The sequence below is a fragment of the Mesorhizobium sp. M0514 genome, from assembly GCF_040321145.1.
GTDB lineage: Bacteria > Pseudomonadota > Alphaproteobacteria > Rhizobiales > Rhizobiaceae > Mesorhizobium.
In genome coordinates, this window is sequence record NZ_JAMYQZ010000048.1 from 1 (window position 1) to 47,621 (window position 47,621).

Below are 47,621 nucleotides of genomic sequence, written 5' to 3' on the forward strand. Positions count from 1 at the left end.
GTGGCAAGAATGAGACTCTTAAAGGCAAAAAGATGGCTAAAGGATTAGCTTTCGTGCAGCATAGGTAAAACTTTATAAATGCCCGGATATGTCCGCGTGAGCAAAGCCGGAGAAAGTCTTAACAACAGCCTCCGCAGCCGATTTCCCTTCATAATCAATTAACTGGTTGGAGCCGGCTCAGAACGGCAATTTCATTCCGGGCGGGATCGGCAAGCCTGCCGTCAGCGCCTTGGTCTTCTCCTGCATAATCTGCTCGACCTTATTTTTGGCGTCATTGTGAGCGGCCAGCAGCAGGTCTTCGAGAATCTCGACCTCGTCCTCCTTGAACAGCGACGGATCGATCTTCAGCGACTTCATTTCGAACTTGCCGGTCAGCGTGACATTGACCAGCCCGCCGCCCGCCTGCCCGCTTGCTTCAATCGTCGCGATCTCGTCCTGCATGGCCTGGAACTTGGCCTGCATTTCCTTCGCCTTGCCCATCAGGCTGAGAAGATCTTTCATGGTCGGGTCCTTTGCGGATTCGTGGCTATGGTCAGGTTTCGTCGTCGTCGGACGGCGGCTCGACCGGCGCTTCGGCCTTGTCGGTGTCGACTTCCGGCGCGTCGGGAATGCGCACGTCGATGATCTTGGCGCCGGGAAAGCGCGCGAGGATGGCGGCCACCGCCGGATCGCTTTTCGCGTCGGAGAAAGCGGTCTCGCGCCTGGTCGATTCCATCTCGGCTAACGTCTGGCCGCCCTCTTCCTTCGACAATGACACCAGCCAGTTGCGGCCGGTCCAGGCCCGCAGCTTCGTCGTCAAGTCGTTGAGCAGCATCTTGGGCGCATCGGCGGTCAGGCCGACGTCGATACGGCCGGGCTCGATGCGCACCAGGCGAATACAGCTCTTGACCAGCACCTTGAAGGCGATGTCACGCTGCGCGTCGGCAAGAGCGACAATATCGGCCAGCGATTTCAGCGGCGGCGATTGCGGCTCGACGACCGGCTGCGGAGGCGCGACAAAGGCGACCGGGGGCGCGTCGACCAATCGCATGGTTTGCGCACCGGCTGGCCCGGACGGCATCCGGGTCTGCGCTACCGCGCTGGCGCCGCCGCCATTGCCGGCATTTACCGGCGCACCATTCGGGCGTGAAACACCACCGGACGCCGGAGCGCCGCTCTCTAGAGATTTCAGCGCCTCGTCCAGCGTCGGCAGGTCGGCGGCATGCGCCAGCCGGATCAGCACCATCTCGCCGGCGCTGACCGGTCGGTTGGATGACTGCACCTCGGGAATGCCTTTCAAGAGCATCTGCCAGGTTCGCGACAGAACCTTGACCGACAGCGTGCTGGCGAAGTCGGCGCCGCGGCGGCGCTCATCCTCGGACAGGGAAGCGTCGTCGGCAGCCGTCGGCACGAAGCGCAGCCGGGTGACGAGGTGGTTGAATTCGGCCAGATCGGTCAGCACGGCAGTCGGATCGGCGCCGGTGTCGTACTGGTTGCGGAATTCGGCAAGGGCGGCCGCCACATCGCCCTTCATGACATGTTCGAACAGGTCGACGATGCGGGCGCGGTCGGCGAGACCCAGCATGGCGCGCACCGCTTCGGCGCTGACGGCGCCGCCGCCATGGGCGATCGCCTGGTCGAGGATGGAGAGCGAATCGCGGGCCGAGCCTTCGGCGGCGCGCGCGATCATCGCCAGCGCGTCGTCGTCGACCGATATGCCTTCCTTGCCGGCAATCGAGGAGAGGTGCGCGACCAGTGCGCCGGCATCGATGCGTCTCAGGTCGAAACGCTGGCAGCGCGACAGCACGGTGATCGGCACTTTGCGGATTTCGGTGGTGGCAAAGATGAATTTGACGTGCGGCGGCGGTTCTTCCAGCGTCTTCAACAGGCCGTTGAAGGCCTGGGTGGAGAGCATGTGCACTTCGTCGATGATGTAGACTTTGTAGCGCGCCGACACCGGGGCATAGCGCACGCGCTCGATAATGTCCCTGATGTCGTCGATGCCGGTATGCGACGCGGCGTCCATCTCGATGACGTCGACATGGCGGCCTTCCATGATCGCCTGGCAGTGCTCGCCCAGGAAGGCGAGGTCGACCGAGGGATGGTCGACCGTCGGCGTCTTGTAGTTGAGCGCCCGTGCCAGGATGCGCGCCGTCGTGGTCTTACCGACGCCGCGCACGCCGGTCAGCATCCAGGCCTGGGCGATGCGGCCTGTGGAGAAAGCGTTGGTCAAAGTGCGGACCATCGGCTCCTGGCCGATCAGTTCGGAGAAATTCGACGGACGATATTTGCGCGCCAGCACGCGATAGGCGACGGCCTTTTGCTTCTCCAGGTTTTTGGGGTCCGAATTTCCGGCTTCGCTCATTCGCCCGTAAAGCTCCAAAAGGCCGCGTCTCAGCGTAGCCGATTCCTGCTAGATCGTTTCACCGTTTTCTGAAACGGCAAACCGCTCTACCCTTTGCTTTAACGCAATTCCGGACGGGAAACCGCTCACACTTTCCCTGGAATTGCTCCAATAGTCTCGCCCGCGCTGCAATGCGTCGTCAATGTCGCGAGAGGGGCCGATGAGGTGGGAGGCTGGAACAATGACCCGTTCCGGGCTCGTTAGGGCTGCTTCCTTCCGGACCTGACCCGGTTGGCGAGTGGATCGTCCACCACCAACCTCCCGCGTTCCATATCGGCAATTCAGCGATCAAATGCAAGGGTGCATTGAGAATCGGATGCCCGTGAACTCCGCCGCTCAATGAATCGCTTGCAGCCCCCGTGCAGCCGCTCTAGCGTCATGAGTTTGGGAATAATGCGAGAAGCGCAAGGGAAACGCCAATGCTACCGGGCCTCAAGGCCGGATTCACGCTCGACTCCAGGCTGGAGGCGGATAGCGAGCAGCTGATGTGGCTCGGCCTGTGCGAGCTCAGGGTGATGAACGATAGCCGCTGGCCATGGCTGGTCCTGGTGCCGCAGCGGCCGGGGGCCGAAGAAATCCACGACATGACGCCGCTCGACCAGGCGATGTTGACCTTCGAAACCAACATGGTGGCGCAGGCGCTGAAAAGAACCACGGGCTGCACCAAGATCAACACCGGCGCGCTCGGCAACATCGTTCGGCAATTGCATGTCCACGTCATCGCCCGCTCGGAAGGCGATCCGGGCTGGCCGGGGCCGGTGTGGGGGCACGGCATGCGCGAGCCCTATGAGCGTTCAGGCATCCGCCAATTTGCGCAACAGATCAAGGCGGCGCTATAAGCCGCCTGTGTCCATCCCTAGACGTTCGAGCTTCCATGACCTTTCGCCTTTTTGACGCGCCCTTGCGCGAACCGAGCCAGTTCGTCGGCTTCGCCGGAAACACGATTGATCGGCAATCCGAGAACCGCGCCGACGATTCCGTCGAAAGGGCGTTGGCCGATCCCTCGGCACGTCTTCTGCCGATGCATGGCGGACGGCTGTATCTGAAATTGCACGATGGCAGCTTCGACCCTTGGTTCGATCTGGCTGAGAGCCAGAAGCTGCAGCCATCACTCGCACAAGGCGTGCTGCTTGGCTTTGCCGAGAGCGGCCCGGTCCTTGCCGTGCCGGTCGGCCTCGATCCCGAACAGCTGCCGGAGACCATGAAGGCGATCGATTATCGCTCGGTCTATATGCAGGGGCTGATCGACGAGGCGGCAGCGGGCGCGCTGGCGCAAGGCGCCGCCCTGCTTGCCTGGCATGCCACCCATCGCTTCTGCAGCAAATGCGGCCATGAATCGCAAATGCGGGCCGGCGGCTACAAGCGCCATTGCCCAAATTGCGGCACCGAGCACTTTCCACGCACCGATCCGGTGGCGATTATGCTGACGGCGACGCGGGAAAAATGCCTGCTCGGCCGCGGCCGGCATTTCGGGCCCGGCATGTACTCGGCGCTTGCCGGTTTCATCGAGCCGGGCGAGACGATCGAGGCGGCGGTGCGCCGCGAAACGCTGGAGGAAGCCGGCATCCGGCTCGGCCGCGTCGTCTACCATGCCAGCCAACCCTGGCCGTTCCCCTATTCGCTGATGATCGGCTGTTTCGGCGAACCGCTCAATGACGACATCCAGGCCGATCTCAACGAGTTGGAAGATTGCCGCTGGTTTTTTCGCGACGAGGTGCGTTCCATGCTGGAGAGGACGCACAAGGACAATCTGGTCACGCCGCCGAAAGGCGCGATCGCGCATCATCTGATCCGCGCCTGGGTCGACAGCGAATAAGACTTGTTATTTTACGCAATTCCGGACGGAAAACCGCTTCACACTTTTCCTGGAATTGCTTAACGGGAGCAAAAAATGATCCGTCACACCGTGGTTTTCACCCTGAAGCACCCGCAGTACTCGCTGGAGGAAAAGCGGTTCCTCTCCGATGCCAAGCGCATTCTCAGCGCAATCAAGGGCGTCACCCATTTCGAGCCGCTGCGGCAAGTCAGCCCGAAGAACGACTATCACTTCGGCTTCTCGATGGAGTTCGTCGATCAGGCCGCCTACACCAGATATAACGAGCATCCCGACCACGTTGCCTTCGTGCGCGACCGCTGGATCCCGGAAGTCGAAACCTTCATGGAAATCGACTATGTGCCGCTGACCCTGCTGGTTTAGGGGAACCTTAGTCCGCGACCTTCCACTGCTCGCGCGACTCGCTGGCGGGATAGACACCCAGAATGCGCACTTCGCGCGAGAAGAAGCGCAGTTCGTCCAGCGCCAGCTTGACCAGTGGATCGTCGGGATGGCCCTCGATATCGGCGTAGAACAGCGTCGCGGTGAAGGCGCCCAGTTGATAGCTCTCCAGCTTCGTCATGTTGACGCCGTTGGTGGCGAAACCGCCCATTGCCTTGTAGAGAGCAGCCGGCACGTTGCGGACACGGAACATGAAGGTCGTCATCATCTTGGTGTCGGCCGAGGGCCGTTCGGCCAACCGCTTGTCCTTGGTCAGGACGACGAAGCGGGTGACATTCGAGTCCGTGTCCTCGACATTCTTCTCGATGATGTCGAGGCCATAGAGTTCTGCGGCGAGCGCAGGCGCCAGCGAGGCCATGCTGCGGTCCTTGAGCTCGGAGACCAGCTTCGCCGAACCCGCCGTGTCGCCGGCAATCACCGGCTTCCAACCATTCTTGCGGATGTATTTGCGGCACTGTCCCAGCGCATGGATATGGCTGTGCACGGTCTTGATCTCTTCGCGTTTAACGCCGGGCAGCACCATCAGCTGGAAATGGATCGGCAGGAAATATTCGCCGACGATGTGGAGTTTCGATTCCGGCAACAGATGATGGATGTCGGCGACGCGGCCGGCGATGGTGTTTTCGATCGGGATCATGGCGAGGTCGGCCTTGTTGGTCTCGACCGCGTTGAAGGCGTCCTCGAAGGTCGGGCACGGCAACGGCTCCATCGAGGGGAACATGTTGCGGCTGGCGGTGTCGGAATTGGCGCCCGGTTCGCCCTGGAAGGCTATTCTGTCGGTCTTGTCAGGCATGCCGATATCTCAGGTTTGAAAGGATCTGCGGTGTCAGGAAAGAATTTATCTTCTCAGCAAAGAATTTGTCTGGCGCGTTCGAGGTCTTCCGGCGTGTCGACGCCGAGCGGCAGCGATTGCACGATCTCGGCATCGATGCGCATACCGGCCTCCAGCGCCCGCAACTGCTCCAGCCGCTCGCGCCGCTCCAGCCGCGACGGCTTCAAAGCGACGAAGCGTTCGAGGGCTGAGCGCCGATAGGCGTAGAGGCCGACATGGTGATAGAGCGGCCCCTCGCCCCAGGGCGCGGTGGCGCGGGTGAAATAGAGCGCCTTCAGCCGCGTCGCCGACAACGGCGAACCGACGATCTTGACGACGTTGGGGTTGGCCTTTTCCTCGTCGCGGACGATCTCGACGCCGAGCGTGGCGATGTCGACCGCAGCGTCCTCGAACGGTTTCAGCGCCGCACCGATGATCTTGGGATCGATGGTCGGCAGGTCGCCCTGCACATTGACGATGGTTTCGACCTTGCGATCGGGGTCGAGCGCGGTCAGCGCCTCGAAGATACGGTCGGAGCCGGATTCGTGGTCGGTGCGCGTCATCACCGCCTCGAAACCGTGCGCGCGCACCGCTTCGGCCACGTTGCGCGTGTCGGTTGCCACCACCACCCGGCCAAGCCCAGCCTCAGCGGCACGGCGGGCGACATGGACGATCATCGGCGCGCCGGCTATGTCGGCCAGCGGCTTGCCCGGCAGGCGCGTCGAGGCCATGCGGGCCGGGATCAGGATGAGCGTGGACATCGAGGTTGCAAGGCGTTCGAAAGAGGATGGGGAAAGTGGCAAAAGGTCTCACTGGAAGCGCCCTTATAGGTGTTGCAACGCCCAAGCAAAAGACCTAGTTTCCGCCCGATTTGACCGGCTCGACGGGGTGGGTCACGATACCGACGGACGGAGTGGACGGAGAGGTCCGCCGGAAAAGGGAGCCCTGGGGCGTATGGATTCCAACGAAGTCAACAAACTGCTCGCCGGGTTGCTTGGAACCTGTTTCGTCGTCTTCTCGGTCGGTTTGGTGTCCGACGCCCTGTTTGCCTCGCCGGCGCCGGAAAAACCCGGCTTTGCCATCGAGGCGACGGAGCCTGCCGAAGGCGGCGCCGCCGGACCCGCGGCAGAGGCCAAGCCGATCGCCGACCTTTTAGCCACCGCCAATGTCGAGCAAGGTGCGGCCGTCTTCAAGAAATGCCAGGCCTGCCATTCCGGCGAAAAAGGCGGCCCCAACAAGGTCGGCCCGGATCTCTGGGACATCGTCGACCGCCCCGTCGCCGAGCATGAGGGCTTTGCCTATTCGGCCGGCATGAAGGAGTTTTCCAAGGGCGGCGCCGAGAAGTGGACCTATGACAACCTCAACCACTTCATCACCTCGCCGAAGAAATTCGTGAAGGGCACGGCGATGGGCTTTGCCGGCCTGCCAAAGGACGAGGACCGCGCCAACGTCATCGCCTATCTGCGAACGCTGTCGGACAGCCCAAAGCCGCTGCCGACGCCAGGTGCCGCCGCTGATGCAACCGCGCCGGGCAAGCCGGCCGAGGGTGCTGCTCCGGCCAAGCCGGCTGAAGGTGCAGCTCCAGCCCCTGCGACGCCGGCACCGGCGCCCGCCAAATAACCGAATTGTCATCTCCATGATCTCAAAAAAGCCGGGTTCAGCCCGGCTTTTTGTTAGGAAAATCGCATATGCGGCGACAAAGCCGCCGCGTGGCGGTTTTCACCGGCGTCAAATCATTTAGGATTGCCGGGCATCGCGAAGAGGAGAACGCATGACGGTTGGCCGAACGCTTCTGAGGTCCTTTCTGGTTGTGGGCGCCCTCGCAGGCGGCCTGCAGGCAGCCTTCCCCCAGGAATGGCACACCACCTCTTCGCTGATCGGCCCCTCCAAGTATGGCGAGAATTTCCAGCGCTACGATTATGTGAATCCGGATGCACCGAAGGGCGGTACCTACAATTCGGTCGTTTCCGGCACGTTCGACAGCTTCAATCCCTATATCGTTCAGGGATCGCCGGCGGCCGGCCTGCAGCCATTTGGCGGCGGCCTGCTCTACGACACGCTGATGGATCAGGCGACTGACGAAGGCAGCGTCAGCCACCCGCTCATCGCCGATGCCTACAAGTACCCGACCGACTATTCCTCGGCCACCTACCGGCTCGACCCACGGGCGAAATGGCATGACGGACAGCCGATCACCACTGACGACGTGATCTGGTCGTTCCAGGTGCTGAAGGCCAACAGCCCGATGTACAGCCGCTATTTCGAAAACGTCGCCGACGCAGTCGCTGTCTCGGACCGTGAGGTCGAGTTCCACTTCGACCAGAAGGGCAATCGCGAACTGCCCAAGATCCTCGGCGACCTTGTCGTGCTGCCCAAGCATTGGTGGGAAGGCACCGACGCCAATGGCAAGAAACGCGACATCACCAAGGGGACGCTGGAGCCGCCGCTGGGCTCGGCTGCCTACAAGATCGCCAGCTTCAAGGCGGGGTCGGAAATCGTCTGGCAGCGCGTCCCCGACTATTGGGGCGCCAAGCTGGCTGTGAAAATCGGTCGGGAGAATTTCGACACGCAGCACTTTACCTACATTCTTGACGACAACGCCTCCTGGGAGGCGTTCAAGAAAGGTGGCCTCGACGATATCAAGCCGGAAAACAGCTCGAAGCGCTGGGCGACATTTTATGATTTCGCGGCGATCAAGGCCGGCGATGTGATCAAGCAGGAGTTCAAGACCACCTCGCCCGAGCCGATGCAGGCTTTCATGCTCAACCAGAGACATAGGTTGTTTGCCGATCGTCTGGTCAGGGCCGCGCTCACCTACCCGTTCGATTTCGAATCGATGAACCGCACGCTGTTCTTCGGTTTCAACACTCGCACCCACAGCTATTTCCAGGGCACGGACCTAGCCTCCAGCGGCTTGCCGCAAGGCAAGGAATTGGAGATCCTGGAGAAGTACCGCGACAAGCTGCCGCCGGAAGTATTCACCCAGGAATTCAAGTTGCCGGTCTACGATTCGCCGCAGGCGGAGCGCAAATATCTGAAGCAGGCGGTCGACCTGTTCGCCCAGGCCGGCTGGGTGATCAAGGGCGGCAAGATGGTCAACGCCAAGACCGGCGAGCCATTCAAGTTTGAAATCCTAGGCTCGAATGAAACCGACCAGGTCATTTCCAGCCCTTGGATCGCCAATCTGCGCAAGATCGGCGTCGATGCGACACTGCGCATCGTCGACCCGAGCCAGTACACCAACCGCGTCAGAAATTTCGATTACGACGTCATCACAGGACAGCTCCAACAGTCGGAATCGCCCGGCAACGAGCAGCGCGATTTCTGGAGCTCCAAGGCCGCCGACACACCGGCATCGCGCAATTATTCCGGCATCAAGAACCCGGTCGTTGACGTCCTTGTCGACCGCATCATTTTTGCCACGGATCGCGATGACCTCGTCGCCACCACCCATGCGCTCGACCGCGTGCTGCTGTGGAATTACTATGTGGTGCCGCAATACTATCGCGCCGTTGTGTGGCTGGCTTACTGGAACAAGTTCGGCATCCCGGAAAAGCAGCCCGGCTACCGTGGCGCCGATATCGATTCCTGGTGGATCGATGCGGACAAGGAAAAGGTCCTGGCCGCCAAGTACAAGGGCAGCAATTGATGGCGGGGCTCCCTCGCCGCGATTTCCTGGCCCTCAGTGGCGCCGCGGCCGTTGCTGCGCTGCTGCCGGGCAAGGCTTTCGCCGCCAGCCCAACCGGCGTGAAACTGCATGGACTGTCGGCTTTCGGCGACCTCAAATACAAGCCGGACTTCACTCATTTCGACTATGTCAATGTCGATGCGCCGCAAGGTGGCGTCTTCAACTTCCTGCCGCGCAACTGGCTTGCCAACCAGACGCCGCTGACCTTCAACACGCTGAATTCGTTCGTTCCCAAAGGCGATTCGCCCCAGCGCACGGAGATGTGCCTCGATTCACTGATGGTGAGAGCGTACGACGAACCTGACGCCCTTTACGGGCTGATCGCTGACGGCGTGACGATTTCCGACGACCGCAACGACTTCACCTTCTCGCTGCGCCCGCAGGCCCGCTTCCATGACAGGACGCCATTGACGGCAGAGGATGCCGCCTTCACCTTCAAGCTGCTCAAGGACAAGGGGCACCCGTACTATTCCCTGCCGCTAACGCATCTGGATGACGCGATTGCCGTGGATGCCCACACGCTGCAGCTTAGGTTTTCCGGCAAGCAGACAAGCCGCACCATCCTCAACGTCGTCGAGTTCCCGGTCCTGTCGAAGGCGTTCTACACGACCAACCCGTTCGATTCCTCGCAGATGAACCCGCCGTTGGGGTCAGCCGCCTACAAGGTCGGTCGCTGGTCGGCAGGGGCCTGGATCGAATATGAGCGTGTGGCTGATTATTGGGGCAACGACCTGCCGGTCAATCGCGGCCAGAACAATTTTCAGCGGATCCGCGTTGAGTTCTATCAGGACCGTAGCGTTGCCTTCGAAGCGTTCAAGAAGGGAGAAATCCTCTACAGGGAGGAATTCACCTCGCGCGTCTGGGCGACCGGCTACGACTTCCCCGCGTTCACTGCCGGCAAGGTGGTGAAGCACGAATTCCCGGCCGAAACGGTGCCTTCGATGCAGGGCACCGCCGTCAACCAGCGGCGCGAGCAGTTTCGCGACTCGCGCGTGCGGCAGGCGATCGGGCTGTGCTTCGACTTCGAATGGACGCGGCGCAATTTCTTCTACGGTTCCTATGAGCGCTCGCAATCCTGCTTCGAGAAATCCGAATTTCGCGCCGAGGGCAGACCGTCGCCACAAGAATTGGCTCTTCTTGAGCCGCTGCGTGAGCAGATTCCCGCCGAGGCTTTTGGCGAAGCCGTGGTCCAGGACGCGTCGAACGGCTCCGGCCGCGACCGGCAGTTGCTTGGCAAGGCGGCCAAGCTTCTGGCCGAGGCCGGCTGGAAACGGTCCGGCAATTTCGTCGTGAACGACAAGGGTGGTCGGTTGTCCGCAGAGTTTCTTGTCGACGACGAAGTCTTCGAACAGGTCTACTCGCCCTGGGTCGAAAACATGAAGGCGGTCGGCATCGATGCCTCGATCCGGCTGGTGGATGCCGCGCAATATCAGCTGCGGCAGAATTCGTTCGACTACGACCTCGTCTCGGTCGCGGCCTCGTTTCCGGCGACGCCAACCCGTGACGACCTCGAAACCATTTTCCATTCGCGAGCAGCTACCGTATCGGGCTCTCGCAATCTGCCGGGAACGTCGAGCCCGGCCATCGACGCCCTGGTTGACGCCGCGGGCGCCGCCAAGGATCGCGAAGGCCTGACAATTGCCATGCGCGCGCTCGACCGGGTCTTGCGTGCACGGCGGGATTGGATTCCAAGTTGGTTCTTGGCGAATCATCGAAGCGCCTATTGGGACATGTTCGGTTTTCCCGAGCGGAAACCCGATTTCGACTTTCCGGTCGAAGCGCTGTGGTGGGTCGACAAGGGCAAGGCGGCAAAAATTGGCAAAGGGTAGGCTGTTGCGCGGCACTTTACTCTCCCCCTCGTGGGGAGGGTCGGTGAGCACCTCGTGCGCAGCGCGAATGGCGAACCGGGGTGGGGGTGTGACGGCGTACGCCGGATCGAGACTACCCCCACCCCGCTCCGCTTCGCGGATCGACCCTCCCCACAAGGGGGAGGGTGAAAGCTGATGGGCGCCTACATACTGCGCCGTATCCTGCTGATGATACCGACCCTGTTCGGCATCATGGCGGTTGCTTTCGTCGTCACTCAATTCGCACCGGGTGGACCGGTCGAGCAGGTCATCGCCAGCCTGACCAATCAGGGCGGCAGCGACCGCCTCGGCAGCGGCGGCGGCGATGCAGGAGGCGGCGGCAATTTCGATGTGGCCGGTGACGTCGGCTCGAAGTATCGCGGCGCGCAAGGGCTCGATCCGGAATTCATCAAGAAGCTGGAAAAGCAATTCGGCTTCGACAAACCACCGCTCGAACGCTTCGGCATGATGCTGTGGAACTATGCCCGCTTCGATTTCGGCGACAGCTATTTCCGTGACATCTCGGTTCTTGACCTGATCCTGGAGAAGATGCCGGTGTCGATCTCGCTTGGGCTGTGGATCACGCTGTTGTCCTATCTGATCTCGATCCCCCTTGGCATCCGCAAAGCGGTCAAGGACGGCTCCGCCTTCGACGTCTGGACCAGCGGCGTGATCATCGTCGGCTATGCCATACCGGCCTTCCTGTTCGGCATATTGCTGATGGTGCTGTTCGCGGGCGGCTCCTTCTGGGACTGGTTCCCACTGCGCGGCATCGTCTCCGACAATTGGGACCAATTGTCGTGGCCCGACAAGATCGTCGATTATTTCTGGCACATGACCTTGCCGCTGACGGCGCTGGTGCTGTCGGCCTTCGCGACGACGACGCTGCTGACCAAGAACTCCTTCCTGGAAGAGATACGCAAACAGTATGTGGTGACGGCCCGTGCCAAGGGCCTGTCGGAGCGGCGGGTGCTTTACGGACATGTGTTCCGCAACGCAATGCTGATCGTCATTGCCGGCTTTCCAGCGGCCTTCATCTCGGCCTTCTTCACCGGCTCGCTTTTGATCGAGAACATCTTTTCCCTCGACGGTCTCGGGCTGCTCGGTTTCAGGTCCGTGTTGGCGCGCGACTATCCGGTCGTGTTCGCCAACCTCTATATATTTTCGCTGCTTGGCCTGTTCGTGACACTGTTGTCCGACCTGATCTACACATGGGTCGATCCGCGCATCGATTTCGAGCGGAGAGACGTCTGATGACGCAGGCTGCAGCCGAGATCACACCGACAAGGATCGCCCGCCCCTGGCTGTCGCCGCTCAACAAGCGGCGCTGGCAGAACTTCAAGGCCAACAGGCGCGGCTACTGGTCGTTGTGGATATTCCTCGCTCTGTTCGTGCTGTCGCTGTTTGCCGAACTGATCGCCAACGACAGACCGATCGTCGCCTACTACAAAGGCGAGATCCTGTTCCCGGTGGCGGTCGCCTACCCAGAGGAAAAATTCGGCGGCTTCTACGCCGTCACCGACTATCGCGACCCGGTCATCCGCGACGAGATCAACGCCAATGGCTGGATGATCTGGCCGCCAATCCGCTATTCCTACCGCACCGTCAACAATGCGATCCCCGACGCCGCTCCCGCAAAACCGTCATGGGAATACGACGCGCAGAGGCGATGCAGCCAATATCCGCAAGGCGCTGCCGATCCTGACTGCATTGTCGGCAACTGGAACTGGCTGGGTACCGACGACCAGGCGCGCGACGTGCTGGCGCGCATCATCTACGGGTTTAGGATTTCCGTGCTGTTCGGGTTGATCCTGACTGCGGGTTCGTCGGTTATCGGCGTCGCCGCCGGCGCGCTGCAAGGGTATTTCGGCGGCTGGACCGACCTTCTCTTTCAACGCTTCATAGAAATCTGGTCGGCGATACCGCTGCTGTATCTGCTGCTGATCGTCGCCGCCATCCTGCCGCCGGGCTTCTTCATCCTGCTTGGGCTGATGCTGCTCTTCTCCTGGACGTCGCTTGTCAGCGTGGTGCGCGCCGAATTCCTGCGCGCGCGCAACTTCGAATATGTCAACGCGGCCCGCGCGCTTGGTGTGTCCAACCGCACCATCATGCTGCGCCATCTTCTGCCCAATGCCATGGTGGCGACGCTGACCTTCATGCCTTTTCTGGTCAGCGCCTCGATCTCGACACTGACCTCGCTCGACTATCTCGGCTTCGGGCTGCCGCCCGGCACCGCGTCGCTCGGCGAACTGCTAAAACAGGCGCAGAGTAACCTCAATGCCCCCTGGCTCGGTATATCGGGCTTCATCGTCATCTCGCTGATGCTGTCGCTGTTGGTGTTCATCGGTGAAGCAACGCGCGATGCTTTCGACCCGCGCAAGGCGTTCCGATGAGCGAACTCCTGCTCTCCGTCCGCGATCTCAGCGTTGCCTTCACCCAAGGCGGCAACGAGTCGACCGCCGTCGACCACATCTCCTTCGATCTCGCCAAGGGCGAGACGGTGGCGCTTGTGGGCGAATCCGGTTCCGGCAAATCGGTCTCGGCGCTATCGGTGCTGAAGCTTCTGCCCTACCCGACGGCCAGCCATCCCTCGGGCAAGATCCTGTTCCAGGGCGCCGACCTTTTGGCGATGAACGAAAAGCAGTTGCGCAGCGTGCGCGGCAACAAGATCACCATGATCTTCCAGGAGCCGATGACCTCGCTCAATCCGCTGCACACGATCGAGCAGCAGATCGTCGAGATCCTGGCGCTGCATCAGGGCATGGGCGACCGCCAGGCCAAGGCGCGCACGCTGGCGCTGCTCAACGAGGTCGGCATTCGCGAACCGGAAAAGCGGCTCGACGCCTATCCGCACCAATTGTCCGGCGGCCAGCGGCAGCGCGTCATGATCGCCATGGCGCTGGCCAACGAGCCTGAACTGCTGATCGCCGACGAGCCGACGACGGCGCTCGACGTCACTGTCCAGGCGCAGATCCTCGAATTGCTGGCGGGGCTGAAGAGCCGCAAGGGCATGTCAATGCTGTTCATCACCCATGATCTCGGCATTGTCAGAAAGATCGCCGACCGCGTCTGCGTGATGACCAAAGGCAAGATCGTCGAGACCGGGCCGACCAGGGACATCTTCGCCAACCCGCAGCACGCTTATACCAAGCACCTCCTGGCCGCCGAGCCGAAGGGCAAGCCGCCGGCCGCCAACGACGCCGCCAAACCGGTTATGACCGGCAAGGACATCAAGGTTTGGTTCCCGATCAAAAAGGGTTTCTTTCGCACCACCGTCGACAATGTGAAGGCTGTTGACGGAATCGACGTCACCGTACGCGCCGGCCAGACGCTAGGCGTCGTCGGCGAATCCGGCTCCGGCAAGACGACGCTCGGGCTGGCGCTGGCGCGGATGATCTCATCGACCGGCACCATCCAGTTCAATGGCAGCGACATCAACCAGCTTTCCTTCAACGCCATGCGGCCGCTGCGCCGCGAGTTGCAGATCGTTTTCCAGGACCCGTTCGGCTCGCTCAGCCCGCGCATGTCGGTCTCGGAGATCATCGAGGAAGGCTTGAAGATCCACGAGCCGAAGCTGTCGCCCGACCAACGCGACGACAAGGTCGTCGCCGTGCTGAAGGAGGTCGGGCTCGATCCGGCGACCAGGAACCGCTATCCGCATGAATTCTCCGGCGGCCAGCGCCAGCGCGTCGCCATTGCGCGCGCCATGGTGCTCAATCCACGCTTCGTCATGCTGGACGAACCGACCTCGGCGCTCGACATGAGCGTGCAGGCGCAAGTGGTCGACCTCTTACGCAATCTGCAGGCCAAGCACGACCTTGCCTATCTGTTCATCAGCCACGATCTGAAAGTCATTCGCGCCCTTGCCAATGACGTCATCGTCATGCGCAATGGCAAGATCGTCGAAGCCGGCCCTTCCGAACAGATTTTCGAGCGGCCGCAGACCGACTATACGAAGGCGCTGATCTCGGCCGCGTTCAAGATCGAGACGGCGCCGGTCGGTATCGTCAGCGAATAACAGGGAATACAATCCGCAAATGGAAAAAGGCAAAATCCTGCTTGCCGTCACCGGCTTTCATCCGCAGCGCTGGCGCGAGCTGCTGTCGGTCGAGCGCGAAGTGGTGCTGGAGCCGGACGGCGCTTCGGACCCGTCGATCACCTATGCGGTGGTGTGGAAGCAGAAGCCGAACCTGCTGAAGTCGCTGCCCAATCTGCGCGCAATCTTCTCGATCGGCGCCGGCGTCGACCACATCTTCGCCGATCCCGGCCTGCCCGACGTGCCGATCGTCAAAGTGGTCGCCGACAACCTCACCCAATACATGACCGAATATGTCGTCTGGCGGGTGCTCGACCATCACCGCCAGGGCATGCTCTACCGCGCCCAGCAGCCGAAGAAGACCTGGCACGAACCGCCGCAGCGGCCGGCCGGCGACATCTCGGTCGGCATTATGGGGCTCGGCAATCTCGGCCGCGCGGCGGCGTCGGTGCTGTTGTCGCTCGGCTTTGCCGTCAATGGCTGGTCGCGGAGCGACAAGGCCATGAAAGGCGTTGCGACCTACGCCGGAGAGGCCGGGCTGATCCCCTTCCTCAACGCCACCGACATACTGGTGGTGCTGTTGCCGCTGACGCCGGACACGCACGGCATCATCAATTACGGCGTGCTGAAGGAATTGCGCAAGCGAAACGGCCTCGGCGGCTCGGTGCTGATCAATGCCGGGCGCGGCCGGCTGCAGAAGGACGCCGACATATTGCGCGCGCTGGACGACGGCACGCTGAAGGAGGCGAGCCTCGACGTGTTCGAGGTCGAGCCGCTGCCGAAGACCAATCCGCTATGGAGCCACCCGAAAGTGTTCGTGACGCCGCACGCGGCGGCGACCTCCGACCCTGTCCACCTGGCGCCGAGCATGTTGCGGCAGATGGATGGCTTCGAGCGCGGCGAAAAGCTCGATAACGTGGTCGACCGCAAGGCGGGGTACTGAGGAAGTTCAGGTTCAGCTCGGCAGACTGAACTTCTTCTGCTTGTTGGGCTTGCCGCAGTCGCGGCGGACGATCGAGCGGTTCATGGCGTCGACCTTGCCGCTTGCCAGGTCGGTGTCGCGCTTGCTTTTGGAGCGCATATCCGGCGTGAACGGGCCGAAGCCCATCGCCGGATTGGAGAAGCTCGGCTTGGCGTCCGTCGACAGATGGTATTGCTGCGCCAGTTCGTTGCGCTGCGACAGCAACTGGTCGCAAGGCACGTTGTCATATTGCAGCGACGATTGCACGTCCTGGTCCTGCCGCTCCGACATCGAGCTGCTGCAGCCGGCCATCGCTAGGCAGGACGCCAAGACCATCATGTTCCAGCGCATGTGTTCCTCCTCAATGCCTGCCGAGGGCTTTTCTCGGCTTGTATCCTACCTGATGCCGCGCCAGCCGCAAAAATCCTATTCACGTTTTCGAACAAGACGAGACATCAACCCTTGGACGAGGGCACCGCCAGCGCGGCAAGCCCGCCGACCGGCTGGCGGCGATCCCAGCGGATGACGGTCGGCTGCATCGACAGCACCGACAGGCCGTTTGCGGCAAGCACCCGCTCGACATAGGCTTGAGAATGGGCGTAGCGACGAGACGGCTGCAGCGCGAAACCGGCGTCGCCGCCCGCCCCGCCCTTGGCTGGCTTTTCGACGGAAAAGGCAAACAGGCCATTGGTGGCCAGAATGCCGGCGACGGTTTTCATCACGCGATCGAGCGCGCCGACATAGATGAACACGTCGGCCGCCACCACCAGATCGGCTTTCGGTCCGGCATAGGCGAAATCCTGCAGATCGGCCTTGGCGAGCAGATCGTAGACGCCTTTGGCGCGGGCCTTTTTCAGCATGGCGGCGGAGATGTCGTAGCCCTCCAGCCGTTCGGCGACCGGCCGCAGTTTCTCGCCCATCAGACCGGTGCCGCAACCAAGGTCGAGCGCCAGCGAAAAGCGGCCCGCCCTTGCCGCTCGAATGGCGCGATCGAGAAACTCCGGCAGCCGGTAGCCGAGCTTGCCGACCAGCGAATCTTCGAAAGTTTCGGCATAGTGGTCGAACAGCGTTTCGACGAAGGCGCTGGGTGGCGCCGCGGCAGCCGGCGCTTTGCCGATGAGTTGCAGCTTCAGCGCAGCGCCAAGGCGATCCGCCGGGTCGAGTTTCAGCGCCGTCGCCCAGGCTTGAGCCGCCACGTCGAGCCGCTCGGCCGTCTCCTGCATCTCGCCAAGACGGAACCAGCCCGCCGCCCATTGCGGCGCCAGCTCCAGCGCGCCGAGCAGCAGCTCCGCCGCTGCCGCGTGCTCGCCCGAGCCGAAAAGCATCTCGGCATAGTCGGCGCGACGGTCGGCGGTCGGGTCGCCGGACGAGATTTTCAGCGGTTGCATGGCGATGGCCCCGCCGGCTGATGCGGCCGGTGGCTGGCTGTAGGCCGAGTCAGCAGTCTCTTGCAACAGGCTTCCCGCGCTGGAATTAGCCACTATCTTGAGTGGATGCGCGCCAGCGAACTGCTTCATCCCCGGCCTGAAGGCCTTTATTGCCCATCCGGCGATTTCTTCATCGACCCGGTGCGGCCAGTCGACCGGGCGTTGATCACGCATGGCCATTCCGACCATGCCCGATCCGGCCATCGTTCGGTGCTGGCGACGCAGCAGACGCTCGACATTATGGGGTTGCGTTATGGCGAGGATTTTGCCGGGACAACGCAAGCGGCCGTGCTTGGCGAAGCGATGGCGCTGAACGATGTCAGCGTCACCTTCCATCCGGCCGGCCATGTGCCGGGCTCGGCGCAGATCGCGGTCGAGCACAAGGGCAGGCGCATCGTCGCCTCCGGCGACTACAAGCGCCAGAAGGACGCGACCTGCGCACGGTTCGAACCGGTCCAATGCGATGTGTTCATCACCGAGGCGACCTTCGGCCTGCCGGTGTTTCACCATCCGCCCGACACGGAGGAGATCGCCCGGCTGCTCAAATCGGCGGCGCAGTTTCCCGAGCGATCGCATCTGGTCGGCGCCTATGCGCTGGGCAAGGCACAGCGGGTGATGCGGCTGCTGCGCGATGCCGGTTATGACAGGCCGATCTATATCCACGGCGCGCTGGCCAAGCTCAGCGAATATTACCAGAGCCAGGGCATCGACCTCGGCACGCTGGAGCCGGCAACCGTCGACAGCGGCGGCAAGCAGGATTTCACTGGGGCCATCATTGTCGGCCCTCCATCGGCCTTCGCCGACCGCTGGGCGCGGCGCTTTCCCGACCCGATCTCATGCTTCGCCTCGGGCTGGATGCGCATCCGCCAGCGCGCCAAGCAAGGCGGCGTCGAACTGCCGCTGATCATTTCCGACCATGCCGACTGGGATGAACTGACCGCTACCGTCAAGGAGACGGGCGCCGGCGAAATCTGGGTGACGCACGGCCGCGAGGAAGCGCTGGTGCGCTGGTGCGAGCTGGAAGGCATCGCCGCCAGGCCACTGCACCTTGTGGGCTATGAGGACGAGGGCGATTGATGGTGATTTTTGATCCAGAAATCGCCGGCGCGGCGATCCTTCCCACCCCCCTCTGGCCTGCCGGCCATCTCCCCCGCAAGGGGGGAGATCAGATGTCACCTCCGCTTTCGCCAATCGCCAACCTCGCAAGATGGGCGGCAAGATCAAGGCTGCCAATCTCCCCCCTTGCGGGGGAGATGTCCAGCAGGACAGAGGGGGGTGTGCCAGAGCGCAAACCTCTGCCGTCAACGCGGTCCTTGCATCCATGAACCGCTTTGCCGAACTCCTCGACCGTCTGGTGCTGACGCCGTCGCGCAATGGCAAGCTGACACTGCTCGTCGATTATTTCCGCAGCGTCGAGGACCCCGACCGCGGGCTGGCGCTGGCGGCTATCACTGGCGACCTCAACATTGCGGCGGTCAAGCCGGCGATGCTGCGCACGCTGGTCACCGAGCGCATGGATCCGGTGCTGTTCGGCTATTCCTACGACTATGTCGGCGACCTTGCCGAAACCGTCTCGCTGGTTTGGCCGCAAACGCCGGGACATATCCCCAACCGGGAGCCGACGCTTGGCGATGTCGTGGCGACGCTGCAGGCGGCGAGCCGCTCCGACGGACCCAAGGTGCTGGCCGGGCTGCTCGACAGCGCCGGCATTTCGGCGCGCTTTGCCATCATTAAGCTGGTCACCGGCGGCTTGCGCATCGGCGTTTCGGCGCGGCTGGCCAAACAGGCGCTGGCCGATTTCGGCAAGGTCGATGTCGCCGAGATCGAGGAGCTGTGGCACGGGCTGACGCCGCCCTATATCTCGCTGTTCGCGTGGCTGGAAGGCAAGGCCGAGAAGCCGAAGCGGACCGCACTTGCCCTGTTCAGTCCGGTGATGCTGTCGAACCCGGTCGGCGACGGCGACCTCGAAAAGCTCGATCCGGCCGCCTTTGCCGCGGAATGGAAATGGGACGGCATCCGCGTTCAGGCGGTGTGCGAGGGCGGCGTGCGCCGGCTCTATTCGCGCACCGGCGACGATGTGTCCGGCGCATTCCCCGATCTCGCCCAGGCGATGAATTTTTCCGCCGCGCTCGACGGCGAATTGCTGGTCGGCGAGCCCGCGGCGACCGGCACGTTTTCGGACCTGCAACAGCGGCTCAATCGCAAGAGCGTGGCCCCGAAGATACAGCAGCAATACCCGGCCTTCATGCGCTGCTACGATGCGCTGCAGATCAACGGCGAAGATTTGCGCGCGCTACCTTTCCGCGAGCGGCGGGCCCGTCTTGAGGCCTTCATCACAACGCTGGACCCGCACCGTTTCGATCTGTCGCCATTCGTCGAATTCCGGGATTGGCAAACGCTGGAGGAACTGCGCCGCGCGCCGCCGCACCCGATTATCGAAGGCGTGATGCTGAAGCGCTGGGATTCGCCCTATCTCGCGGGACGGCCGAAAGGGCCGTGGTTCAAGTGGAAGCGCGATCCGCACACGGTCGATGCTGTGCTGATGTATGCGCAGCGCGGCCATGGCAAGCGGTCGAGCTTTTATTCCGACTATACGTTCGGCGTCTGGTCGGGGCCGGAAGGCGCGGAGGAATTGGTGCCGGTCGGCAAGGCCTATTTCGGCTTCACCGACGAGGAGCTGAAGCAGATCGACAAATTTGTCCGCGACAACACGGTCGAGCGTTTCGGCCCGGTGCGCTCGGTGCGCGCCGACCGCAGCCAAGGCCTGGTGCTGGAGGTGGCGTTCGAAGGTCTCAACCGTTCGACTCGCCACAAATCCGGCGTTGCGATGCGATTTCCCCGCATCTCACGGCTGCGCTGGGACAAGCCGACCGCCGAAGCCGACCGCATCGAGACGCTGCAGGCGCTGCTGGATCGCTAGGCAGCGCTCACGGTTCGATCGAGACGCGGATCTCGTAGATGTCGACCGCCTTGCCCTGCTTGTCGAAGTCGGAGTTGATGGCGATGCTGCCGGCGGCGCCCGGGGGTTTGTCGGGGAATTTCACGTCGAACAGATATTCGTTACGCTGCTGGCCGACCGCATAGCGCTTGCGGCCGCAATCGCCGAGATCGCCGAAATTGCAGTCGACGGAGATCTGCGTGTCCTTGCCGTCCTCGGCGCGGGCGACGATGTCGAACACGGCATGTTTGCCGGCAAGCTTCTCCAGCACGCCCTGCCCGACATCGAAGCTGATGGCCGAGCCGGAAGCACCGGAGCGGATGCGTAGGAAGGAGCCGGTGTCGTCCTGCACGACATCGGCCTTGGCGTCGGACGGGGTCGCCACATGCGTTGGATCGGTGGGTGTAAACACGTTGATCCAGTCGCGCGTCTGTTCGGCGACACCAGGCTGCTGCGGCGCGCCAGGCTGCTGCGGCTCAGCTGTACCGGCAGGCGGCGTGAAGTCGTCATCGTCGACGGTCGGCGGCGCTTCGGGCGGCGCCGTGTCGAGCTGCGCCGGCGTCTTGAACACCCCGGTCTGCACGGCGAAATAGAGGCCGATGCCGGCGGCGGCGAGCAACGTCACGCCAAAGAAGATCGCCGTCAGCGGCAGGCGGCGGCCCCTTATCCGCCTTTCATCGCGATCAGGCGCCACTTCCGCCGCAGCCTCGGCCGGCGCGGAATCGGCCATATCGATCGCCGGGGCGCCGGGCAGCGTGGCGTCAGGCATGATGTCGGGGACGACCGGCAGCACGCGCGAACGCGGCGCGTCGGATGCCTCGGGCTGAACCGGTTCATCAACGACGATCGCCGGCGACGGTCCGACCGCGACACCTGTCGGGGCATCGACCGCGGGCGCTTCGGTGGCGCCTGGCGCTTGCGCGGCGTCTTGCGGCTGCGCAACGCGTTGCGTCAGCGCGGTATCTTGTGTCTGCGCAGCGCTCTGCGTCGGCGCGGCGCTCTGCGTCGGCGCGGCGACATCGGGGACCGCGGGCAGGAATTCGGATTCGATCTCGGCGATCTTTTCCTGCACCGCCTTACGGCGCTTGATGGCGGCTTCCACCGTCACGCCGGGATTGGCCTGGAGCACGCGGTCGAGCGCCGCGAAAGCCGACCGATAGACCCGCTCGCGAAATGCCCGGTCCTCGGCGTTGCCTTTCTCGAAGGCGTTGCGGATCGCTTTTTCGATCGCGTCCAAGCGAATTCCCCTGTCCGTTCGCTTACATTGCCATGATCGTTAGCCGCAGGCGACCAATCAATCAACGGGCGAGCGCCCGCATTCTGCCTTACAGGCCTGTTCAACGCCCATTTCGATGCCTTTTAGCAATAAAATCAGTCCGTTTGCCACCTTGCCGGGCGATTTGCGCGCAGTCCGGCGCGACGTCTCCGCGTAATCGAAAAAGCAAACAAGGCGATGGCTTATTCCGCGCCAATGGAAAATGACGGGACGAATTGCCGGATCCAGCCTTGAAATCACGGTTGCCCATCTTGAATTAGCGGCCGGTTGAGTCTATCACCCAGCCGATCCTGGAGGCTTCGCGCTTCCTGGGCCGCTTTAGCTCAGTTGGTAGAGCACATCATTCGTAATGATGGGGTCAGGTGTTCGAGTCACCTAAGCGGCACCAGTTCTCCATCCGACGCAAGCGTGACGGCAGGTGCAAGGCTAATGCACGTCACTCCCTACGCCAACACCGGCACTTCCTGTCTGCCTCGTCGACATGCGCCATATGGCCGCCGCCACAGGATTGCGTCGTCAGACGCTTGACCATCGACTATGCTGCATCGCGCAAGATCGACAGCCTAGAGAACCCGACAATACAAGCATAATTTATAAGATACAAAACCACTATCTTAGAATAATCTTCGTCAATTTTGACCTATATCAGACACTCCGGATTATAGTTGTGTAATTAAATCGTGCCTTTTCTGACATGGTACTACTGCTCATGCAGCATTGCGGACGTGAAAAACCCTCAGCGACGCAACGCACTCGCAAATCATGCCCATTTTTAGCACTAACTCACACAAATATTACAGCTCGATAGATATTTTGTGTTGCACTGCACCATTGCCAGGTTGCACCATTTCTTGGGGGATTTGGTACTGGGAAGTGCGCCGTGGAGGATTCCGCCAAGTTGATCAGCTTGAATTTTTCGCTGGCCAGCACCGATTTCGAGGCTGCCCCGCGCACAAGGCGCGGGTTTGATGTTGTCGGCGCACTCTCGACGCTGGCAGGCCTCGACCTGAGGCCCGGAATGCAGGGCCGCTGGCTTCATCGGAGACTTCAGACCGGCGGAAATGGCTGATGGCGGTCGCGCGTGACAATCAGTTGGACGCTCTGCGCGCCATCGCTGTCACGATGGTTCTCTATTCCCATTTCCTTGCACCCAACGGGTCCTCCTTTTGGGGCCACATCGGGGTGCGGCTTTTTTTTGTGCTGAGCGGCTTCCTGATCACACGACTGCTGCTCGAAGCGCGCGCCGCGGCCGAATTCAAAGCCGGCCCTGCATTGAGTTCCTTCTACATCAGGCGCGCGCTGCGCATATTCCCGCCCTATTTCGCCGTGCTTGGGTTCGTCTGGCTGACCGATCTGGAGCAGTCCAGTGGATCGCTCGTCTGGCATGCGCTTTACCTGTCGAATTTTTGGTACGCGCTGCGCAACGAATGGACGCCCTGGCTACTCTGCCATTTCTGGAGCCTGAGCATCGAGGAGCAGTTCTATATCGCCTGGCCGCTGGTCGTGCTTCTCGCACCCCGCCGGCGGGTGGAAGCGATCACTATCGGCGTCATCCTGTTGTCGCTGGCCTATCGCTTCTGCTGGCCGATCACCGCCACCCCGGCGCTAGCGCGCGACCTGCTGCCGCCAGCATCGATGGACGCGCTGGCGTTTGGTGCTTTGCTTGCCTGCCGGCGGACCAGAGGCGCCGGCCTGCCGCAATGGATGCGGCTAGGCTGGCCAGCCCTTGCGGCTGTCTTCCTGGCGATTGAGTGGCTTATCCCTGCGCCGGCCGATCCTATGCTGGAATGGGCCCGCTGGGCGTTACTGCAGATCCTGCCCCTAGTGCCGCTGGTGGCCGTTGTCGCCGCCTGTTCAGCCGGCCTTGGCGGCGTCCTCGGCAGGGTTTTCGAACTGCCACCGCTGCTGTCACTGGGCCGCATCAGCTACGGCGTCTATCTTTACCATCCGATCCTTCTTTCGCTCGCCGTCAAGTCACAGCCCTGGATCCCGCTCAATGTCTCGGAGCAGGGGCCAGGGCGTTTCCTGGTCGCGAGCGCCGCCACGATCGCCGTCGCTTCGATCTCGTGGACGGCTTTCGAAAAGCCGCTCAACGGCCTCAAGCGCCGCTTCCCCTATGTAGCGCGCCGCCGCTCCCAGGCACGCTCTGGCGACGGCTGGCTCGGCAGGGCGGCGGACGCCTATCCCGGCGGATCCCCCGATGGCCGCGCCGCACTCGAACTCCGGCGAACGGATGCGCAGAGATGACCACTGCGCCGCTCGTCTCCGTCCTGCTGCCGGTCTACAATGCCGGGCCTTATCTCACCGCTGCGCTGGAGAGCATTCTGCGGCAAGACTACGATCGCCTGGAGGTCATCGCTATCGATGACGGATCGACTGACAACTCGCTCGAGATTCTCGAACGATACCGCCGGGCAGACAATCGCGTTTCTGTCATCTCGCGTGAGAACCGCGGCCTCGTCGCCACCCTCAATGAAGGGCTACGACTGGCCCAGGGCGAGCTTGTTGCGCGAATGGATGCGGACGATGTCGCCTATCCCCGGCGCCTCTCGCGCCAGGTCGCACTGTTCGAGCGGCGGCCCGATCTCGGCTTCTGCGGCGCCTGCGTCGATACCTTGCTTCACGGCCGTATCGCCAAAGGCAGGCTAGACCCGGTGTTCCGGCTCGGCCGGCTCGACATATTGTCGATGTTCTTTACGATATTCTTACATCCGACGGTGATCTACAACAGGAATGTCATTGGGAACAACGATCTCTATTACGATCCTAAATATAGACATGCCGAGGATTTTGATCTCTTCAGACGGCTTGCCGGCCGTTTCCCGGCGACCATATTGCCCGATAGCCTGCTCGTCTATCGCATCCATGCGGGAAGCGTGACCATGCGGCATGCCAAGGAAATGCGCAGGACGCATTTGCGGATCGTGGCCGAAAATCTCGAGCGTGAGGGGCTTGCGGAAACCACAGCGGATCTGCGGGACATCGGCGAGGCCGTCTCTTTCGACACGGTTTCGCGCGCAGCCGATTTCATCCGTGCGCTCGAAGAGCGGATTTCCGAGCTGCCGACCGACACACGGCCAAGCTTCGAGGCAGGCGCGCTGAACCTGTTCTATTTCCTCTACCAGCTCGTCGGCGACGAAGGAGAACCGCCGCTGACCCACGAATTGCTCACGCGGACGGCGAGATGGAATTTCATCCGGCGCCGCGAACAATATGCGCTGCGTCCCGGCGTCTGGGCGCCTTGGCTCAGCCTGCTCTCGATAAGGGCCGGAAAGCGGGCGGACGCGGTGGCCTACTTCTTCAAAACCACGCCGGCCGAAGCGGTGCTTGCGCGTTATCAGCGGGGACTGGTATGACCGACAGGCCCCACCCGCTCCTGCGCGATCACCAGTTTGCGAGTGCGCCTGTCCCGACATCTCCCCGATCGGAGCGGCCGTCGCTCGAGGTCAGTTTCATCGTCTGCACGCGCGACCGCGCCGCTGTGCTGGAGGCTTGCATAGCCTCGATCCAGGCCGCATGCCGGGTGCACGCCACCTTCGCGGCAGAGTTGGTGGTGGTCGATAATGGTTCACGGGACGGCACGTCAAAGCGGCTGGCCGCTATCGCCGAAACTTCCGACATCCCAGTCACAGCCGTCTCGGAGACTCGCCCCGGACTAGCCGCTGCCCGCAATGCCGGATTGGCGCGAGCGCGAGGCCGCGTGCTGGTCTTCGTCGACGACGACTGCAAGCTCGACCGCGACTATCTCCGCGACCTGGAGCGGCACTACCGGAGTGGCGAGAAGTGGCTGATCCGCGGCGGCCGGGTCGAGCTCGGTGATGCCCGGGACCTGCCCTTCACCATAAAGCTCCGCGAGGCAAGCGAGCGGCTGACCCCGGCGGTCCACCCCGGCGGCTTCGTGCTCGGCTGCAACATGACCATGCACCGCGACGTCGCGGCCCGCATCGGCTCGTTCGACGAACGCTTCGGCGCTGGCGGCCCGCTACGCTCGGCTGAAGATACTGATTATCTCGTGCGGGCGATGCTGCTCGGCATGCCGGTCGAGTACGTGCCCGACATGACGGTCTTGCATCATCACGGCCGGCGAGACCGCAAGTCGATCGACAGGCTGCACCGCGACTATAGCCTCGGTAATGGTGCGCTGTGCCTGAAACATGTCCGCCACGCCCCTTGGCTGCTTCGCCATGTCTATTGGTCCGCGCGGGCCGCGTTCAGGGAACTGGCGGGCCGTCCTCGCTTTGACCGCGACCTCGATCTGTCGCACTGGCCTATTGTCGTTATGAATCTGGCAGGTGCCGCCAGATTTGCGCTGCTCGTCATGATGGGATGGCCAAAACGGCTGCCGCTGCGCCACGACCGACAAGCCAGCGAAGCCAATGCGGAGGCCAGAGCGCGATAATGTCACTGATTCCGTCAGCCCTGCCAATGCTGCGCCGCGCGCTTGGTGGCAGGCTGTTGCGGCTCGTTCCCGTCGTGGTGGGGCTCGGGCTTGCGGGCGCCGCGCTGGAAGGCCTCGGCATCGGTCTCATCATTCCGCTGCTTGGCATCATTATGGGACGTGGCGAAACATCAGGCATGGCCGGTTTCTCCGCCCTCCTCCAGCAGGTTGGAGCGGACCTCGGCGAGCGCCAGCGGCTGATCGCCATTTCGGCCGCGATCCTCGGTTCGATCGTACTGAAAAATGTCTTTGCCTTCGCCAACACTCTGCTGACCAGCTACATCTACGGCAAGGCAGGTTATTCGATCCGTAGCGCACTGTCGGAGCAGTTGCTCAGGGTCGGCTACCCCTTTTTCCTGCAGCAAAGCCCCGGGCGGCTGCTCAACATCATCTCCAACGAATCCTGGCGAGCATCCGACGCTATCCAGGCCCTGCTCGGCGCGATCGTCAGTGCCTCGGCCGCCGTCATCCTGCTCGCCTTCCTCCTGCTCCTCTCTTGGCAGATGACGCTGCTGGTGACTCTAGGGCTGGCGCTTGTCCAGCTGGCGCACGGGGTTTTGTCGTCCAATCTGAAGGCGCCGAGCCGCAGCGTCGTCTCGCGCAACAGCGCACTGGCGTCGCAGATGCTGCATCTGGTGCATGCCGGGCGCCTGATTCGCATCTTCGGGCAGGAGAACCGTGAAAAGGCGGTCTTCGCCAAAGCGTCCGACGGGGTGCGGCGGGCGGCTTTCGTGCTTTCAATCCGCCAGGGCGTCTTGCCGCCACTGACCGAAGTATTGCACGCGATGCTGTTCCTGGCGGTGGTGATCGGAGCCTGGCTGGCGAATGTAAGCTTCCCGCTGACCGTCGCCTTCCTCATCCTGCTCTACCGACTGCAGCCGCATATGCGGGCCTTGCAGATGTCCTGGAGTCAGTTGCAAGGCATGAGCGGCTCGCTGGAGGAGGTACAATGGCTGCTCGATCCTTCCGACAAGCCCGAGGCGCCGCAGGGCAGCCTGCCGTTCGACGGCTTGCGCCAAGGGATCAGCTTCGATGATGTGAGCTTCGCCTATTCCGGTCCCCTGTCAGGCCCCGACGCGCGCGAGGCGGTGCTGCATAAGGCGGTGTTCGACATCCGCAGCGGCCGCTCGACGGCGTTGATCGGCCGCTCGGGCGCCGGCAAGACGACGATCGTCAATCTCCTGTGCCGCTTCGTCAAACCCGACAGCGGCAGGATCCTCGTCGATGGGGCACCGCTCGATGAAGTGGACCCAAGCCAGTGGCGGCGGAACATTGCCCTGGCCAGTCAGGAGCTGGAACTGGTCGATGGCACCATTTTTGAAAACATTATCTACGGCTACGACACGGCGTCGGCCAGCGACGCCATGCGCGCCGCAAGGCTGGCCGAGGCACATCAATTCATCGAGCACCTGCCGCAGGGTTACGCGACGCTGGTCGGATACCGGGGCATCAACCTGTCAGCCGGACAAAGGCAAAGGATCGCCCTGGCGCGGGCGCTGGTGCGCGATCCCGATATTCTCATCCTCGACGAAGCCACCAGTGCGGTGGATGGGTTGTCAGAAGCCGCTATTGTCGAGACGCTGAAGTCGCGGGCCGGCCGCCGCACCACCATTGTCATCAGTCATCATTACAGCACCATATCGTTCTGCGACGACGTGGTGATCTTGAGCCGCGGTCGGGTGAAAAAACAGGCCCCCTTCGCAACCCTGGCAATGCTCAGCATGGACGAGCTTTACCAGCACGGAGCGGGTGAGTGATGGGGCGCACCCCAACCTGCGACGCGGCTTGCGCCCGGCAGCTCGCAGATCGCGATCAATCCTGCCGGCAAACCACCGCCGCGACGCATTTCCGATTGTTCAAAAACAATTCTCGGTGAGAGGTCAGGCGGCCTTCTTCTTCGCCAGCCGCGCCTTGATCGAGGCGACGTCGGCGCGCGGCGTCGCGGCGAACAGCGTCCTGGTGTAGTTGTGCTTGGGGTCGGCAAAGACCTCCTCGCGCGAGCCGTATTCGACGGCTTCGCCGAAATACATCACCATCACATCGTCGGCGATGTAGCGCACGACCGACAGATCGTGGCTGATGAAGACATAGGTCAGCTGGAATTCGTCCTGCAGGTCGGCGAGCAGGTTGAGCACCTGCGCCTGCACCGAAAGATCGAGCGCGGAGACCGGTTCGTCAAGCACCAGCAGGCTCGGGTTCAGCATCAGCGCGCGGGCAATGGCGATGCGCTGGCGCTGGCCGCCCGAGAACATGTGAGGATAGCGATTGTAGTGCTCGGTTCCGAGGCCGACTTTCTTCAGCATCCTCATGGCGAGGTCGCGCCGCTCTTCGGCCGGCTTGTCGGTGTTGATGAGCAGCGGCTCGCCCAGCACATCGCCGATCTTTTGGCGCGGATTGAGCGATCCGTAAGGGTTCTGGAAGACGATCTGCACCTTGCGGCGCATCTCCCTGGTCAGGCCGTTCCTTGCGATGTCGACCTTGTTGCCGTCGATGAACAGTTCGCCCGACGTTGCCGGATCGATCAGCGTGATGATGCGCGCCAGCGTTGACTTGCCGCAGCCCGATTCACCGACGATGGCCAGCGTCTTGCCCTTGTCGACGCTGAACGAGACGCCCTTGACCGCATGCAAGGTGCGCGCGCCGCGAAACAGGCCGCCGCCGACGTGATAGTCGCGCACGATGTCCTTGCCTTCGACGACCTTGATGCTCATCAGACGCCCCCGGCAGCTGGTTCGAACAGCATGTCCGAGACGGTCGGCAGCCGGTCGCCGACGGCATTATCCGGCAGCGCCGACAACAGCGCGCGGGTGTAATTGCTCTTCGGCGATTCAAACAGCGACAGCACGTCGGCCTCTTCCATCTTGCGGCCCTTGTACTGGACGATGACGCGGTCGGCCGTCTCGGCGACCACGCCCATATTGTGGGTGATCATGATCAGGCCCATGCCGTATTTAACCTGCAGCGACACGAGCAGGTCGAGGATCTGCTTCTGGATGGTGACGTCGAGCGCGGTGGTCGGCTCGTCGGCGATCAGAAGCTTCGGATTGCAGGCGATGGCGATGGCGATCATCACGCGCTGGCACTGGCCGCCCGACATCTGGTGCGGAAACGAGTTCAGCCGTTCGGCCGGCTCGGCAATGCCGACCTGCGTCAGCAATTCGATGGCGCGCTCGCGACGCTGGGCCTTGTCCATGCCCATATGGAAGCGCAGCACCTCCTCGATCTGAAAGCCGACGGTGAAGCACGGATTGAGACTGGCCATCGGCTCCTGGAAGATCATCGACATGTCCTTGCCGACGATCTTGCGCCGGTCGGCCGGGCTCATCTTCAGGAGATCGCGGCCGTTGAAGCTCATCTCGTCGGCAGTGACCGTCGCCGTCCACGGCAACAGCCCCATCACAGCCAGCATCGACACCGACTTGCCGGAGCCGGATTCGCCGACGATGGCCAGCACTTCACGTTCGTTCACATGGAGCGAGACGCCATCGACCGCGCGGAACGGCCCGGAGGCGGTCTGGAACTCGACGACGAGATTGCGGATGTCGAGCAGCGCCATCACGACCTCCTCAGCTTCGGATCGAGCGCATCGCGCAGACCGTCGCCGATCAGATTGATGGCAAGCACGGTGATGAGGATAGCCAGACCGGGGAAAGTCACCACCCACCAGGCGCGCAGGATGAATTCACGCGCCGAGGCGAGCATGGTGCCCCATTCCGGCGTCGGCGGCTGGGCGCCAAGGCCGAGAAAGCCGAGAGCGGCCGCCTCCAGGATGGCGTTGGAGAAGGACAGCGTGCCCTGGACGATCAGCGGCGCCAGGCAGTTGGGCAGGATGGTGCGCAGCATAAGCCTTATATGGCCGGCGCCGGCGACCTTGGCGGCGACCACATATTCGCGGCTCTTTTCGGCCATGACGGCAGCGCGCACCAGACGGGCAAAGTGGGGTTGCAGGACAAGCGCGATGGCCAGCATGGCGTTGAACAGGCCGGGGCCGAGGATGGTGACCAGAACCAGCGCCAAGAGCAGCGACGGGAAGGACAGGATCAGATCCATGACCCGCATGATCGCCACGTCGACCCAGCCCCGGAAATAGCCAGCCAAAAGGCCGAGCGTGATGCCACCGACAAGCGCCAGCGTGACCACGACGGCGCCGATGAGCAGCGAGAAACGCGCGCCATAGAGCAGGCGCGAGAGCATGTCGCGGCCGACCGCGTCGGTGCCAAGCAGATATTCCATGCTGCCGCCTGCCTGCCAGGCCGGCGGACGCAAGAAAGCGGTCTTGTCCTGGATGTCGGGCGCATAGGGTGCCAGCAGCGGTGCAAAGAGCGCGGCCAGCACCAAAAGGATGAAGACGAACAGGCCGATGACGGCGCCGCGGTTTACCGAGAAATAGTGCCAGAAAGTCCTGAAGCCGGTCAGTCGGTCAGGGTTGCCGGCGGCCATCGGGGCGATTTCGGTCGACTGGCTCATCACGCCGCCCTGATGCGCGGGTTGATGACGGCATAAAGCACGTCGACGATCAGGTTCACGGCCATGACGATAAGGGCGATCAGCAGCAAGCCTGACTGCACGACGACATAGTCGCGCTTGGATATGGATTCGACCATCCACTTGCCGATGCCCGGCCAGGCGAAGATGGTTTCTGTGAGAATGGCGCCGGCGAGCAGGGTACTGACCTGCAGGCCGATGGTGGTGACCACCGGGATCAGCGCATTGCGCAGCGCATGCACGCCGATGACGCGGGACGACGACAGGCCCTTGGCGCGGGCGGTCCGCACATAGTCTTCGCCCAGCACTTCGAGCATGGCCGAGCGCGTCTGGCGCGCGATCACCGCCAGCGGGATGGTGCCGAGCACAATTGTCGGCAGCACCAGGTGGCTCAATGCCGAGCGGAAAGCATCCCATTTGCCGTAGAGCAGGCTGTCGAGGGTCAGGAAGCCGGTGATCGGCTTGATAAAGAACTGAAGGCCGATGCGTCCTGAAACCGGGGTCCAGCCGAGATAGCCGGAGAAAAAGATGATCAGCAGCAGACCCCACCAGAAAATCGGCATGGAATAGCCGACAAGGGCGGTGCCCATCAGCCCCTGGTCGAACCAGGAGCCGCGTTTGACCGCAGCAATGATGCCGGCCGGGATGGCCAGCACCATGGCGAAGATCATGGCGAAGACTGAGAGCTCGACGGTTGCCGGGAAGAGCGTCATGAAATCTTCGATGACCGGCCGCTTGGACGAAATCGACACGCCGAAATTGCCGGTCGCGGCATCGCGGACATAATGCGCGTATTGCTGCCAGATCGGCAAATTGTAGCCGAACTGTTCCTTCAGTTCCGCGTAACGCTCGGGCGACACGCCATGCTCGCCGGCCATGGCAAGAATGGGATCGCCAGGCAGCAGCCTGACGAAAGCGAAGGCGCAGATGGTGATGCCGATCAGCGTCGGCAGCACCAAGACGATTTTGTTTAGGAGATATCGGAGCATCTTGAAAAGCGGGCGGCGCCTGATTGCGCGCCGCCCGCCTAACAGTTCTATTCGGCCTTGTCGACGCCGTCGAAGCGATGAATGCCGAGCGGGTCCATCATGAAGCCGCTGACATTCTTGCGCACGACTGCGTAGACCTGGCTGTGTGCCATGAGGAAGGCCGGAGCCTGCTTCTGGAAGACAACCTGCGCCTCTTCATAGAGCTTGGTGCGTTCGGCCTGGTCGCTGGTCTTCTTGGCCTTCTGGATCAGATCCTCGAAGTCCTTGTCGCACCAGCTGGAGTAGTTCGACACGCCGATGGCCGAGCAGGCGAACAGCGTGGCGAAGAAATTGTCCGGATCGCCATTGTCACCGGTCCAGCCGATCTGGAAGGCGCCCGGACGCTCCTTCTTCTTGCCTTCTTCGCGGTACTTCGTCCACTCGTAGCTGACGATCTCCGCCTTGACGCCGACCTTGGCCCAGTCAGCCTGGATCAGTTCGGCGGCGCGCTGGAAGTTCGGGTTGTAGGGACGGACGCGGTCGGAGGCCCAAAGCTGGATCTCCTTCAATCCGGCATCGGCCAGCACCTTCTTGGCGGCTTCCGGATCATAGGCGTCGGACTTCACGTCCTTGTTCCACGACCACATGGTCGGCGGGATCAGGTTTACGGCCGGCGTGGCGCCGGCGTCCTGGAACAGCGACTTGATGAGCGATTCCCGATCGATCGCCTGGTTGAGCGCATGGCGCACTTCAGGCTTGTCGAGCGGCGGGATGGTGGTGTTATAGCTCATATAGCCGATGTTGAGGCCAGCCTGATCCATCAGGGTCACGTCGGCGTTGGCCTTGATCGTGCCGATGTCGGCAGGATTCGGATAGGGCGCGATATCGCATTCGCCGGCGAGCACCTTCTGGATGCGGGCGGTGGCGTCAGGCGTGATCGCGAAGACGAGATCGTCGATCTTTTCCTTGCCCTTGAAGTAGTCCGGGTTGGCCGCATAGCGGATGACCGAATCCAGCTGGTAGTCGACGAACTGGAACGGACCTGTACCGACCGGCTTGGTCGAGAAGTCGGCCATCTTGCCGTCTTTTTCCAGCTGGTCGGCATATTCCTTCGACACGATCGAGGCGAAGTCCATGCCGAGATTGGCCAGCATCGGCGCGTTCGGCTCGGTCAGCGTCAGCTTCACGGTCAGGTCATCGACCTTTTCCCACTTGGCGACGTATTTCGGCATGTCCATGCCGGTGTAGTAGTCCCAGGTCAGGTTCGGCAGGTACTTCTCGCCGTTCCAGGGGTTTTCCTTGTTGAACTGGCGATCGAACGAAAAGACGACGTCGTCGGCATTGAAATCACGCGTCGGCTTGAAGAAATCCGTCGTCTGGAACTTCACGCCCGGATGCAGGTGGAAAGTATAGACCAGGCCGTCGTCCGAAATCTCCCATTTGTCGGCGAGACCGGGCACAACTTCGGTGCCGCCATGCTTGAACTCGACCAGGCGCGAATAGACGGTGCGCGACGAGGCGTCGAAGTCGTTGCCGCCCGTCGTGGTACCCGGGTCGAAGTTGGCCGGCGAGGCCTCCGAGCAATAGACCAGCGTCTTGGCATTGGCCACACCGCCGAGGACGCTTGCAGCCAGCAACGCGGCTGCAAAAGTCAGTTTCTTTTTCATTGAGCACTCCCTGATGTTCTTCCAAGCCCCTCTATAGGCTCGCGAAGCGCGCATATAAGCACCGTTTTTCCGGCTTTGGAACACCCTGTTTGCCTACCCCACCGTAAGCAGAAAATATTTCTCGGTCTTTGACGAACTGCAGAAACAAATAGCAAAATCTGCTAATCACGGGATTGTTAACGACCGCATTTTTTCATTGATCGCAGCAATCGTAAGCCAAAAATCCACAAGCCTGGGTTTCGCCACCGAGATGACCGGACGGCATTGCCTGAGCTGGCATCGCGGGAAGGATTTCGACGGCAAATCTTTGCCGTCCTGCCGCTGGGGCAAGACTTGCACGGCCGCCGATAGTCGCAATAGATAGATGACACGCTGGATTTTCCGGGAATCCGCGACATCGCTGCAGCGGAGGACGCCTCACCACATCGAGGCGGCGCAGCAGGAGCAGGCAACAGAACGACCGAGGGAGGCTAGAGGTGGCGAAAGCAACAAAGACAACGGCCCCGGCGAAAGCAAAAGCGGCGAAAGCTTCAAAACCGGCCGCCGCTGCCGCCAAGTCGAAAGCGCCACCGGCCAAAGCCACTCCCGCCGTCAAGCCAACGGCAACCTCGACGCCGGCGAAGGCAAGCGCCAACCCGGCAGCGAAACCTGCGGTCAAGCGCGCGGCGAAGACAACACCCGCTGCAAAGCCCGCCCAGCCGCCAGCCGCGAAGACAGCCGCGGCGAAGCCCGCCTCGAAGCCGTCGCCGGGCGCGGCCAAAAAACTGCCGAATACGCTGACGGCGCTTGCCGCGGGCTTGCCGGAAAAGCCATGGCTAAAAAGCTATTCGAAAGTCGTGCCGGCGGAGATCGGCGCCCTGCCCTACAGTTCGATCGGCGACTTCCTCGTCGGCGCCTGCAAGCAGTTTTCCGGCCAGCCGGCATACGTCTGCATGGGCAAGTCGATCTCCTATGCCGAACTCGAGCGGCAATCGGCCGCCTTCGGCGCTTATCTGCAATCGAAGGGCCTGCAGAAAGGCGCACGCGTGGCGCTGATGATGCCGAATGTGCTGCAATATCCGGTGGCGATGATGGCCGTGCTTCGCGCCGGCTATGTCGTGGTGAACATCAATCCGCTCTACACGCCGCGCGAGCTCGAACATCAGCTCAAGGATTCCGGCGCGCAGGCGATCGTCATTCTGGAGAATTTCGCCAGCACCCTGGACGCGGTGATTGCCAGGACGGCGGTCAAGCATGTGGTGGTCGCGGCGATGGGCGACATGCTCGGCGGCCTCAAGGGCACGATCGTCAACCTGGTCGTGCGCCGGGTGAAAAAGATGGTGCCGGCCTGGTCGCTGCCCGGCCATGTCAAGTTCAATGCGGCGGTGAAGGCCGGCGCCGGCATCGCCTTCAAGCCGGCCAAGATGGAAGCCAGCGACGTCGCCTTCCTGCAATATACAGGCGGCACCACGGGGATTTCCAAAGGTGCTGTGCTGCTGCACTCCAATGTGCTGTCCAATGTCGCGCAGAACACGCTGTGGCTGCAGGACGCCTATGCGATCAAGCCGAAACCGGCGCATCTCAATTTCATTTGCGCACTGCCGCTCTACCATATCTTCGCGCTGACGGTGAACGCGCTGATGGGCATGCAGCAGGGCGCCCAGAACGTGCTCGTTCCCAACCCGCGCGACATTCCCGGCTTCGTCAAGGAGCTGCAGAAATACCCGATGCACATTTTCCCCGGCCTCAACACGCTGTTCAACGCGCTGCTCAACAACGAGGATTTCCGCAAGCTCGACTTCAAGCCGCTGATCATGACGCTGGGTGGTGGCATGGCGGTGCAGAAGGGGGTTGCCGAGCGCTGGAAGGCGCTGACCGGCAATTCGATCACCGAGGGCTACGGGCTGTCGGAGACCTCGCCGGTGGCGACCGCCAACAAGTTCAGCGACAGCAATTTCACCGGCACGATCGGCCTGCCGCTGCCGTCGACCGAGATCGTCATCCGCGACGATGACGGCAACAACCTGCCGCTCGGCGAGGTCGGCGAGATCTGCATTCGCGGGCCGCAGGTCATGGCCGGTTACTGGAACCGGCCGGACGAGACCGCCAAGGTGATGACCAAGGACGGGTTTTTCAAATCCGGCGACATGGGCTTCATGGACGAGCGCGGCTACACCAAGATCGTCGACCGCAAGAAGGACATGATCCTGGTCTCCGGCTTCAACGTCTACCCCAACGAACTCGAGGAAGTCGTCGCCCAGCATCCGGGCGTGCTCGAAGTGGCGGCGGTCGGCGTGCCGGACGAGCATTCGGGCGAAGTGCCGAAGCTGTTCATCGTCAAGAAGGATCCGGCGCTGACCGTTGAGGCAATCACTGCGTATTGTCGCGAGAACCTGACCGGCTACAAGCGGCCGAAATACATCGAGTTCAGGACCGAGCTGCCGAAGACGCCGGTGGGCAAGATTTTGCGCCGGGCGCTGCGGGAATAATTTGAACGGCGAGCCTGGCGACGGCGGGATGGCGGACGATAGTCGGCGTCCCGATGCAGTAGTGTTCATCAAGGCGAACCTGCGGCTTGCGCCCGTTCCCGCCCTTCGTGAAATCCAGCTCTATACGGCTCATTCCGGCAGCGGCCTGAGGCGGCTTGTCGAGTGGCGAGCTCATGGACCGGAAGACGGCAGCCAGACCGAGGAGCACGAAGCTGAGCCGCAGCCGCCCTACTGGGCCTATGCCTGGGCCGGCGGCGCCGTGCTGGCGCGCTATATACTCGACCATCCGCAAATCGTGGCCGGTCACCGCGTGCTCGACCTCGGCGCCGGCTCGGGCCTCGTCGGCATCGCCGCCGCCAAGGCCGGCGCCAGCGCGGTGATCGCCGCCGAGAGCGATCGCAACGGCGTCGCCGCGATCGGCCTCAACGCGTTAGCCAACGGCGTCGAGATCACCATTGTCGACCAGGATATCACCACGGGCCCGCCGCCAGCGGTCGATCTCGTGCTTGCCGGCGACGTGTTCTACGGCCGCGAGGTTGCTCTGCGGGTGATCCCGTTCCTCGACCGCTGCCTGGCAGCCGGCATCGAGGTGCTGGTCGGCGATCCCCGCCGCGCCGATCTGCCGCTGTCGCGGCTACGATTGCTCGCCGAATATCAGGTGCCGGATTTCGGCGACGCAAAGGGTGATGTGACCAAGCCGAGCGGTGTGTTTTGGTTCGAGCCGGAAGATTGCTAGCGCGACGCGGCAAAGCCCAGTCGCTCTGAATGGCCGGATTCTACTCATTGTGGACAAACCTCAAGGGGCAGAAAATAGATTCGATTAGCCGTTGATAGGAGAAGTCGAATGGCGTGGATTAAAGTTGTTCAACGTATCGGTTTCACAGTTTGCCCAAAGTGCGAAAATCGCGGCTTCGACCTTCAGCCGGGCGAAGACATCGATAACGCAAGCGCCAAGATCAGGTGCGGCAAATGCGGGTACGTTTGCTCTGCTGATGAGTGGCCCACTATGTCCGAAAACAAACCAGAAGCTCCATAGTTTTCATGGGCTGCTTCGCCCAACTCGGCCATTGGCGGGAAATCTCGAGTCGAATTGAGTTTGCCCCAGGCCCCCTTCAGACCGTCTCCTTGACCCGCGCCGAGAGAAAGTCTGGCAAATCGGCGACCGAATCCAAAACGACATCGGCGATCGCCGACAGCGATTCACGCGTGCCGGTGCCGGAGAGCACGCCGACCGCCAGACCGCAGCCGCCGGCACGCGCCATCTCCAGGTCGTGGCGGTTGTCGCCGACCATGGCGATCTCGGACGCCTTCAACCCGGTCAGGTCGCAAAAGGCGACGATCGTGTCCGGCGCCGGTTTCGGATTGGCGACCGCGTCATAGCCATAGGCGGCGGTGATCAGCTGCGCGACGCCAAGCGTGACCATGGTCTTTTCCGCACCGGCAGTCGAATCATTGGTGGCGACGCCGAGCCGGTAGGATCCCTTGTGCAGAGCCGTCAGCGCCGCGACGATGCCGGGCAGGGCCACCGCCATCGATGAGCCTTGCACCGAGGTGATCTCGTTGAAGCGGGCGACGGCCAGCATCTGGTCCTCGTCGGACAGGCGCGGGAACCATAGTTCGACGACATCCATGTTGGTGCCCGAGGCGAAGATGGAATCCGGCTTGAAGCGCTTGGCGACAAAATCGAAGCCCGCCGCTGAAAGCAGCCTGTCGGCTTTCCAGCGATCGCCCTCGGCGGCATCCATGGCCATGAAATCGGCGATGCCGAGCCAGGTCGCGTTGAAATCGACAAGCGTGCCGTCCTTGTCGAACAAGATGCCCTTGATGTCGGCCGGATTTTTCATTGAGCCCCCCGCAGTTGCTGGATGCGCGCCACCAGCCCGGCCGTCGATGCGTCGCGCTTGGCGGCGCTCTCCTTGCCTTCCACGACTGGCAACAGGCCGGTCGCCAGCTCCTTGCCGAGCTCGACGCCCCATTGGTCGAAGGAATTGATGTTGAACAGAGTGCCTTCGACGAAGACGCGGTGCTCGTAAAGCGCGATCAGCCGGCCGAAGGTGCGCGGGTCGAGCTTGCGGTAGAGGATCGTCACCGAGGGGCGGTTGCCGGAGAAGACGCGGTGCGGGGCTATTCTGTCGACATCGGCCGGCTTCATGCCCTTGGCCAGCATCTGCGCGCGAGCCTCGTCCAGCGTGCGGCCCTTCATCAACGCTTCCGATTGGGCCAGGCAATTGGCAAGCAGTAGATCGTGCTGGTGCTTCAGATCCGGCTCATGGCCGACGGCAGCGGCAAGGAACTCGACCGGGATGAAATCGGTGCCCTGGTGCAGCAGCTGGAAGAAGGCGTGCTGGCCATTGGTGCCGGGCTCGCCCCAGACCAGCGGTCCGGTCGGCGTCGTCACCGGCGTGCCGTCGAGGGTGACGCCCTTGCCGTTCGATTCCATGTCGAGCTGCTGCAGATAGGCCGGCAGCCTGGAAAGGCGCTGGTCATAAGGGATGACCGCACGCGCCGGATAACCGCAGATCACGCGATGCCACCAGCCGACCAGCCCCAGCAGCGCCGGCAGGTTCTTCTGCAGGGGTGCGGTGCGGAAGTGCTCGTCCATCTCATGCGCGCCATCGAGGAAGGCGCGGAAGTTGCGCGGGCCGATGGCGATCATCACCGGCAGGCCGATGGCGCCCCACAGCGAATAGCGGCCGCCGACCCAGTCCCAGAAGCCGAACACGCGATCCGCTTCGATGCCGAACTTGGAAACCAGGTCGAGCGCGGTCGAGACGGCGGCGAAATGCTTGCCGACAGCTTCCTTGCCGAGCGCCTTCTGCACCCATTCGCGCGCCGTCTCGGCATTGGTCATCGTCTCGACCGTGGTGAAGGTCTTCGAGGCGATGATGAACAGGGTGGTTTCGGCCGACAGGCCCTTCAGCGTGTCGTGGATATGGGCGCCGTCGATGTTGGAGACGTAGTGCGCGCGCGGGCCGTCGTGATAGGGCGCCAGCGCCAGCGTCGCCATGGCCGGGCCGAGATCGGAGCCGCCAATGCCGATGTTGACAATGTCGGTGATTTTCTTGCCGGTGGCGCCGGCGGCCTTGCCGGAGCGAATGGCGTCGGCGAAAGCGCCCATGGCGTCGAGCACGGACAGCACATCCGCCTTGACGTCCTGGCCATCGACGGTGACGCCCTTGCCCGAGAGGTTGCGCAGCGCCGTGTGCAGCACGGCGCGGTCTTCGGTGATGTTGATTTTCTTGCCGGAAAACATTGCGGCGCGGCGACCTTCGAGATCGGCGGCGGCGGCGAGCTTCTCGAGCAGTTCCATCGTGCCCTGGTCGACCGCGCATTTCGACCAGTCGAGCAAAAGGTCGCCGTCGCTGGCCGAGAACGTCTCGAAGCGCTTGGGGTCGGCGGCAAAAGCCTCGCGCATCGTACCCGATGCCGCCGCGCGCGCAGCACGCAAGGCGACAAGCTGTTTGTCGAAGGAGGAATGATCCACTTTCGGCTCCTGATCGTTTTTCACGACATCTTATCAGACCGGATGTTTCCGGCGCGTGTCGTCGCGCTGATCTTATTGAGCCGAATTCCGCATGTTTCAATGCGTGGGGATGACGCAGTGCAACATAGTGCGATGTGATGGAGCTATGACGCTGCGCGCCGCGCTGGATGATTTGATGGGAGTAGCGACGACGCTGCGCGTCGCGCTGGGGATAATGAGGCGCGACGACGCTTCGCATCGCGCGGGCGTCCGCGCTGCGGGATGACGCAAGCGTCACCCGGGGATGCGACGACGCTGCGCGTCGCGCATAGATCACTGGCATAAATCCCAGCGATCAGAAAAATTGATTGGCGCAACCCCTTGTGCCACGGTTACCTTCCGCTGGTCCAGCCAAGCAAAAAAGACTGGCCATCGAGGAACACCTTCCATGCCACAGCGTAACGACACGGCCATATGGTCCGGCCTGTTCCGGATTTCGGCGGAATCGGGCCAGACCCTGCAGGCGCAGATCCGTCAGGCGATCGTCGCCGCCATTCTCGACCGGCAGATCGCCGCTTCGATGCCGCTTCCGTCCTGCCGCATCCTGGCTGAAAAACTCGGCGTCGCGCGCGGCACTGTGGTGCTGGCGTTCCAGCAATTGGTCGACCAAGGTTTCCTGGTGGCGCGCGAACGGCGCGGCCATTTCGTCAATCCGGATGTGCTGGCCACCCCCGCCAAGCCGCACCAGAAGGCGCCCGACCAGCAGAACGAGATCGACTGGAAGGCACGCCGGCAGATCGCCGCCAGCGACATGCCGCCACCGGCCAAGCACGACAACTGGATCAAGTCCTCCTACCCCTTCGTCTACGGCCAGTTCGACCCGGCGCTGTTCCCGACAGCCGAATGGCGTGAGTGCAACCGCATGGCGCTGGCCGTGCTCGAAATCCGCAACTGGGCCTCCGACATGGTCGATCGTGACGATCCGCTCTTGATCGAGCAGATCCAGGCGCGGCTGTTGCCGCGGCGCGGCATCTTCGCCAATCCGGACGAGATCATCGTCACGCTGGGCGCCCAGAACGCGCTCTATATGCTGGCGACACTGCTGATGACAAAGGGCTCCAAGGTCGCGATGGAAGACCCGGGATACCCCGACGCGCGCTCGATCTTCCGCTTGGCAGGCGCCGAAATCCAGCCGGTTCCGGTCGATCAGTCCGGCATCGTCACCTCGTCCATTCCCAACGATTCCGGCTTTGTCTTCGTCACCCCCAGCCACCACTGCCCGACCATGGTGCCGCTGTCGGCGGAGCGGCGGCAGGACCTTCTGGCGCGCGCCAACCGCCACAACCAGATCATCATCGAGGACGGCTATGACAGCCAGCTTCTCGACGAGGCGCCGCAGCAGGCGCTGAAGAGCCTCGATCGCTCGGGTCGCGTCGTCTATGTCGGCTCGATGTCGAAGACGCTGGCTCCGGGCCTGCGGCTTGGCTACATCGTCGCTTCGGCTGGACTAATCTCCGAGCTCAGGGCGCTGCGTCGCTTCATGCTCAGGCACCCGCCGGCCAACAACCAGCGCGCGGTCGCGCTGTTCCTGTCGCTCGGCCATCACGAAGCCCTGGTGCGGCGGCTGTCGTCGGCCTTCGACGAGCGGCGCAAGCGTCTGGTCCATGCGATTTCCGCATTCCTGCCGGAATGGCGCTCGACCCATTCGGCCGGCGGCACATCGCTCTGGCTGGAAGGCCCGCGCGGCACCGATTCACGTGGACTGGCCGAGGCCGCGGCCTCGCGCAGCGTCATCATCGAGCCGGGCGATCGCTTCTTCGATCGCACCGAAAAGCCGTCGCGTTTCATGCGCTTGGGCATTTCCTCGATCGCACTGCAGCACATCGAGCCGGGTATTCGCGAGCTCGCGACCGCAGCCGGACGCAGGCCCGCTGCAGCCTGATTTGCCTGTGCCGGGGCTTTGAACAGCCCGGCCCTTGGCATGATCACCAACATTCTGCATTAGCTCTCTGGCATACTCGGCTGCGTTGACTGGCCCATAGGCTGGGCCAATGGCAACGGCATAGTCGGCTGACAGAGGGACGAAGCAGGCCGACGGTGGACCAATCACCGCGTCGTGTTTCGCAAGCTAAAGGTGGAGTGCCCCCCATGTCAGTGGCTGTTGAGCAGCAGGATGCGGCTCTTAAGGATGTGGCTCCTAAAGATACATCAGCCGACCAGCGTTCGCGACGATCCGGCGGGCGCGAAGCGCGCCGCGCCATGCGGGCAGCACCTTTGGCCGACGACATCAGGCCGGTACGTGCCGGGCTTGAAGGCGGCAGTTACGGCCCGCTCAACCGGAACGACCAGGAGCGCATCCATGAAGCGGTGCTGACGCTGCTGGAGACCGTCGGCTTCGCCAATGCCATTCCCTCCTGCGTCGAGGCGCTGACCGGGGTCGGCGCCGTTTACGGCGATGACGGCCGCGTCCGTTTCCCACGCGGGCTTGTGATGGACACGATCAGACGAGCCGCGCGAAATTTTACGCTGCACGGCCAGGGCCCCAGGCATGACATGCTGATCCAGGGCAAGCGCGTGCATTACGGCACGGCGGGTGCGGCGGTGCATCTGGTCGATGTCGAAAAGCGCGAATACCGCGAGTCGCTGGTGCAGGACATTTATGATGCCGCTCGCCTCGTCGAAGGGCTCGACAACATCCATTTCTTCCAGCGGCCGATGGTGCCGCGCGACATTCCCGATCCGCTCGAAATGGACTTCAACACGCTCTACGCCTGCGTGATGGGCACGTCGAAGCATGTCGGCACCTCGTTCACGGTGCGCGAGAACGTGCAGCCGGCGCTGGAAATGCTTTATGCGATCGCCGGCGGCGAGGAGAACTTTCGCGCCCGGCCGTTCGTGTCAAACTCCAATTGCTTCGTCGTGCCGCCGATGAAGTTTGCCGAGGACGCCTGCGGCGTGCTCGAAGCCTGTGTCGACGGCGGCATCCCGATCCTGCTTCTATCGGCCGGCCAGGCCGGCGCCACCGCTCCCGCGGCGATTGCCGGCGCTGTGGTGCAAGCGGTGGCCGAAGTGCTGGTCGGCCTCATCTACGTCAACGCCATCGAGCCCGGGCATCCGGCGATCTTCGGCACCTGGCCGTTCGTCTCCGACCTGAGGACCGGCGCCATGTCGGGCGGCTCGGCCGAGCAGGCAGTACTGACTTCGGCCTGCGCGCAGATGGCGCAGTTCTACGACCTGCCGGGCGGCTCGGCCGCCGGCATGACGGATTCGAAACTGCCCGACATCCAGTCCGGCTATGAAAAGGGGATCACCGACGTGATGGCCGGTCTTGCCGGCCTCAATCTGGTCTATGAATCGGCGGGCATGCACGCCTCGCTGCTCGGCTTTTGCCTGGAGAGCCTGATCATAGACAATGACATGCTGGGCCACTGCCTGCGCTGCGTGCGGGGCATCGAAGTGACCGACGAAGCGCTGTCGATCGACACCATCACCGAAGTCTGCATGAATGGCCCAGGCCACTATCTCGGCAACGAGCAGACGCTGCGCCTGATGCAGACCGAGTATTTTTATCCGGCCGTCGGCGACCGCTTTTCGCCCAAGGAATGGAACGAGAAGGGCCGGCCCGACATCTTGCAGCGGGCGATCATCGAAAAGAAGCGCGTGCTTGCCGAGCGCTTCCCGCGCCATGTGCCGAAGCTGCTAGACGACAAATTGCGCGCCCGCTTCGGCGAGATGATCAAGCTGCCACGCAGCGGCATGGGCGGGTAAGCTTCACCTTACGAAGGTCAGTCCGCACTTAGCCCAAAGCGCTCGACGACTTCGGCGCTGATCAGCTTGCCATGCAGCGCCATCAGCACGATCTGGGCATCCAGGCTGTCGCCGGTTTCAAGCGCTGCCTCGATGCGGCGCTCAGCGTCCAGCCGCCGCTCCGGCCCATTGGCCTGCTCAAAGGTTTGTGGGCCTGCGATGCAATAACCAAACAGCTGCGCCACGGACCGATAAGCCTCTGGCGGGGGCTCGTCCGGCCAGTGATCCTTCATCAGATTGACGATGGTGAGCTTTACTCCCTCTGGCACCAGTGCCGGGTGAAGGTCGGCGCCGCGCAGCGCGTTGTCCAGTTCCCGCAAGTCACCCGAGCGGCCGAACATGCCGAGGAAACCGAGGGAAGAGCGCCGTTTAGTCACGTTGATACTTTCCGTCCGATAGCCGACCACTCATATGGGAATGTAGGATCGTTTTTCATCGCCTTTCCGGAGTCTCAGGCAAACCAGGCGTCGAGCCCGAATTCCCGCTGCAACAGGTCTTCCGCACTTTCCAGCGCGCCCTCGATCCAGCCGTGATTGTTGGACCACGCTTCGCCACAGACATGAATGCCCGGAGCGAGCGTATGGCTCGCCAGTTTTATACCGGAGATATCTATGCCACGGTCCCAGACATGCGACGCGCCGCCATAGGCCGGCGCACCCCAATCCTGCGCAAACCCGCCGATGGGTTTCGAGATGGCGCCGTGTTTGCCATGGACTTCGACCATCTGGCCGTGAAAGGCCTCCAGCGCGGAATGTCCCTCGGCCAAAACCGCAAAGCCGTGGCGCCGAGCGAGCTCAGGCAGCAGTGAGCGCCAGAATACCATGTGCTTGCCATCGCAATAGGCCATGGCGACGCTCCGACGAATCGTCGCGTCGCGAGCGTCCGCTTTTGTGAACTGCCATATCTGGCGAGCCGGCAGATCGGTCACGCTGTGGCCGGCCGCGATGCCGTTTCGAGCCCACCACGGGCTGGCATAGCAGGCGGCCAGCGTGAGCATCGGCCAGGGTTCCGGTGCCGGCAGATCGCTGGGCTGCTCGATGCCGGACTTTTCCAGCAGGGTCCGCAGGGGGCGGACCGGTAACGCCAGCACGACCTTGCGCGCCTCGACCGTCCCGCCCTGCCCCTCGACAGACAAGACCATCCCTTGCGCCGAGCGGGCGATGGCGGTCACGGTGTGATCGAGATGGACGGCGCCGCCGCTGACAGCGATCCGCCCGGCCATTCGCTCCGCAACCGGCTGGAACCCGCCATCGGGGGAACAATAGGAGCGGCCGCCGCTCAGCTCGCCGAGCGCAAGCCTGAACGTCTCGGCGGCGTTGGGTCCACGCAGGAGCAACGAATAGCCCACCGCGTCCTCGGCAAAAGCCATTTCCTCCGGGGTCAAGACCGTCGCCAGCACATCCCAAGTCGCCCAATCCGCCAGCTTGCGGCCGCGATAAACGAAGCCTGCGGCGCCGTTCCATTCGGCGCTGCCGAAGGCCTCCGAACCCGGCAGGATCAGTGCTGCCGCCTTTCGCAGCAGGCGGGACGGGCCTTTTTCCTGCAGCCGACGCGTCACGTCATAGGCAAACAGGCGGCGCGGCGCAAAGCGCGATATAGCGGCGTAGGGCAGGCTCCTACCGCGCAGATGGAGCCGGTTGGCGCCGGTGACGACGTCCATACCCGACAGCTTTACATCCAGCGTCGCCATGAGTTTTTTGAGCAGCCGATGTTGCGGCATCAGCATCATCGCGCCGAGATCGATGCCGAAGTTCGGCTCTCCGGGAAATGAGACCGTGGAGGCCCGACCGCCGACGCGACCGGCGGATTCGAAAACAGCGATCCTTGCGGGCTTTTCACTTTGGGACAAGCGCCACGCCAGGAAGAGACCGGCCATGCCCGCGCCGACAATAGCAATGTCGACCGGGGCAATGTCGATCGGGCTAGGCGGCAAGGATACGCCCGTGGCGGAAAACCATCATCATGGACGACTCTCTGGACCCCTCTTGATTTCGTGTCAAAAAACCCGAAACTGACGAGGACTGCAATGTCATACTGACAGGTGGGATCAGTTGGCGTGCGAGCAGTGATCTAAACGGGCAACGGGTCCTATGAAGAAACAGTATCACACACCAGTCATCCGCAAGGCAGGACGACTCTCCGGCATCACAGCCATCGCCGCTTCGTCCGGCCCGCCTCCACCCTGAGGCCGCCATCCAAACAAGCTTACGCCAAGGCTTTCATGCCGGCCCGATCAGGCCGGCATTTTCATATCAAGCGGGTGCTCAGTGGTTGTCCCTCGGCACGCCGCTGGTATGGGCGACGTCCTGGTATTTCACCGCCGGCTTCAGCACCATGCCCTCCGAGAACTGGTCGACCATGGAGCGCTGGATCTCCTGCCATGGCGTCTGATGCTTGGGATAATGATAGCCGCCATCGACCTGCAGTTCGGCACGGCGGCGCGTGATTTCCTCGTCGGTGACGAGGATGTTGGCAGTGCCTTTCCGTAAATCGATGCGCACACGGTCGCCGGTCTTGAGCAGCGCCAGGCCGCCGCCAATGGCGGCTTCCGGCGAAGCGTTGAGGATAGAGGGCGAGCCCGATGTGCCCGACTGGCGGCCATCGCCGATGCAGGCCAGCGCGTGAATGCCCTTCTTGATGAGATAGGCGGGCGGCTGCATGTTGACCACCTCGGCGCCGCCGGGATAGCCGATCGGGCCGGCCCCGCGCATGAACAGGATGGTGTGCTCGTCGATGCCTTGCGCCGGATCGTCGATGCGGGCGTGGTAGTCCTCCGGACCGTCAAAGACCATGGCGTTGCCTTCGAAGGCTTCCGGGTCGTTCGGGTTGGAGAGATAGCGCTCGCGGAATTCCGGCGAGATGCCGCTCATCTTCATGATTGCGGAATCGAACAGATTGCCGCTGAGATTGATGAAGCCGGCATTGGCCTTCAGCGGCTCGGCGACGGTGCGGATGACGTCGGTGTTCTCGTTGGCGACACCCTTGCAATTGTCACCGATAGTCTTGCCATTGACGGTCATCGCTTCGGGATAAGGCAGCAGCTTGGCCTTCATCAACTCGGCCACCACAGCCGGCACGCCGCCGGCATGGTGATAGTCTTCGCCGAGATATTCGCCCGATGGCTGCAGATTGACGATGAGCGGCACATGGAGGCCGACCGTCTGCCAGTCGTCATTGGTGAGCGGCACGCCGAGATGACGGGCAATCGCGTTGAGGTGGATCGGCGCATTGGTCGAGCCACCAATCGCCGAATTGACGACAATGGCGTTCTCGAAGGCCTTGCGCGTCATGATGTCGGACGGCTTCAGATCCTCATGCACCATCTCGACGATGCGCTTGCCGGTCTCATAGGAGATCTGGCCGCGCTCGCGGTAGGGTGCGGGAATGGCGGCCGAACCCGGCAATTGCATGCCGAGCGCCTCGGCCAGCGAGTTCATCGTGGTGGCGGTGCCCATGGTGTTGCAATAGCCGGTCGACGGCGCCGATGAGGCGACGATGTCCATGAACTCGTCATAGTCGATCTCGCCGGCGGAGAGCCGCTGGCGCGATTCCCAGACGATGGTGCCGGATCCCGTGCGCTTGCCTTTGTGCCAGCCATTGAGCATCGGTCCGACCGAAAGTGCTATGGCCGGAATATTGACGGTGGCCGCCGCCATCAGCAGCGCCGGCGTGGTTTTGTCGCAGCCGATGGTCAGCACGACGCCGTCGAGCGGATAGCCGTAAAGCACTTCGACCAGGCCGAGATAGGCAAGGTTGCGGTCGAGTGCCGCGGTCGGGCGCTTGCCGGTCTCCTGGATCGGATGGCACGGGAATTCGAAGGGGATGCCGCCCATCGAGACGATGCCTTCGCGCACGCGCTTGGCCAGTTCGATATGGTGGCGGTTGCATGGCGACAGATCCGAGCCGGTCTGGGCGATGCCGATCAGCGGCTTGCCCGACATCAGCTCGGCCCGCGTCAGGCCGTAGTTCAGGTAGCGCTCGAGGTAGAGCGCGGTCATGCCTGGATTGTCGGGATTGTCGAACCACTCCTGCGAGCGAAACTTCTTCTTTCCGGTGGGGGCGCCTGCCATCATGGTCTCCGTATTTGTAAGACAAATCGATATGGCAACGCGCGGAAGCAGGCAAGAGGGCGCACCGTCGCAACCGGACTTTGGTGCGATAGACACAGACCAGACCGTGCGTTAGGCCTTCGAAGTCTGTCCGGGAGGTGTCGATGGCTTTGGTGATCGAAGGCGAGGAACGCATTGCCGCCCCCCTGCAGAAAGTGTGGGACGCGCTGAACGACCCGAAGGTTTTGCAGGCGACCATTCCCGGCTGCCAGCACCTGGAGATGAAATCGCCGACCGAAATGGCGGCGACGGTGGTGTTGAAGATCGGTCCGATCAAGGCGACATTCAACGGCGAGGTGACGTTGAAGAACCTGAAGCCGCCGCACTCCTACACCATCCAGGGCGAGGGCAAGGGCGGTATTGCCGGCTTCGCCAAGGGTGGCGCCGACGTGACGCTGACGGCGGACGGGCCGGATGCGACGGTCCTCAAATACGCGGCCAAAGCCGACGTCGGCGGCAAGATCGCCCAACTCGGCAGCCGGCTCATCGAATCGACTTCGAAGAAGCTGGCCTTGCAGTTCTTTTCAAGCTTTGGCGAGAAGGTGGGTTCCCCTCCCCCTTGAGGGGAGGGTGC

The 47,621-nt window shown here is 62.7% G+C and carries 39 protein-coding genes, 1 tRNA gene and 1 other RNA gene; 23 read left to right on the forward strand and 18 right to left on the reverse strand.

Features of this window, described 5'->3' with window-relative positions; genetic code table 11:
* Positions 1-177 precede the first annotated feature (177 nt).
* From NKI61_RS19650 to ffs, 3 genes are all read right to left on the reverse strand, one after another.
* Positions 178-501, reverse strand: a complete 324-nt coding sequence (locus NKI61_RS19650; RefSeq protein ID WP_023682030.1) for a YbaB/EbfC family nucleoid-associated protein — start codon at positions 499-501, stop codon at positions 178-180.
* Between the two features lie 31 nt (positions 502-532).
* Entirely contained in the window at positions 533-2,344 is a 1,812-nt protein-coding gene (locus NKI61_RS19655; protein ID WP_352840328.1) for a DNA polymerase III subunit gamma/tau, read from the reverse strand.
* A 204-nt stretch (positions 2,345-2,548) separates the two neighbouring features.
* An RNA gene (gene ffs / locus NKI61_RS19660) (signal recognition particle sRNA small type) lies at positions 2,549-2,645 on the reverse strand.
* Positions 2,646-2,802: 157 nt separating this feature from the next.
* On the opposite strand from ffs, the gene NKI61_RS19665 reads away from it, so the two are divergent.
* From NKI61_RS19665 to NKI61_RS19675, 3 genes are all read left to right on the forward strand, one after another.
* A complete protein-coding gene (locus NKI61_RS19665; protein ID WP_023682032.1) occupies positions 2,803-3,222 on the forward strand; it encodes an HIT domain-containing protein in 420 nt (139 codons plus the stop codon).
* 35 nt (positions 3,223-3,257) lie between these two features.
* Positions 3,258-4,199 (forward strand): NAD(+) diphosphatase, encoded by a 942-nt coding sequence (nudC, locus tag NKI61_RS19670; protein WP_023738168.1) that lies wholly within the window; start codon positions 3,258-3,260, stop codon positions 4,197-4,199.
* A 75-nt stretch (positions 4,200-4,274) separates the two neighbouring features.
* Positions 4,275-4,580 carry a Dabb family protein gene (locus NKI61_RS19675; protein WP_023669515.1) on the forward strand — a complete coding sequence of 102 codons (306 nt, stop codon included), beginning with the start codon at positions 4,275-4,277 and terminating at the stop codon, positions 4,578-4,580.
* 7 nt (positions 4,581-4,587) lie between these two features.
* Here the strand turns inward: NKI61_RS19675 and NKI61_RS19680 are convergent, their stop codons facing one another.
* Together NKI61_RS19680 and NKI61_RS19685 are read right to left on the reverse strand one after the other, a co-directional pair.
* Positions 4,588-5,451: a prephenate dehydratase gene (locus NKI61_RS19680; RefSeq protein WP_352518541.1), complete on the reverse strand. Its 864-nt coding sequence runs from the start codon at positions 5,449-5,451 to the stop codon at positions 4,588-4,590.
* Between the two features lie 53 nt (positions 5,452-5,504).
* A complete protein-coding gene (locus NKI61_RS19685; RefSeq protein WP_352673677.1) occupies positions 5,505-6,230 on the reverse strand; it encodes a 3-deoxy-manno-octulosonate cytidylyltransferase in 726 nt (241 codons plus the stop codon).
* A gap of 193 nt (positions 6,231-6,423) precedes the next feature.
* On the opposite strand from NKI61_RS19685, the gene NKI61_RS19690 reads away from it, so the two are divergent.
* The 7 genes from NKI61_RS19690 (at position 6,424) to NKI61_RS19720 (ending at position 15,983) form a co-directional block, all read left to right on the forward strand.
* Positions 6,424-7,089 carry a c-type cytochrome gene (locus tag NKI61_RS19690; protein WP_023688767.1) on the forward strand — a complete coding sequence of 222 codons (666 nt, stop codon included), beginning with the start codon at positions 6,424-6,426 and terminating at the stop codon, positions 7,087-7,089.
* 151 nt (positions 7,090-7,240) lie between these two features.
* Positions 7,241-9,118 carry an extracellular solute-binding protein gene (locus NKI61_RS19695; RefSeq protein ID WP_352840331.1) on the forward strand — a complete coding sequence of 626 codons (1,878 nt, stop codon included), beginning with the start codon at positions 7,241-7,243 and terminating at the stop codon, positions 9,116-9,118.
* On the forward strand, positions 9,118-10,986 hold the full coding sequence (locus NKI61_RS19700; RefSeq protein WP_352840333.1) for an extracellular solute-binding protein: 1,869 nt from the start codon (positions 9,118-9,120) through the stop codon (positions 10,984-10,986). The genes NKI61_RS19695 and NKI61_RS19700 overlap by 1 nt, the downstream gene beginning before the upstream one ends.
* 174 nt (positions 10,987-11,160) lie before the next feature.
* Positions 11,161-12,258 (forward strand): microcin C ABC transporter permease YejB, encoded by a 1,098-nt coding sequence (locus NKI61_RS19705; protein ID WP_023669509.1) that lies wholly within the window; start codon positions 11,161-11,163, stop codon positions 12,256-12,258.
* The gene (locus NKI61_RS19710) at positions 12,258-13,397 is read left to right on the forward strand and encodes an ABC transporter permease (RefSeq protein WP_023682037.1); all 1,140 of its coding nucleotides are present in this window, start codon (positions 12,258-12,260) and stop codon (positions 13,395-13,397) included. The genes NKI61_RS19705 and NKI61_RS19710 overlap by 1 nt, the downstream gene beginning before the upstream one ends.
* A complete protein-coding gene (locus tag NKI61_RS19715; RefSeq protein WP_352840335.1) occupies positions 13,394-15,022 on the forward strand; it encodes an ABC transporter ATP-binding protein in 1,629 nt (542 codons plus the stop codon). The genes NKI61_RS19710 and NKI61_RS19715 overlap by 4 nt, the downstream gene beginning before the upstream one ends.
* A 19-nt stretch (positions 15,023-15,041) precedes the next feature.
* Positions 15,042-15,983, forward strand: a complete 942-nt coding sequence (locus NKI61_RS19720; protein WP_352840337.1) for a 2-hydroxyacid dehydrogenase — start codon at positions 15,042-15,044, stop codon at positions 15,981-15,983.
* 12 nt (positions 15,984-15,995) lie between these two features.
* Here the strand turns inward: NKI61_RS19720 and NKI61_RS19725 are convergent, their stop codons facing one another.
* Together NKI61_RS19725 and NKI61_RS19730 are read right to left on the reverse strand one after the other, a co-directional pair.
* Positions 15,996-16,352: a hypothetical protein gene (locus NKI61_RS19725; protein ID WP_352840339.1), complete on the reverse strand. Its 357-nt coding sequence runs from the start codon at positions 16,350-16,352 to the stop codon at positions 15,996-15,998.
* A 104-nt stretch (positions 16,353-16,456) separates the two neighbouring features.
* Complete coding sequence (locus tag NKI61_RS19730) at positions 16,457-17,389, reverse strand: class I SAM-dependent DNA methyltransferase (protein WP_352840341.1); 933 nt, start codon at positions 17,387-17,389, stop codon at positions 16,457-16,459.
* Positions 17,390-17,494: 105 nt separating this feature from the next.
* Here NKI61_RS19730 and NKI61_RS19735 point away from each other — a divergent pair, with 105 nt between their 5' ends.
* Both NKI61_RS19735 and NKI61_RS19740 read left to right on the forward strand, forming a co-directional pair.
* On the forward strand, positions 17,495-18,505 hold the full coding sequence (locus NKI61_RS19735; RefSeq protein ID WP_352840343.1) for a ligase-associated DNA damage response exonuclease: 1,011 nt from the start codon (positions 17,495-17,497) through the stop codon (positions 18,503-18,505).
* 244 nt (positions 18,506-18,749) lie between these two features.
* Positions 18,750-20,348, forward strand: coding sequence for a cisplatin damage response ATP-dependent DNA ligase (locus NKI61_RS19740; protein WP_352840345.1), 1,599 nt, complete (start codon positions 18,750-18,752; stop codon positions 20,346-20,348).
* Between the two features lie 7 nt (positions 20,349-20,355).
* Here NKI61_RS19740 and NKI61_RS19745 read toward each other — a convergent pair whose 3' ends face one another.
* Positions 20,356-21,603 (reverse strand): hypothetical protein, encoded by a 1,248-nt coding sequence (locus NKI61_RS19745; RefSeq protein WP_352840347.1) that lies wholly within the window; start codon positions 21,601-21,603, stop codon positions 20,356-20,358.
* Between the two features lie 351 nt (positions 21,604-21,954).
* Between NKI61_RS19745 and NKI61_RS19750 the strand changes: the two genes are divergently transcribed.
* The 6 genes from NKI61_RS19750 to NKI61_RS19775 all read left to right on the forward strand — a co-directional run bounded on the left by NKI61_RS19750 (position 21,955) and on the right by NKI61_RS19775 (position 27,837).
* A tRNA-Thr gene (locus NKI61_RS19750) sits at positions 21,955-22,030 on the forward strand.
* 492 nt (positions 22,031-22,522) lie between these two features.
* The gene (locus NKI61_RS19755) at positions 22,523-22,711 is read left to right on the forward strand and encodes a hypothetical protein (RefSeq protein ID WP_352840348.1); all 189 of its coding nucleotides are present in this window, start codon (positions 22,523-22,525) and stop codon (positions 22,709-22,711) included.
* Positions 22,711-23,889, forward strand: a complete 1,179-nt coding sequence (locus NKI61_RS19760) for an acyltransferase family protein (protein ID WP_352840349.1) — start codon at positions 22,711-22,713, stop codon at positions 23,887-23,889. The genes NKI61_RS19755 and NKI61_RS19760 overlap by 1 nt, the downstream gene beginning before the upstream one ends.
* A complete protein-coding gene (locus NKI61_RS19765) occupies positions 23,886-24,998 on the forward strand; it encodes a glycosyltransferase family 2 protein (RefSeq protein ID WP_023669498.1) in 1,113 nt (370 codons plus the stop codon). Before NKI61_RS19760 ends, NKI61_RS19765 begins: the two co-directional genes overlap by 4 nt.
* Positions 24,995-26,041: a glycosyltransferase family 2 protein gene (locus NKI61_RS19770; RefSeq protein ID WP_023738159.1), complete on the forward strand. Its 1,047-nt coding sequence runs from the start codon at positions 24,995-24,997 to the stop codon at positions 26,039-26,041. Before NKI61_RS19765 ends, NKI61_RS19770 begins: the two co-directional genes overlap by 4 nt.
* A complete protein-coding gene (locus NKI61_RS19775; RefSeq protein WP_027049321.1) occupies positions 26,041-27,837 on the forward strand; it encodes an ABC transporter ATP-binding protein in 1,797 nt (598 codons plus the stop codon). Before NKI61_RS19770 ends, NKI61_RS19775 begins: the two co-directional genes overlap by 1 nt.
* Before the next feature lie 123 nt (positions 27,838-27,960).
* Here the strand turns inward: NKI61_RS19775 and NKI61_RS19780 are convergent, their stop codons facing one another.
* The 5 genes from NKI61_RS19780 to NKI61_RS19800 are packed head-to-tail and all read right to left on the reverse strand — an operon-like array spanning position 27,961 to position 33,200.
* A complete protein-coding gene (locus NKI61_RS19780; RefSeq protein ID WP_023669495.1) occupies positions 27,961-28,791 on the reverse strand; it encodes a dipeptide ABC transporter ATP-binding protein in 831 nt (276 codons plus the stop codon).
* On the reverse strand, positions 28,791-29,636 hold the full coding sequence (locus NKI61_RS19785; RefSeq protein ID WP_023696764.1) for an ABC transporter ATP-binding protein: 846 nt from the start codon (positions 29,634-29,636) through the stop codon (positions 28,791-28,793). Before NKI61_RS19785 ends, NKI61_RS19780 begins: the two co-directional genes overlap by 1 nt.
* A complete protein-coding gene (locus tag NKI61_RS19790) occupies positions 29,636-30,520 on the reverse strand; it encodes an ABC transporter permease subunit (protein ID WP_050485757.1) in 885 nt (294 codons plus the stop codon). Before NKI61_RS19790 ends, NKI61_RS19785 begins: the two co-directional genes overlap by 1 nt.
* Before the next feature lie 26 nt (positions 30,521-30,546).
* Positions 30,547-31,554 carry an ABC transporter permease subunit gene (locus tag NKI61_RS19795; RefSeq protein ID WP_023692619.1) on the reverse strand — a complete coding sequence of 336 codons (1,008 nt, stop codon included), beginning with the start codon at positions 31,552-31,554 and terminating at the stop codon, positions 30,547-30,549.
* A gap of 47 nt (positions 31,555-31,601) precedes the next feature.
* Positions 31,602-33,200 carry an ABC transporter substrate-binding protein gene (locus NKI61_RS19800; protein ID WP_023669491.1) on the reverse strand — a complete coding sequence of 533 codons (1,599 nt, stop codon included), beginning with the start codon at positions 33,198-33,200 and terminating at the stop codon, positions 31,602-31,604.
* Between the two features lie 476 nt (positions 33,201-33,676).
* On the opposite strand from NKI61_RS19800, the gene NKI61_RS19805 reads away from it, so the two are divergent.
* Both NKI61_RS19805 and NKI61_RS19810 read left to right on the forward strand, forming a co-directional pair.
* Positions 33,677-35,668, forward strand: coding sequence for a long-chain fatty acid--CoA ligase (locus tag NKI61_RS19805; protein WP_023682052.1), 1,992 nt, complete (start codon positions 33,677-33,679; stop codon positions 35,666-35,668).
* A gap of 28 nt (positions 35,669-35,696) precedes the next feature.
* Positions 35,697-36,404 carry a class I SAM-dependent methyltransferase gene (locus NKI61_RS19810; protein WP_031198174.1) on the forward strand — a complete coding sequence of 236 codons (708 nt, stop codon included), beginning with the start codon at positions 35,697-35,699 and terminating at the stop codon, positions 36,402-36,404.
* Positions 36,405-36,780: 376 nt separating this feature from the next.
* On the opposite strand, the gene NKI61_RS19815 is transcribed toward NKI61_RS19810, so the two are convergent.
* Positions 36,781-37,512, reverse strand: a complete 732-nt coding sequence (locus NKI61_RS19815) for an HAD family hydrolase (RefSeq protein WP_023745246.1) — start codon at positions 37,510-37,512, stop codon at positions 36,781-36,783.
* Positions 37,509-39,152 (reverse strand): glucose-6-phosphate isomerase, encoded by a 1,644-nt coding sequence (gene pgi, locus NKI61_RS19820; RefSeq protein ID WP_023745245.1) that lies wholly within the window; start codon positions 39,150-39,152, stop codon positions 37,509-37,511. Before pgi ends, NKI61_RS19815 begins: the two co-directional genes overlap by 4 nt.
* Positions 39,153-39,579: 427 nt before the next feature.
* On the opposite strand from pgi, the gene pdxR reads away from it, so the two are divergent.
* Both pdxR and NKI61_RS19830 read left to right on the forward strand, forming a co-directional pair.
* Positions 39,580-41,073: a MocR-like pyridoxine biosynthesis transcription factor PdxR gene (pdxR, locus tag NKI61_RS19825; protein WP_352840350.1), complete on the forward strand. Its 1,494-nt coding sequence runs from the start codon at positions 39,580-39,582 to the stop codon at positions 41,071-41,073.
* Between the two features lie 206 nt (positions 41,074-41,279).
* A complete protein-coding gene (locus NKI61_RS19830) occupies positions 41,280-42,899 on the forward strand; it encodes a trimethylamine methyltransferase family protein (RefSeq protein ID WP_352840351.1) in 1,620 nt (539 codons plus the stop codon).
* 17 nt (positions 42,900-42,916) lie between these two features.
* Here NKI61_RS19830 and NKI61_RS19835 read toward each other — a convergent pair whose 3' ends face one another.
* The 3 genes from NKI61_RS19835 to NKI61_RS19845 all read right to left on the reverse strand — a co-directional run bounded on the left by NKI61_RS19835 (position 42,917) and on the right by NKI61_RS19845 (position 47,008).
* Positions 42,917-43,279 carry a hypothetical protein gene (locus NKI61_RS19835; protein ID WP_081726128.1) on the reverse strand — a complete coding sequence of 121 codons (363 nt, stop codon included), beginning with the start codon at positions 43,277-43,279 and terminating at the stop codon, positions 42,917-42,919.
* 110 nt (positions 43,280-43,389) lie between these two features.
* On the reverse strand, positions 43,390-44,871 hold the full coding sequence (locus NKI61_RS19840) for a flavin monoamine oxidase family protein (RefSeq protein ID WP_023745243.1): 1,482 nt from the start codon (positions 44,869-44,871) through the stop codon (positions 43,390-43,392).
* Positions 44,872-45,202: 331 nt separating this feature from the next.
* Positions 45,203-47,008 (reverse strand): IlvD/Edd family dehydratase, encoded by a 1,806-nt coding sequence (locus tag NKI61_RS19845; RefSeq protein WP_023806313.1) that lies wholly within the window; start codon positions 47,006-47,008, stop codon positions 45,203-45,205.
* 143 nt (positions 47,009-47,151) lie between these two features.
* Here NKI61_RS19845 and NKI61_RS19850 point away from each other — a divergent pair, with 143 nt between their 5' ends.
* Positions 47,152-47,610, forward strand: a complete 459-nt coding sequence (locus NKI61_RS19850) for an SRPBCC family protein (protein WP_352840352.1) — start codon at positions 47,152-47,154, stop codon at positions 47,608-47,610.
* Positions 47,611-47,621 lie beyond the last annotated feature (11 nt).

What these genes read in the sequence shown, in the direction of transcription:
- NKI61_RS19650 (WP_023682030.1), bottom strand. Translation starts at nt 501, where the DNA reads ATGAAAGATCTTCTCAGCCTGATGGGCAAGGCGAAGGAAATGCAGGCC.
- NKI61_RS19655 (WP_352840328.1), bottom strand. Translation starts at nt 2,344, where the DNA reads ATGAGCGAAGCCGGAAATTCGGACCCCAAAAACCTGGAGAAGCAAAAG.
- NKI61_RS19665 (WP_023682032.1), top strand. Translation starts at nt 2,803, where the DNA reads ATGCTACCGGGCCTCAAGGCCGGATTCACGCTCGACTCCAGGCTGGAG.
- nudC (WP_023738168.1), top strand. Translation starts at nt 3,258, where the DNA reads ATGACCTTTCGCCTTTTTGACGCGCCCTTGCGCGAACCGAGCCAGTTC.
- NKI61_RS19675 (WP_023669515.1), top strand. Translation starts at nt 4,275, where the DNA reads ATGATCCGTCACACCGTGGTTTTCACCCTGAAGCACCCGCAGTACTCG.
- NKI61_RS19680 (WP_352518541.1), bottom strand. Translation starts at nt 5,451, where the DNA reads ATGCCTGACAAGACCGACAGAATAGCCTTCCAGGGCGAACCGGGCGCC.
- NKI61_RS19685 (WP_352673677.1), bottom strand. Translation starts at nt 6,230, where the DNA reads ATGTCCACGCTCATCCTGATCCCGGCCCGCATGGCCTCGACGCGCCTG.
- NKI61_RS19690 (WP_023688767.1), top strand. Translation starts at nt 6,424, where the DNA reads ATGGATTCCAACGAAGTCAACAAACTGCTCGCCGGGTTGCTTGGAACC.
- NKI61_RS19695 (WP_352840331.1), top strand. Translation starts at nt 7,241, where the DNA reads ATGACGGTTGGCCGAACGCTTCTGAGGTCCTTTCTGGTTGTGGGCGCC.
- NKI61_RS19700 (WP_352840333.1), top strand. Translation starts at nt 9,118, where the DNA reads ATGGCGGGGCTCCCTCGCCGCGATTTCCTGGCCCTCAGTGGCGCCGCG.
- NKI61_RS19705 (WP_023669509.1), top strand. Translation starts at nt 11,161, where the DNA reads ATGGGCGCCTACATACTGCGCCGTATCCTGCTGATGATACCGACCCTG.
- NKI61_RS19710 (WP_023682037.1), top strand. Translation starts at nt 12,258, where the DNA reads ATGACGCAGGCTGCAGCCGAGATCACACCGACAAGGATCGCCCGCCCC.
- NKI61_RS19715 (WP_352840335.1), top strand. Translation starts at nt 13,394, where the DNA reads ATGAGCGAACTCCTGCTCTCCGTCCGCGATCTCAGCGTTGCCTTCACC.
- NKI61_RS19720 (WP_352840337.1), top strand. Translation starts at nt 15,042, where the DNA reads ATGGAAAAAGGCAAAATCCTGCTTGCCGTCACCGGCTTTCATCCGCAG.
- NKI61_RS19725 (WP_352840339.1), bottom strand. Translation starts at nt 16,352, where the DNA reads ATGCGCTGGAACATGATGGTCTTGGCGTCCTGCCTAGCGATGGCCGGC.
- NKI61_RS19730 (WP_352840341.1), bottom strand. Translation starts at nt 17,389, where the DNA reads ATGCAACCGCTGAAAATCTCGTCCGGCGACCCGACCGCCGACCGTCGC.
- NKI61_RS19735 (WP_352840343.1), top strand. Translation starts at nt 17,495, where the DNA reads ATGCGCGCCAGCGAACTGCTTCATCCCCGGCCTGAAGGCCTTTATTGC.
- NKI61_RS19740 (WP_352840345.1), top strand. Translation starts at nt 18,750, where the DNA reads ATGAACCGCTTTGCCGAACTCCTCGACCGTCTGGTGCTGACGCCGTCG.
- NKI61_RS19760 (WP_352840349.1), top strand. Translation starts at nt 22,711, where the DNA reads ATGGCGGTCGCGCGTGACAATCAGTTGGACGCTCTGCGCGCCATCGCT.
- NKI61_RS19765 (WP_023669498.1), top strand. Translation starts at nt 23,886, where the DNA reads ATGACCACTGCGCCGCTCGTCTCCGTCCTGCTGCCGGTCTACAATGCC.
- NKI61_RS19770 (WP_023738159.1), top strand. Translation starts at nt 24,995, where the DNA reads ATGACCGACAGGCCCCACCCGCTCCTGCGCGATCACCAGTTTGCGAGT.
- NKI61_RS19775 (WP_027049321.1), top strand. Translation starts at nt 26,041, where the DNA reads ATGTCACTGATTCCGTCAGCCCTGCCAATGCTGCGCCGCGCGCTTGGT.
- NKI61_RS19780 (WP_023669495.1), bottom strand. Translation starts at nt 28,791, where the DNA reads ATGAGCATCAAGGTCGTCGAAGGCAAGGACATCGTGCGCGACTATCAC.
- NKI61_RS19785 (WP_023696764.1), bottom strand. Translation starts at nt 29,636, where the DNA reads ATGGCGCTGCTCGACATCCGCAATCTCGTCGTCGAGTTCCAGACCGCC.
- NKI61_RS19790 (WP_050485757.1), bottom strand. Translation starts at nt 30,520, where the DNA reads ATGGCCGCCGGCAACCCTGACCGACTGACCGGCTTCAGGACTTTCTGG.
- NKI61_RS19795 (WP_023692619.1), bottom strand. Translation starts at nt 31,554, where the DNA reads ATGCTCCGATATCTCCTAAACAAAATCGTCTTGGTGCTGCCGACGCTG.
- NKI61_RS19800 (WP_023669491.1), bottom strand. Translation starts at nt 33,200, where the DNA reads ATGAAAAAGAAACTGACTTTTGCAGCCGCGTTGCTGGCTGCAAGCGTC.
- NKI61_RS19810 (WP_031198174.1), top strand. Translation starts at nt 35,697, where the DNA reads ATGGCGGACGATAGTCGGCGTCCCGATGCAGTAGTGTTCATCAAGGCG.
- NKI61_RS19815 (WP_023745246.1), bottom strand. Translation starts at nt 37,512, where the DNA reads ATGAAAAATCCGGCCGACATCAAGGGCATCTTGTTCGACAAGGACGGC.
- pdxR (WP_352840350.1), top strand. Translation starts at nt 39,580, where the DNA reads ATGCCACAGCGTAACGACACGGCCATATGGTCCGGCCTGTTCCGGATT.
- NKI61_RS19830 (WP_352840351.1), top strand. Translation starts at nt 41,280, where the DNA reads ATGTCAGTGGCTGTTGAGCAGCAGGATGCGGCTCTTAAGGATGTGGCT.
- NKI61_RS19835 (WP_081726128.1), bottom strand. Translation starts at nt 43,279, where the DNA reads ATGTTCGGCCGCTCGGGTGACTTGCGGGAACTGGACAACGCGCTGCGC.
- NKI61_RS19845 (WP_023806313.1), bottom strand. Translation starts at nt 47,008, where the DNA reads ATGGCAGGCGCCCCCACCGGAAAGAAGAAGTTTCGCTCGCAGGAGTGG.
- NKI61_RS19850 (WP_352840352.1), top strand. Translation starts at nt 47,152, where the DNA reads ATGGCTTTGGTGATCGAAGGCGAGGAACGCATTGCCGCCCCCCTGCAG.